General features: G+C 48.9%; 59 protein-coding genes and 3 riboswitches (2 of these 62 running past the window's edge). Of the genes, 17 read left to right on the forward strand and 42 right to left on the reverse strand.

Annotated features, from left to right (window positions below; genetic code table 11):
* The 12 genes from trhO to AUC31_RS12620 all read right to left on the reverse strand — a co-directional run.
* On the reverse strand, positions 1–291 hold the 5' end (the start) of the coding sequence (gene trhO, locus AUC31_RS12570) for an oxygen-dependent tRNA uridine(34) hydroxylase TrhO (protein WP_058382855.1). 672 nt of this gene lie to the left of the window's left edge; 291 of the gene's 963 nt are visible here — the first part of the coding sequence; it begins with the start codon at positions 289–291; its stop codon lies beyond the left edge, outside the window.
* Between the two features lie 421 nt (positions 292–712).
* Positions 713–1,663, reverse strand: coding sequence for a 2-hydroxyacid dehydrogenase (locus tag AUC31_RS12575; protein WP_058382854.1), 951 nt, complete (start codon positions 1,661–1,663; stop codon positions 713–715).
* Between the two features lie 48 nt (positions 1,664–1,711).
* A complete protein-coding gene (locus AUC31_RS12580) occupies positions 1,712–2,323 on the reverse strand; it encodes a DedA family protein (protein ID WP_058382853.1) in 612 nt (203 codons plus the stop codon).
* 126 nt (positions 2,324–2,449) lie between these two features.
* Entirely contained in the window at positions 2,450–4,021 is a 1,572-nt protein-coding gene (gene mbcS, locus AUC31_RS12585; RefSeq protein WP_058382852.1) for an acyl-CoA synthetase MbcS, read from the reverse strand.
* A gap of 21 nt (positions 4,022–4,042) precedes the next feature.
* Positions 4,043–4,576 (reverse strand): hypothetical protein, encoded by a 534-nt coding sequence (locus tag AUC31_RS12590; RefSeq protein WP_237150605.1) that lies wholly within the window; start codon positions 4,574–4,576, stop codon positions 4,043–4,045.
* Positions 4,577–4,609: 33 nt separating this feature from the next.
* Positions 4,610–6,256 (reverse strand): solute symporter family protein, encoded by a 1,647-nt coding sequence (locus AUC31_RS12595; protein WP_058382850.1) that lies wholly within the window; start codon positions 6,254–6,256, stop codon positions 4,610–4,612.
* 3 nt (positions 6,257–6,259) lie between these two features.
* Positions 6,260–6,529: a hypothetical protein gene (locus AUC31_RS12600; protein WP_058382849.1), complete on the reverse strand. Its 270-nt coding sequence runs from the start codon at positions 6,527–6,529 to the stop codon at positions 6,260–6,262.
* A gap of 463 nt (positions 6,530–6,992) precedes the next feature.
* Positions 6,993–8,243, reverse strand: a complete 1,251-nt coding sequence (locus tag AUC31_RS12605; protein ID WP_058383792.1) for a mechanosensitive ion channel — start codon at positions 8,241–8,243, stop codon at positions 6,993–6,995.
* A 187-nt stretch (positions 8,244–8,430) separates the two neighbouring features.
* Positions 8,431–10,578: a sensor histidine kinase gene (locus tag AUC31_RS12610; protein ID WP_058382848.1), complete on the reverse strand. Its 2,148-nt coding sequence runs from the start codon at positions 10,576–10,578 to the stop codon at positions 8,431–8,433.
* Between the two features lies 1 nt (position 10,579).
* Entirely contained in the window at positions 10,580–10,738 is a 159-nt protein-coding gene (locus AUC31_RS17755; protein WP_157073500.1) for a hypothetical protein, read from the reverse strand.
* A complete protein-coding gene (locus AUC31_RS12615; RefSeq protein ID WP_058382847.1) occupies positions 10,716–11,408 on the reverse strand; it encodes a response regulator transcription factor in 693 nt (230 codons plus the stop codon). The genes AUC31_RS17755 and AUC31_RS12615 overlap by 23 nt, the downstream gene beginning before the upstream one ends.
* 80 nt (positions 11,409–11,488) lie before the next feature.
* Positions 11,489–12,352 carry an EamA family transporter gene (locus AUC31_RS12620; RefSeq protein WP_058382846.1) on the reverse strand — a complete coding sequence of 288 codons (864 nt, stop codon included), beginning with the start codon at positions 12,350–12,352 and terminating at the stop codon, positions 11,489–11,491.
* 179 nt (positions 12,353–12,531) lie between these two features.
* Between AUC31_RS12620 and AUC31_RS12625 the strand changes: the two genes are divergently transcribed.
* Positions 12,532–12,762, forward strand: coding sequence for a helix-turn-helix domain-containing protein (locus tag AUC31_RS12625; RefSeq protein WP_058382845.1), 231 nt, complete (start codon positions 12,532–12,534; stop codon positions 12,760–12,762).
* A gap of 57 nt (positions 12,763–12,819) precedes the next feature.
* Here the strand turns inward: AUC31_RS12625 and metX are convergent, their stop codons facing one another.
* Complete coding sequence (gene metX / locus AUC31_RS12630; protein WP_058382844.1) at positions 12,820–13,839, reverse strand: homoserine O-acetyltransferase MetX; 1,020 nt, start codon at positions 13,837–13,839, stop codon at positions 12,820–12,822.
* Positions 13,840–13,851: 12 nt separating this feature from the next.
* Positions 13,852–15,141 (reverse strand): O-acetylhomoserine aminocarboxypropyltransferase/cysteine synthase family protein, encoded by a 1,290-nt coding sequence (locus tag AUC31_RS12635; protein WP_058382843.1) that lies wholly within the window; start codon positions 15,139–15,141, stop codon positions 13,852–13,854.
* 102 nt (positions 15,142–15,243) lie between these two features.
* Positions 15,244–15,358: riboswitch (SAM riboswitch) on the reverse strand.
* 187 nt (positions 15,359–15,545) lie between these two features.
* Positions 15,546–15,658: riboswitch (SAM riboswitch) on the forward strand.
* A gap of 132 nt (positions 15,659–15,790) precedes the next feature.
* On the opposite strand from AUC31_RS12635, the gene AUC31_RS12640 reads away from it, so the two are divergent.
* The 5 genes from AUC31_RS12640 (at position 15,791) to pepT (ending at position 21,253) form a co-directional block, all read left to right on the forward strand.
* A complete protein-coding gene (locus AUC31_RS12640) occupies positions 15,791–16,822 on the forward strand; it encodes a methionine ABC transporter ATP-binding protein (protein WP_058382842.1) in 1,032 nt (343 codons plus the stop codon).
* Complete coding sequence (locus tag AUC31_RS12645) at positions 16,812–17,462, forward strand: methionine ABC transporter permease (protein WP_058382841.1); 651 nt, start codon at positions 16,812–16,814, stop codon at positions 17,460–17,462. Before AUC31_RS12640 ends, AUC31_RS12645 begins: the two co-directional genes overlap by 11 nt.
* 85 nt (positions 17,463–17,547) lie before the next feature.
* Positions 17,548–18,381 carry a MetQ/NlpA family ABC transporter substrate-binding protein gene (locus AUC31_RS12650; RefSeq protein ID WP_058382840.1) on the forward strand — a complete coding sequence of 278 codons (834 nt, stop codon included), beginning with the start codon at positions 17,548–17,550 and terminating at the stop codon, positions 18,379–18,381.
* Between the two features lie 65 nt (positions 18,382–18,446).
* A complete protein-coding gene (locus AUC31_RS12655; protein WP_058382839.1) occupies positions 18,447–19,652 on the forward strand; it encodes a M20 family metallopeptidase in 1,206 nt (401 codons plus the stop codon).
* Positions 19,653–20,035: 383 nt separating this feature from the next.
* Positions 20,036–21,253 (forward strand): peptidase T, encoded by a 1,218-nt coding sequence (gene pepT, locus AUC31_RS12660; protein ID WP_058382838.1) that lies wholly within the window; start codon positions 20,036–20,038, stop codon positions 21,251–21,253.
* 100 nt (positions 21,254–21,353) lie between these two features.
* Here the strand turns inward: pepT and AUC31_RS12665 are convergent, their stop codons facing one another.
* The 4 genes from AUC31_RS12665 to AUC31_RS12680 form a co-directional block, all read right to left on the reverse strand.
* On the reverse strand, positions 21,354–21,851 hold the full coding sequence (locus AUC31_RS12665) for a DUF4825 domain-containing protein (RefSeq protein ID WP_058382837.1): 498 nt from the start codon (positions 21,849–21,851) through the stop codon (positions 21,354–21,356).
* A 47-nt stretch (positions 21,852–21,898) separates the two neighbouring features.
* Complete coding sequence (gene lipA, locus AUC31_RS12670; protein WP_058382836.1) at positions 21,899–22,843, reverse strand: lipoyl synthase; 945 nt, start codon at positions 22,841–22,843, stop codon at positions 21,899–21,901.
* A complete protein-coding gene (locus AUC31_RS12675) occupies positions 22,840–23,679 on the reverse strand; it encodes a lipoate--protein ligase family protein (RefSeq protein ID WP_058382835.1) in 840 nt (279 codons plus the stop codon). The genes lipA and AUC31_RS12675 overlap by 4 nt, the downstream gene beginning before the upstream one ends.
* Before the next feature lie 88 nt (positions 23,680–23,767).
* A riboswitch (TPP riboswitch) is annotated at positions 23,768–23,874 on the reverse strand.
* 147 nt (positions 23,875–24,021) lie between these two features.
* A complete protein-coding gene (locus AUC31_RS12680; protein WP_058382834.1) occupies positions 24,022–25,041 on the reverse strand; it encodes an STAS domain-containing protein in 1,020 nt (339 codons plus the stop codon).
* A 134-nt stretch (positions 25,042–25,175) separates the two neighbouring features.
* On the opposite strand from AUC31_RS12680, the gene AUC31_RS12685 reads away from it, so the two are divergent.
* Positions 25,176–25,406 carry a hypothetical protein gene (locus AUC31_RS12685; RefSeq protein WP_058382833.1) on the forward strand — a complete coding sequence of 77 codons (231 nt, stop codon included), beginning with the start codon at positions 25,176–25,178 and terminating at the stop codon, positions 25,404–25,406.
* A gap of 67 nt (positions 25,407–25,473) precedes the next feature.
* Entirely contained in the window at positions 25,474–25,896 is a 423-nt protein-coding gene (locus AUC31_RS12690) for a pyridoxamine 5'-phosphate oxidase family protein (protein WP_058382832.1), read from the forward strand.
* Positions 25,897–25,923: 27 nt separating this feature from the next.
* Here AUC31_RS12690 and AUC31_RS12695 read toward each other — a convergent pair whose 3' ends face one another.
* Complete coding sequence (locus tag AUC31_RS12695) at positions 25,924–26,358, reverse strand: RrF2 family transcriptional regulator (RefSeq protein ID WP_058383791.1); 435 nt, start codon at positions 26,356–26,358, stop codon at positions 25,924–25,926.
* A 216-nt stretch (positions 26,359–26,574) separates the two neighbouring features.
* On the opposite strand from AUC31_RS12695, the gene hmpA reads away from it, so the two are divergent.
* Both hmpA and AUC31_RS12705 read left to right on the forward strand, forming a co-directional pair.
* Complete coding sequence (gene hmpA, locus AUC31_RS12700) at positions 26,575–27,756, forward strand: NO-inducible flavohemoprotein (RefSeq protein WP_058382831.1); 1,182 nt, start codon at positions 26,575–26,577, stop codon at positions 27,754–27,756.
* Positions 27,757–27,852: 96 nt separating this feature from the next.
* Positions 27,853–28,533: an IucA/IucC family C-terminal-domain containing protein gene (locus AUC31_RS12705; RefSeq protein WP_058382830.1), complete on the forward strand. Its 681-nt coding sequence runs from the start codon at positions 27,853–27,855 to the stop codon at positions 28,531–28,533.
* A gap of 30 nt (positions 28,534–28,563) precedes the next feature.
* Here AUC31_RS12705 and AUC31_RS12710 read toward each other — a convergent pair whose 3' ends face one another.
* A complete protein-coding gene (locus AUC31_RS12710; RefSeq protein ID WP_058382829.1) occupies positions 28,564–29,427 on the reverse strand; it encodes a VLRF1 family aeRF1-type release factor in 864 nt (287 codons plus the stop codon).
* Positions 29,428–29,590: 163 nt separating this feature from the next.
* Between AUC31_RS12710 and AUC31_RS12715 the strand changes: the two genes are divergently transcribed.
* Positions 29,591–29,902 carry a DUF3243 domain-containing protein gene (locus tag AUC31_RS12715; protein ID WP_058382828.1) on the forward strand — a complete coding sequence of 104 codons (312 nt, stop codon included), beginning with the start codon at positions 29,591–29,593 and terminating at the stop codon, positions 29,900–29,902.
* 47 nt (positions 29,903–29,949) lie between these two features.
* Here the strand turns inward: AUC31_RS12715 and AUC31_RS12720 are convergent, their stop codons facing one another.
* From AUC31_RS12720 to AUC31_RS12775, 13 genes are all read right to left on the reverse strand, one after another.
* Entirely contained in the window at positions 29,950–31,224 is a 1,275-nt protein-coding gene (locus AUC31_RS12720; protein ID WP_058382827.1) for an MDR family MFS transporter, read from the reverse strand.
* A gap of 31 nt (positions 31,225–31,255) precedes the next feature.
* A complete protein-coding gene (locus AUC31_RS12725; RefSeq protein WP_058383790.1) occupies positions 31,256–33,385 on the reverse strand; it encodes an ATP-dependent helicase in 2,130 nt (709 codons plus the stop codon).
* Positions 33,386–33,462: 77 nt separating this feature from the next.
* Positions 33,463–33,639 carry a hypothetical protein gene (locus AUC31_RS17760; protein WP_157073501.1) on the reverse strand — a complete coding sequence of 59 codons (177 nt, stop codon included), beginning with the start codon at positions 33,637–33,639 and terminating at the stop codon, positions 33,463–33,465.
* A 15-nt stretch (positions 33,640–33,654) separates the two neighbouring features.
* Positions 33,655–33,855 (reverse strand): YwbE family protein, encoded by a 201-nt coding sequence (locus AUC31_RS12730; RefSeq protein WP_058382826.1) that lies wholly within the window; start codon positions 33,853–33,855, stop codon positions 33,655–33,657.
* Positions 33,856–33,948: 93 nt separating this feature from the next.
* Positions 33,949–35,073 carry a YsnF/AvaK domain-containing protein gene (locus AUC31_RS12735; RefSeq protein WP_058382825.1) on the reverse strand — a complete coding sequence of 375 codons (1,125 nt, stop codon included), beginning with the start codon at positions 35,071–35,073 and terminating at the stop codon, positions 33,949–33,951.
* Between the two features lie 123 nt (positions 35,074–35,196).
* Entirely contained in the window at positions 35,197–37,245 is a 2,049-nt protein-coding gene (locus AUC31_RS12740) for a catalase (RefSeq protein WP_058382824.1), read from the reverse strand.
* Positions 37,246–37,402: 157 nt separating this feature from the next.
* Positions 37,403–38,374: a glutaminase gene (locus AUC31_RS12745; protein WP_058382823.1), complete on the reverse strand. Its 972-nt coding sequence runs from the start codon at positions 38,372–38,374 to the stop codon at positions 37,403–37,405.
* Positions 38,375–38,751: 377 nt separating this feature from the next.
* Positions 38,752–39,354: an alpha/beta hydrolase gene (locus AUC31_RS12750; protein ID WP_058383789.1), complete on the reverse strand. Its 603-nt coding sequence runs from the start codon at positions 39,352–39,354 to the stop codon at positions 38,752–38,754.
* Positions 39,355–39,475: 121 nt separating this feature from the next.
* Positions 39,476–40,345, reverse strand: coding sequence for an Hsp33 family molecular chaperone HslO (hslO, locus tag AUC31_RS12755; protein WP_058382822.1), 870 nt, complete (start codon positions 40,343–40,345; stop codon positions 39,476–39,478).
* Positions 40,346–40,384: 39 nt separating this feature from the next.
* Entirely contained in the window at positions 40,385–40,594 is a 210-nt protein-coding gene (locus tag AUC31_RS12760) for a DUF896 domain-containing protein (RefSeq protein ID WP_174520004.1), read from the reverse strand.
* 149 nt (positions 40,595–40,743) lie between these two features.
* On the reverse strand, positions 40,744–41,190 hold the full coding sequence (locus AUC31_RS12765) for a GNAT family N-acetyltransferase (RefSeq protein ID WP_058382821.1): 447 nt from the start codon (positions 41,188–41,190) through the stop codon (positions 40,744–40,746).
* Positions 41,190–42,071 carry a patatin-like phospholipase family protein gene (locus tag AUC31_RS12770; protein ID WP_174520005.1) on the reverse strand — a complete coding sequence of 294 codons (882 nt, stop codon included), beginning with the start codon at positions 42,069–42,071 and terminating at the stop codon, positions 41,190–41,192. Before AUC31_RS12770 ends, AUC31_RS12765 begins: the two co-directional genes overlap by 1 nt.
* A 27-nt stretch (positions 42,072–42,098) precedes the next feature.
* The gene (locus AUC31_RS12775; RefSeq protein WP_058382820.1) at positions 42,099–42,776 is read right to left on the reverse strand and encodes an SOS response-associated peptidase; all 678 of its coding nucleotides are present in this window, start codon (positions 42,774–42,776) and stop codon (positions 42,099–42,101) included.
* A gap of 165 nt (positions 42,777–42,941) precedes the next feature.
* Between AUC31_RS12775 and AUC31_RS12780 the strand changes: the two genes are divergently transcribed.
* Together AUC31_RS12780 and AUC31_RS12785 are read left to right on the forward strand one after the other, a co-directional pair.
* Complete coding sequence (locus AUC31_RS12780) at positions 42,942–43,373, forward strand: hypothetical protein (RefSeq protein ID WP_058382819.1); 432 nt, start codon at positions 42,942–42,944, stop codon at positions 43,371–43,373.
* A 119-nt stretch (positions 43,374–43,492) separates the two neighbouring features.
* Positions 43,493–44,689 (forward strand): MFS transporter, encoded by a 1,197-nt coding sequence (locus tag AUC31_RS12785; RefSeq protein WP_058383786.1) that lies wholly within the window; start codon positions 43,493–43,495, stop codon positions 44,687–44,689.
* Between the two features lie 15 nt (positions 44,690–44,704).
* Here AUC31_RS12785 and AUC31_RS12790 read toward each other — a convergent pair whose 3' ends face one another.
* The 3 genes from AUC31_RS12790 to AUC31_RS12800 all read right to left on the reverse strand — a co-directional run bounded on the left by AUC31_RS12790 (position 44,705) and on the right by AUC31_RS12800 (position 47,311).
* On the reverse strand, positions 44,705–46,348 hold the full coding sequence (locus AUC31_RS12790; protein WP_058382818.1) for an SLC13 family permease: 1,644 nt from the start codon (positions 46,346–46,348) through the stop codon (positions 44,705–44,707).
* Positions 46,349–46,583: 235 nt separating this feature from the next.
* Positions 46,584–46,772 (reverse strand): hypothetical protein, encoded by a 189-nt coding sequence (locus AUC31_RS12795; RefSeq protein ID WP_058382817.1) that lies wholly within the window; start codon positions 46,770–46,772, stop codon positions 46,584–46,586.
* A 62-nt stretch (positions 46,773–46,834) separates the two neighbouring features.
* Positions 46,835–47,311, reverse strand: a complete 477-nt coding sequence (locus tag AUC31_RS12800) for a metal-dependent hydrolase (protein ID WP_058382816.1) — start codon at positions 47,309–47,311, stop codon at positions 46,835–46,837.
* Between the two features lie 104 nt (positions 47,312–47,415).
* Between AUC31_RS12800 and AUC31_RS12805 the strand changes: the two genes are divergently transcribed.
* The 4 genes from AUC31_RS12805 (at position 47,416) to AUC31_RS12820 (ending at position 50,921) form a co-directional block, all read left to right on the forward strand.
* The gene (locus AUC31_RS12805; protein ID WP_058382815.1) at positions 47,416–48,045 is read left to right on the forward strand and encodes a YfbR-like 5'-deoxynucleotidase; all 630 of its coding nucleotides are present in this window, start codon (positions 47,416–47,418) and stop codon (positions 48,043–48,045) included.
* 84 nt (positions 48,046–48,129) lie between these two features.
* Positions 48,130–49,446 (forward strand): hemolysin family protein, encoded by a 1,317-nt coding sequence (locus AUC31_RS12810; protein ID WP_058382814.1) that lies wholly within the window; start codon positions 48,130–48,132, stop codon positions 49,444–49,446.
* 114 nt (positions 49,447–49,560) lie between these two features.
* Positions 49,561–49,920: a YolD-like family protein gene (locus tag AUC31_RS12815; protein WP_058382813.1), complete on the forward strand. Its 360-nt coding sequence runs from the start codon at positions 49,561–49,563 to the stop codon at positions 49,918–49,920.
* A gap of 110 nt (positions 49,921–50,030) precedes the next feature.
* A complete protein-coding gene (locus tag AUC31_RS12820) occupies positions 50,031–50,921 on the forward strand; it encodes a YihY/virulence factor BrkB family protein (protein ID WP_058382812.1) in 891 nt (296 codons plus the stop codon).
* A gap of 42 nt (positions 50,922–50,963) precedes the next feature.
* On the opposite strand, the gene AUC31_RS12825 is transcribed toward AUC31_RS12820, so the two are convergent.
* From AUC31_RS12825 to AUC31_RS12850, 6 genes are all read right to left on the reverse strand, one after another.
* Positions 50,964–51,935, reverse strand: a complete 972-nt coding sequence (locus AUC31_RS12825; RefSeq protein WP_058382811.1) for a dipeptidase — start codon at positions 51,933–51,935, stop codon at positions 50,964–50,966.
* Positions 51,936–52,658, reverse strand: coding sequence for a gamma-glutamyl-gamma-aminobutyrate hydrolase family protein (locus AUC31_RS12830; protein WP_058382810.1), 723 nt, complete (start codon positions 52,656–52,658; stop codon positions 51,936–51,938).
* 179 nt (positions 52,659–52,837) lie between these two features.
* Complete coding sequence (dacB, locus tag AUC31_RS12835) at positions 52,838–54,337, reverse strand: D-alanyl-D-alanine carboxypeptidase/D-alanyl-D-alanine endopeptidase (RefSeq protein ID WP_058382809.1); 1,500 nt, start codon at positions 54,335–54,337, stop codon at positions 52,838–52,840.
* A 221-nt stretch (positions 54,338–54,558) separates the two neighbouring features.
* On the reverse strand, positions 54,559–55,482 hold the full coding sequence (rbsB, locus tag AUC31_RS12840; protein ID WP_058382808.1) for a ribose ABC transporter substrate-binding protein RbsB: 924 nt from the start codon (positions 55,480–55,482) through the stop codon (positions 54,559–54,561).
* 12 nt (positions 55,483–55,494) lie between these two features.
* Entirely contained in the window at positions 55,495–56,439 is a 945-nt protein-coding gene (locus AUC31_RS12845) for an ABC transporter permease subunit (RefSeq protein ID WP_237150608.1), read from the reverse strand.
* On the reverse strand, positions 56,420–57,671 hold the 3' portion of the coding sequence (locus AUC31_RS12850; protein WP_058383785.1) for a sugar ABC transporter ATP-binding protein. Its footprint extends 251 nt past the window's final position; 1,252 of the gene's 1,503 nt are visible here — the last part of the coding sequence; its start codon lies off the right edge, out of view — the gene reads right to left on this strand; the stop codon is at positions 56,420–56,422. The genes AUC31_RS12845 and AUC31_RS12850 overlap by 20 nt, the downstream gene beginning before the upstream one ends.

Consider the following 57,671-nt stretch of genomic DNA (forward strand, 5'->3'; position numbering starts at 1 on the left):
AATTTCATTTTTCGCACGGACGTGCATTTTTTTGAAAGCATGGCCATCCGCTTCGTCGATTTTAAAGACGATGTCAGCAAAGCGCGGATCGCTCTTCAACATATCCATGTATTGTTCAGTTTGCTCGATCGTGCCGGAGCATGTGCCGTTGATCCCTTCGTCCGATACGAGGATGCGGCCTTTCAATCCGATTTCCTTACAGGCAGCCAAATGCTCAGCCGCGAACTCTTCGGGATTTTCAATCGGGGTGTATAGATAGTACAGTAAGACATTATGTGTATGATTTTGCATGAATCATACCTCCTGATTTTCGATTTGGCACATTTCCTTGATACAGGAAAAACCTAGCCTATTTTACCCCAACGCGCGAAAAAATTCAACATTCCTTGAAGCTTCATCCCGCAGGCGTATAAAAAACAGCCCCGTAAAGCGGGACTGTTTTTTCAGCTTGTCGAGAAAGTTAAGAAGTCGTATTTTCCGAAGCTTATCGCTCGCTTTCCGTGGGGCGGGAATCGAGCCTCCTCGTCACTGCGTTCCTGCGGGGTCTCTCAAACCCGCTAGTCCCACAGGAGTCGAGCGAATGCTTCTCCAAATACTTAGAAAGATCATTGATTATTGAATTTAGAAAAAACGACTCCATTCTTATTCGTAATGGATTAATAGACTTCTTCAACACTCTGAAAAACAGCCCCGTAAAGCGGGACTGTTTTTTTCAGCACACCCGGTTCTTGACCGGTTTGCTGTTTGCGCAAGCTTGCAACGCTTCTTTGTTCAATTGCATCATCGCATAACGCGTCTGCACAGTTGCGCTTCCGATATGTGGCGTAACCGTCAAATTGTCGAGCGTTTGAAGCGGATGGTCCAGCGGCAGCGGCTCTTGTTCAAACACATCAAGCCCCGCTCCCCAAATCGATTTATTCTTCAATGCTTCATAAAGGGCTTGTTCATCGACAATCCCGCCTCTTCCGCAATTAATGAGAATCGCAGTCTCCTTCATCAAAGATAGCTCACGTTCGCCGATCATGCCTTTCGTTTGTTCGGTCAGCGGCGCAAGGATCACAACAAAATCGGAGCGCTTCAATAAATCATCAAGTTCCGCATATTGGGCTTCTTCAAGGCTTTTGCGTGTCCGGTTATGATAGATGACTTCCATATTGAAGCCTTGTGCACGCATGCACACCGCTTCCCCGATGCGTCCCATGCCGACAATCCCGACAGTGGTGCCGTGAACGTTCTGGCCGGTCAATCCCATCGGCGTCCAAGCTTGCCATTCGCCGTTTCTCACCGTTTTTTCCGCTTCGATCAAGCGGCGGGCCGTGGCCAGCATCAAAGCAAATGTTAAGTCAGCCGTTGTTTCAGTCAAGACATCCGGTGTATTGGTAACAATCACTTTATGATCTCTTGCTGCATCGAGGTCGATATTATTATAGCCGACCGCCAAATTCACGACGATTTTCAAGTTCGGCGCCGACTCGAATAGCTCACGATCGATTTCATCGCCAAGCATCGTCCACAGCGCCTTTGCTTCCTTCGCTTCTTCAAGCAATTTTTCACGTGGCGCATTGCGTTCTTCTTCCGGCCACATGCGTACTTCGTAGACATCATGCAAATCCGCCACTGCCTGTTCAGGCAATTGCTGGGTAATGAACAAAATCGGTTTCATGAAACTCCTCCACCCTTCTCCTAAATAACTTCCCTATTCATAAAAGATTTAACGCCCTGCGCTGCGCCTTTTCTTAAACAACCACAATCCGACGATGGCACCGGCAAACAGCAACGCATAGACGATATTCGAATAAATGTCCAATTGTGCCAGGATCTCTTCCCGGTTCTCTCCGACTGCCCGCCCGATATAGACAAGCACTGTATTCCAAATTAAGGTGCCGGCTGTCGTAAAAGCCAAAAATAAAACGAATTTCATATTGGACATGCCCGCCGGAATGGATATAAGGCTGCGAACAAGCGGAATCAGCCGCCCTATAAATACGGCAAACACGCCGAAGCGGTCAAACCAGCGATCCGCTTTGTAAAGATCTGCTTTTTTCAAGCGCAGCCAATGGCCATGTTTGTCGATGATTTGTTCCACCCGCTCCACGTCCAACAGAAGCCCGAGTCCGTAGAGCATGACAGCGCCGGCAACAGACCCTGCCGTAGCTGTCAGGATGACTCCCCACACGGTGAGGCTGGTGGTCGATGTCATAAACCCGCCAGCTGTCAGCACCACTTCTGACGGCACTGGCGGAAACACGTTCTCCAGCAACATCAGCAGGAATATCCCGAAATAACCATAATTGTCCATAATTGAAATAATCCACTGTTCCACAGGAAGCCCCCTCTTAACGCCCGGACTCCCAATCTTCTTTCACGTCCGTCTACCTATATATATTAACTAAAGTACGCCATTTTAAACAGCAAAAAAAGCCGCGCTTGTTTCAGCGCGGCTTGCTTGTTAAGCGTTCATCTTACGCAATTCCACTCGACGGATTTTTCCGGAAGTCGTCTTCGGGAGCTCCGCCAAAAATTCGATGACGCGTGGATATTTATAAGGTGCAGTAATGCCTTTTACATGATCCTGCAATTCCTTAATCATCGCCTCATCCTGTTTGCCACCGTCTCTCAAGACGATAAACGCTTTGACGATATTACCGCGAATCTCATCCGGCACTGCCACAACTGCACATTCCTGTACGGCGGGATGCTTCATGAGCGCATCTTCCACTTCAAACGGCCCGATTGTATAGCCAGAAGAAATGATGATATCGTCGCTGCGGCCTTCAAACCAGAAATAGCCGTCTTCATCGCGTGAAGCCTGGTCGCCCGTCAAATACCAATCGCCTCGGAACGAGGATTTCGTTCGTTCCGGGTCACGGTAATATTCACGGAACAGCGCCGGACAGCTTTTGTGAACAGCAATGTCGCCGACTTCTCCTGGTGCGGCGGGCTGTCCATGTTCGTTGATAATATCAACCGGATTTCCTGGCGTCGGCTTGCCCATCGAACCGGGTTTCATGTCCATGTTCTGCAAGATGCATACAAGCAAGGTGTTTTCCGTCTGTCCGTAGCCATCGCGTACATTCAACTGGAAAGCTTCCTGGAAAGCATCGATCACTTGGCGATTGAGCGGCTCTCCTGCAGAAACCGCACTGCGCAGATGAGGCAATTTGTAATCGTTTAAGTTTTCAACTTTTGCCATGATCCGGTATTCGGTCGGCGTGCAGCATAGCACATTGACTTTTTCCTCTTTTAGGATTTCCAAATATTTCAGCGCATCGAAAGCGCCGTTATAGACAAGCGCTGTCGCCCCGAGCGTGATTGTCGAAAGGAATGGGCTCCAAATCCATTTTTGCCAGCCTGGAGCTGCCGTTGCCCAAACGATGTCGCCGCTCTGTACACCAAGCCATTCAGTCGCAGCCGTCCGGACATGCGCATAGCCCCACCCGTGTACATGCACGACACCTTTCGGGTTGCCGGTCGTTCCGGATGTATACGATAGAAACGCCATGTCTTCACGGTTTGTGTCGACCGCTTCAAACTGTTCTGATTCTGCAGCTGCCAATTGTTCAAGTGACTGCCACCCTTGCTCAGTGCCGCCGACAATCAATTTATTATCCAACGCATCGTATTTCTCTTCAATCGAGTTCGTTTCTGCTGTTGTTTTGTAATGGGCGATGATCGCTTTCGCTCCTGAATGCTCCATGCGATAGCTCAAATCTTTTTTGCGCAGCATCTCAGAACATGGGATTGCGACAAGCCCTGCGCGCAAGCACGCCAAGTACGTAATATATGCTTCTGGAATCCGCGGCAGGATGATCAAGACGCGATCTCCCTTTTCAAGCCCTAGTTTCATGAATGCTTGCGCATATTGGTTCATCTTGGAAAAAAGATCTCGATAAGAAAGTTCGATGCGGTTGTTTTGTGCATCAAACCAGCGTACCGCAATCCGCTCGGCATCCTGTTTGTATGCTTCCAATTCAGACGTAATATTGTATTGTTCAGGTGCAATCAATTGTTCGACGTTCATCTAATTTCCTCCTCTTCTTATTCAACTCGCAGGGATGACCAAATAATAGACACTTGCCAGAAACAGAAATGCCATTCCGGCAGACAAATATGCTTTAGTGGCAGTGAATCCTTGCACAGTCTGGATGATTTTTACGCTGATCAGGTACATCCACACCACCCCGATAACCAGCAAGAGACTAACCCAAAACGCACCATCGCCAAGACCGGCCAAATGCGGTGCGCCGAGCAAACCTGGCAGTAGCGCAACCGGCGTCACCAAGCTGATGGCGCGGTATTTCGCTGTCCCGCCAAGCGCTTTCGAGCCCGCCCACAACAGCGCGGCCATGCCGACTTTCGTAATAAAAGCGGTTAATATCCCAAAGATGATGAAGATGGCCGGTACGAGAAAATTCTGCAATAAAGCAGAATCGAAACTGCTTATGTATGAGGCTTGCGACGCGATTGAAATCGCGCCGTAGCCCAGACCCACGATGAGCAGCAATATCCGGCTCGTCGTTTCGGTTTTTGGTAATTCCAGGAATGACCGGTAAGATGGATCATTCAGGGTTATCATTTTTCCAACCAACTTTGCCACTCCCTTTGCCATTTACATTCCCCAAGGCATTAGCGCCCAAATTGCGACAGCTGCAGAGACGACGACGGTGATGCCTGCGCCAATTGTGCTGTTATAACGATAAGCCTTGATATCTTTCCAGCCATGGATGCGCTCGATCAACTCGATATCGGCTTGCTTCGTCAACTTTCCGGAAAGTGCCGGAATGCGATTGGTGATATAAGAAACCACGATCAGTAAGATAAAACTTACCGGTACAGCAAGCATCGCACCGGACAGTCCCATCCCGTCTGTTACGCCATGCCCCGTTAATACGATGCTCGGGAAAACGAATGGAGACACGATAATATAGAGCGCCCCACCGACCACAGACGCAGCGATCGCGCCAAATTTATTCGCCTCTTTCCACCAGACGCCCACGATGATCAGCGGGGCATTGGTGACACCTGCCAGCCCGAACGCCCAAAGAATACTGACGACAAGGAAAGCGGGCGGGTTAATCGCAAGCAGGATACTCGCAATCCCTCCTGCAAAAATCGCGATAAATCCGATGCGCAAGTTTAAGCGCTGTGAGATATTCGGTTTCAATGTAGAGATGATGTCTTGTGAAATCAAGGCCCCGATCGCCAGCAAGTTTCCGCTCAATGTCGAGAGGCCAGCAGAAATTGCACCCGCAATGACAAGCGCCGTTACCCACTCTGGGTTGTAAACCATATTCAAAATGATGGTTAATTTGTCGGCATCTGCATCGGAAATCGTCACGCCTTGCGTAGTCGTTGCAAAGACGCCGACAAAGCCCATTGCATAGGTCGCCGAGAAGACCAAGCCGAGAATAAACGCAAACCAAACCATCGCAGAGCGCGCACTTTTTAGCGACGAAGCCGTGTAGACACGCATCGCCAAGTGAGGCAAGCCAAGTGCACCGATTGTCAGCGCCGGGATAATGGAGAAATACCATTTCGGCGAGAATTGGTAATCGAAGAATGTCGGCAAAGCATCCATCATGGCCGGAACCATGTCAGAATAAAACAATGGCGGGAAGTACCAGCCTGAAGCGCCAATCGCTTTCATGATCGCGGCAAGCGGCACGATGAACATCAAGGCGATGATGACCATCTGGATAGCGGCGTTATTCGTCGCCCCGGCCATTCCACCGATTGTGATGTATCCGACAATCAAGATCCCGAAGATGAACAATCCTGTGATATACGGGATGCCAAGCAATGTCTCAAACGTAATCGCGATGCCGATCATCTGGCCAAGCGCATACATAATCGAAACCAGAATCATGAACAATGCAGCGATGATTGAAGCCGTTGTACCGTAGCGATCACGGATGAAATGAGTCGGCGAGAAGGCACCCATGCGCCGCAAACTCGTTCCGTAAATAATCGTGATCAATGGAATTGCTAAGATCAATTGAATCCATAACATGATAAAAGGAACCTGCAATTGCAAAATAAGGGCGGTAATGCCTAAAAATGTTGCCAAACTCATGTATGTAGCGGCCATCGCCAAACCATTGGTAATTGCTCCAACGTTCGATCCGCCGACGTATAGTTCCTTGGCCGATTTACTTTGGCGGTTCGAAATAAAACCGACGATATAGAACAAGACGAACGTCGCACCTACGACCACGAGTCCAAGAATTGGATTATCCAGCTGCCAGCTCTGCTCCATCGCTTACACTTCCTTTGCTTCGTCGGCATGGCCGAGCGTGTCATTTTCTCTTTCAATCTCATCGTCAATTCGGTTGCCGATTTTCCCGGCCACAAGCGTCAGCAGGAAAACGCCAAACCAGCCCATTAAAATAGGAACGATGTACATAACCGGAAAGCCGAATAACATGGCGTCGACTGGAAAAATAGAAAAGATCAATCCGACATTTCCCACCAGAATAAACGCTGCCGTCATCCAAATCGTAAATTGGACTTCTTTTTTGTACGCTCTCATCATTTTCCCCTCCAAATTGTGTAATTTCTCTCTTCATACACCCCAGACTGAGCGTTCGCTCAGTTTTTATGCACGCAATCCCCCTTTAAAATTTAGTGTCGTAATAACTCCCTTGATTGTAACCGCTTGCATAAATGATAGTCAACTGAATTTTTTTAAAATTTAAACAATTATATTAATAACCTATTTGAACTACTTTTCTGTTCAAATAGCGTACCAATTAAGCTATTTATACCTCTATTGCTTGTACAAAACACTTTAATTTTTTGCTCCAACTGCCAAGCAATCGCTATATAAATATACATTTGATTCAAACTAAAAAAGAATATCTGCAATAAAATCCATGCATAAAAACGTTTAATTATTCATTCAACTTTTAAGCTCTCATTCTATATTCATCTATTCTAGAGAAATGCACAAAAAAACTGCGCCTAGGCATATGCCAGGCGCAGCTGAAGATGACTTACATATTCGGTTTATTGTCTTCTTCTTTCATTTTCTTTTCCATTTTAGCCAATTGGTTTTTCGCAAAGTCGCGGCCGCCAATTCCGAATGCGATGGCGAAAGCAACTGCAAGTCCTGCAATGATGAACAGGAAGGCCAAGTTGACAATGTTTGAAGCGAAGTTCAATTGGTCGAGCGTCATGAAAATCGCAATGATGAAGATTGCATATTTCACGATGCCACCGAACAATCTATTCCCCGAAGCACGGGTAATGTAATTGCCGAGCATGCTGCCTCCGATTAGCCCAAGAGCAAGGATGATCAATGAACTGATCAATAGCGGCAAGTAAGCAATGATGGCGCTGCCGATCGAATTCAAAACATCGAGCTTCAAGACATTCATGGCTTCGACCACAAAGAAAATGATGATGATTGCCTGGACGACTTTGCCGATGATCTGGGCAATATCAAACGATGGCTCTTTGTTCTTGTCAGGGCTCAAGTAAGAAGAAAAGCGGTTGATTCCTGTGCCATTCAATAGGCCAATTAATAGATCTGCAACAAATTTTGCGATGAATACACCTGCAAGGATGAGGATGATGCCGACAAAGATATTCGGGATCATGCCCAGCACTTGGTTGAGCATTGATACGATCGGTTGTGAAATCGACTCAATATTCAAGGTTTCGAGCGCTACTGTGACGATTGGGATCAGTACGATAACGAAGACTACATTCGCCAACACTTTAGCAAGTGTGTTTTGATCGCTTGGAGCGACTCGCTCGTTCGTGCCCGATTTATTGGTCATTTTATTGAACCATTTGTCGATGTTCATCGTGGCCAATACGCTTTCAACCAACTTCTTGACGAATTTCGCGATAAAGTAGCCAATCACCAAAATCAGGAGCGCCATGAACAGGTTCGGCAAGAATGCCAGGAATTTGTCCATCATGTTCGAGATCGGCTGGGCGACATTATGCATGTCGAGCGCTTGCAATACACTTGGAATAAACAGGATGAAAATCAAATAATAAAGAATTTTTCCAATAGAGTCCAGTTTGTCATCCGCATCTTCCTTTGTCTTGGCCATATGGCCTTTCACCATGGCGTTGTCAGCACCGAGTTTTTTCAACCCTTTCGAGAAAATTGCTTTGACGATTGTAGCGACAAGCCACGCGACAACAAGCAATAACAGGGCACCGAGAATGTTCGGAATGTAATTGATGATCGTATTCCCGACATTCTGGAATGAATTGGTTACATCATTCAAATGTGTCATCTCCTTTACAATTTAGTGGTTCATTTTTAGTATCCCCCCTTATATTTTTTCCTAAACGCAATGTGGCGCCATTCCAGCATTAATGCCAATTTAATTTTTAAAGTGCATCGCGCTTTTTCCGAACACGGCAAAAAACCGCCGGCGGGAATCCCACCGGCGGTTACTAGTATTCGTTCATCTATTGATGATTCGGCAACAGGACGGTTACTTTGAATAAGTCTCCGTCCACCTCTAGTTTCATCTGCCCGCCATGAAGATCCACGATGGACTGGGCGATAGCAAGCCCGAGCCCTGAGCCTTGAGTCTTGCGCGCAGTATCTCCGCGTTTAAAGCGCTCGAGCAATTCTTCGGTGTTATCGCCCAGTTCATAGCGTGTGACATTTTTCATCGTCATGGCTAGTTCACCAGCTCCTTGTGTCAGCCCAATATAGACACGGCTCCCCGGCAATGAATACTTGGTGGCGTTCAAGATCAAATTGTCGAGTAACCGCCACCACTTCTGGCCGTCGACCGAAGCATATACAGGATGGTCCGGCGCTGTGATGCGGACGTCGAGTTCCGCTTCTACCACAGCTTCCTCGTGCTCTGCCAAAGCTTGTGTGACCAGTTGCTTCATATCCAAGCGCTGTTTAGTCAGTTCTGCGTTTCCGCTTGCCATTTTTGATACTTCGAACAAATCTTCGATAAGCACTTTTAACCGCTCTGATTTCCGGTCCAGTATGTCGACGTATTTGCGCCGTTCTTCGTCTGCGAGATCCTCGTTCTTCAATAGATCCGTATAGGTGATGATCGAAGTGAGCGGCGTGCGAAGATCGTGGCTGACATTGGTGATCAACTCGGTTTTCAAGCGTTCGCTTTTTGCCCGTTCAGATACTGACGACTTATAGCCTTCCCGCAACACATTCAAATGTTCAGCGTGGCGGCTTAGCGGCGACTTGCCCTTCACTTTCAATTCCGCGCCTAAGCTTCCGGCAGCCAGCTGTTCAGTTCCTTGCAGCAGCCGGTTCAAATACCCAAAGCGCGTCATCAAAAATAGCAGCGACGGCAGCCCGATCAATAATGTAGCCGGCAGCCAGACGATTGCCAAGACTGGTTGAAACACCATGAGCGCAGTCCCCGCGCCCCATAAAAACATCACTGCGAGCACCCAACTCATCTGGAATCCGAGAGTGCGGTTGAGAAATGCATCTTTTGCCGAATAAATTTGGGAAGCAGTGAAACTATGTTGAAGTTCTTCTTTAAAACGACTCCATCTACCGAAATGCTGCCATAGCCAAATTGCCTGTAATATAGTCAGCGACAAGAACAACACTGTAAACGCTAGTGAGATGAAAACCTCCATGAACGAGCCATTCCCCGCTCCCCATGGCCTTGTTAAAACCCTCGCAAAATAATCCGCAGCGACTAAAGAAAGTACTGCCGATACAGCGAACCCACTAAGCTTCCACTCGACAGCAAGTTTTCGCCATTTGTGATAGCTGGTTAATTCCGTATACCAAGCTGTCCTGATCGGACGCTTTTTAAATAGCCACCATGCACTGCCTACTGTTGCTGCCAACAAAAAATACAGGAAGAACTTGAGCAGATGGAATTGGTTTATTCCACTGAGGACCGCAGCTCCGGCTAATCCTTTTTCCGGTATTTGAATGACGCCTGAAAAGCGGTTATCGGCCAGCGTACTGTTGGTATCGTCGTATGGAAAGTCAAAACTCCAATAGCCATTGCTGAAATAAAGCGGCTCTTGCGCAGAATACACTTGTTCAAAAAAAGGCTCATCGCTGATTGTGCCTTTGGTGAATACTTCACCAGTGTCCAAATCTCGTAATTGATAGGCATAGCCAGAAGCTTGGCCTTCAAATTGGCCTTGCTGCGCTGCCAATTGCTGGAGCGCTTCTGCATAATCCGCTTCGCGTTGCTCGATAATGGCTTTTTTCACTGCTTCATTGTCCGAAAAACTTTCACGTACAGCCGAAATGTCCTCCGCGCGCTGCTCTTCCAATTCTTTCACTAAAGAGCTATCGCCTTCTTCCTCAGCTGCTGAAACCGCATCCGCATATTGATCCCGGACCGCCTGAATCTGGTCAGTCAGGGAATTATGATCCATGCGGTACTGGTCGATTTCCCAGGAAGCGACCGATTGATCAACGGTAGATGTCGGCGGTGCCAGTTCGAACAATAGCAGCCCTTCCGTGAACCTGGCAAAATCATAATGAAACTCTTCTGTGTCCGTATAAGTCTTGCCAAAATAATCCGTTCCTTTTTCCACGACGGTCCACACGCACAAGAGCAACAAGGAAAGGCCTGCAAGCCACATCCATTTCTTCATATTATAAGTCTCCTTTTGTTAAGTGGCGAAGCGTGGCAAGCAAGTCTTCCGGTGATTTGATGACAAAGTCCAAAATAAAAGAAGAGCAGTAGACAAGGCATATCGCAGCCACAGCGATAGCAGCGACCGACCAAAGATCATTTTTCCATTTTGTAGCCAATGCCCCACACCACCTTCACATACCTTGGATTTTTCGGATCCGCTTCGATCTTCTCCCGAATTTTGCGAATGTGCACAGCGACAATGTTTTCTGCATTGTATGCTGGCTCACGCCAGACACGCTCGTAAATCTCGCCGATGGAAAAGACACGGCCTGGATGCTGCATCAATAATTCAGTTATATTGAATTCTGTCGGTGTCATGCGAATTTCTGCACCGTCTACCGTAACCGTTTTCGACTCCGAATCCAGCCGCAATCCGTCGATTTCGAGTGCAAGGCCGGACTGCCCATAATTACCAAGCATCACGTAACGTCGGAGTTGTGATTTCACCCGTGCCATCAATTCCATCGGATGGAAAGGCTTGGTCACATAATCATCCGCGCCGATTGACAAGCCATGAATTTTATCGGAATCCTCGCTTCTGGCACTCAGCATGATGATCGGGATATTGCGTTTTTCACGAATCTTAAATGTCGAATGGATGCCGTCAAGTTTCGGCATCATGATATCCATGATGACCAGATGCACTTGCGTCGTTTCCAACAAATCGAGTGCTTCCTGTCCATCTGCAGCCCCTACGACCAGAAAGCCTTCATTTTTCAAATAGATGCTGATGCCTTCCCGGATTTCCTGGTCATCATCTGCCACCATGACTGTCAGCTGTTCCACACGTCCCACCTCTTTTCATTTCTGGCTTAAGTATAAAGTGAAATTCTTAAGCGAAGCTCATTCAAATTCTGAAGAAATTCTTAAGCTTTGCGGTTTTTGCCGAATGCGAGCAGTGCAATGCCGCCAATCAACAAAACGACCCCAATCCAAGACTGTCCGCTTAACGCTTCACCGACTACAGCAACTCCCAATACAGAAGCTGTCAGCGGCTCTGCCAATGATAGAGTGACCGCAGAAGAGGAAGGAATGGCTTTCAATCCGCTCGAAAACAATAAATAAGCGAGGCTCGTTGCAGCAAGGCCTAAATAAGCCACTATCACCAAGTTTTGCGGCAACGCTAAATAGCCGATATCCAGGAAAAACAGGAACGGTACTAAACCGAGACCGCTAAGCGAAAAAACCACCGCAACTGCAGGCACGACTTCCATGAGGCCTAAGACATTCTTGCTGAACATGGCGTATCCTGCAAACGCCAATCCTGCTAGCAAGCCCAGCAACACGCCGAGTGGATCGACGATATAACTGTCTCGGTTCGCAAAAAGCAAAATACAGCCGACGACCGATAAGACGCTTGAAAATACCCATACGCGATCGGGCTTGCGCTTCAAGATGAGCGCTTCCAATATTCCCGAAAAAGCGGGTGCACTACCGATTGCCACGACGGTTCCGATCGCAACTCCCGTCAATTGGACGGCCGAAAAAAAGAACGGCTGGAACAAGGCCATGCACAATGCCGAAAGCCCGACCCAAAGCCACGGAATTTGTGCGCCCTTTAACTGGCCTGAAATCCACACAAAGATTAGAAGGCCAAAACCGCCGATTGCAAGGCGCGCTGCCCCGATTGTCAACGGATGGGCTTCTCCCACTAGAAAAGTCTGCGCTGTCCCTGTCGTTCCCCAAAGCATTGCCGCGAATAATACCCATATGTATGCTTTCATTTGCATCAGTTTCCACCGCTTTCTCTCTGTAAAGTTTTATATGTTTTAAAGCATAGCTGGAAAACGCCCATGCTTGTACTAGATTATGGAAAATTCGTCCACTCTTCTAAACATACCACGGCACGGATGGTTTGAGATAGGGTTCAAATAGCTTTATAATAGAAAGAAAAAGAGGAGGCGATCGCATGTATATGACAGTCCCGGAAACTGCCGTTTTTTTGTCGATGCCGGAAGAGCAAGTCAACCGCTACGTACTTGAAGGCCGGATTCGCGCAGTCCATGACGGAGAACAATACTTGATCAACACCTCCCAATTCGAAAGCCATTTCCAACAGCTGGAAGTTGCCAAACTGGAGCTGGAAGAGTGGCGCGCTACGCCAATCCCTGATGATATCGATATTAAAGACGAGGATTGACGAAACGCAAAAAAGATCGGAGCCATTTAGGCTTCGATCTTTTTTTGATGAACAAGTTTATGCTAATACATGGCTTTTGGCATTCACCGTTTTCTGCAACTGGGCTTGTACATGATGGGCCCATTTCTCAAATTCCACCAAAAATCCGTCGTGGCCAAAATCCGTTTCGATTTTCTCCCATTTCGCATTCGGTTGATTTTCGACCCAAGGAATCATCAATTCTCCCGGGTACAATAAATCGTGGCTATAGGAAATCGATAACAGCTCTGCGGCTAATTCCGCCTCTTCCACATCGTGTGTGTTCATGGCTTTCAGCAAAATGAGATAACTATTCGGGTCAAAGCGTCCTGCCAATTTACGCCCCTGGTAATCCAAATAGGATTGAACTTCAAATTCTTCCCCGCAGCGCGAACGGCCGAAGCGGCCATTGAATAATTGACTGCTCCGGTATGTCACCATGCCGGCCATGCGCGCGATTTCGAATCCTTTCAGCCTGGTTTCCGGATGATAATTGCCTGATTGGAACTCGGGATCGTTTTCGATTGCCTGGATGCCGATGTGATTGAATGCCACACCATAATCTCCATAATATGGCGTTACGGCAAGTGCAATGGCCGTATCCAGAAACTCTGGATAGAGCTTTGCCCATTCCAAGGTTTTCATGCCACCGAGCGAACCGCCGATCACCGCTGCCAAATGGTTGATGCCCAAAGCTTCCAGGGCTTTTCGTTCCGCTCTCACCATGTCCCGGATGGTCAGTTCAGGAAATGACGCTCGGTAAGGTTCACCGGTTTCCGGGTTGATCGAAAGCGGGCCGGTCGAACCGTTGCAGCCGCCGAGTACATTGAACGTGATGGCTTGGAACTGCCCGGTATCCACCGCTTTTCCTGGGCCGATCAGCCCTGCCCACCAGCCTGGTTGATCTGCAGTTCCCACTGCATATTGATCGCCCGTCAGCGCATGGCAAACCAGAATCGCCGGCGCAGAACTGTCTCCGACGCGTTCATACGCCAATTCCACTTCGCGCAATAGTTGACCTGATTCAAGTTTTAGCTGGCCGATGGATACTGTCGTCATCCGAATCCCTCCTTACGCGTTCTCGAGTACTGCCGCTTGGATCGCTTGCTCCAAATCAGCGATTAAATCTTCGTGGTTTTCCAATCCTACAGACAAACGGATCAATTCTTCCGTAACGCCTGAATTTTTCAGTTCTTCTGCTGTCAATTGCTGGTGAGTTGTTGACGCCGGGTGGATGATCAATGATTTGGCATCACCGACATTCGCCACGTGCGACCATAAATTAACGCCATCGATTACTTTGCGGCCGGCTTCCCGTCCGCCTTTGATGCCGAAGTTGACGATCGAACCATAGCTGTCTTTCAAATATTTATCAGCAAGTGCTTTGGATGGATGTCCTTCGAGGCCAAGGTAATTGACCCACTCGACTTGCGGATGGTCTTTCAAATATTCAGCGACCTTTTGCGCATTCGTCGCGTGGCGTGGAATCCGCAGATGCAAGGTTTCAAGTCCCTGAAGCAGTGCATGGGCGCTGTCCGCACTGAGCGACGGGCCGAAATCGCGCAATAGCTGGACGCGTAATTTCGTCGCGAATGCCGCTTCCGGCACATCAATTCCGAAACGGATGCCATGGTAGGTTTCATCCGGCTCCGTGTAATTCGGGAAGCGCGGATTGTCCCAGTTGAACCGTCCGGCATCAACCGCTACGCCGCCGATTGTCGTTCCGTGCCCGCCGATCCATTTCGTAGCGGAATGGATGACCACGTCTGCACCGAATTCGATCGGGTTGCTGACGAAAGGCGATGCGAATGTATTATCGATCAACAGCGGAACCCCGTTTTCATGGGCGATATTAGCTACCCGCTCGACGTCGAACACGTTCAAGCTTGGATTTCCGATGATTTCACCGAACAAGGCTTTCGTCTTGTCGGTAATCGCTGCACGGAAATTTTCAGGATCGGTGGCATCGACGAATTTTACGTTAATGCCGTAGCGCGGCAATGTGTTGGCGAATAAATTGTAAGTTCCACCGTATAGGTTGCTATCAGCAATGATTTCATCTCCCGCTTCAGCTACATTCAATACTGAGAATGCAATGGCTGCCATTCCTGATGACAAAGCCACTGCAGCGGTCCCGCCTTCAAGAAGTGCGACGCGCTGTTCGAACACATCAACTGTTGGATTCATGATGCGCGAATAGATATTGCCTGTCTCTTTCAAGCCAAATAGGTTTTGTGCGTGCTCGGTATCTTTGAATACATAAGAAGTCGTTTTATGGACCGGTACGCCGCGAGCGCCAGTCACTGGATCTGGTTCTTGGCCACCGTGTAATAGAAGAGTTTCTGGTTTGAAGTTTGTCATTGTCAATTCCTCCTGTTTTTTGTAATAGTTTTGTTCGGTATGAGGAGGACACAAAAAGACCCTCTTCAGAAAGAAGAGGGCCGTTATATACGGATTTGCCTCCTCTTATCTTTCAGCGACGCAAATGCGCGCTGTAGGATTTAGCACCTTTCCAGACATGAGCCTGTTGGTTGCCGGGCATCGTAGGGCCTATTCCCTCCGCCTCTCGTGATAAGAGTATTCAGTTATTTTTTTGCTTGTGGAAAAGTATAGAGGACAGCCCTGGTTAAAGTCAAGGATATTTTTCTAAAAATTTTAACTACTATAAGTAGCTTATCTCCCGAAAAAAAACTACGTCAAAGCTGTTGACTTTTTCGCTATTTCGAAATAGAGTAGGAATCACGAATTGAATAGCTTACATCACTTTCTTATCCAGAGAAATCGAGGGACAGGCCCTATGACGTTTCGGCAGCAGATTCGCAAATCAGCGAAAACTGTGCTAATTCCTGCAAATGCTTCGGCATTTGGAAGATGAGAATGAGATGGTTTCATATTTTGGAGCCCTCTTTTTTCTTGCGTATAAGAAAAAAGAGGGCTTTTTGTTGTTATTTCAAGAAAGTGTTCGTTCGCACTCATTCGAATCGTTATTTGCAGCCACAGGAGGGACACCATGATTCAATTTGAAGCAGTCAAGAAAACTTACGTATCCGGCAAGCAAGAAGTCCATGCGCTCAACGGCATTGATTTGACCGTCGAGACCGGGGAAATTTACGGCGTCATCGGATTTAGCGGCGCAGGGAAAAGCTCGTTGATCCGCACGGTGAATTTGCTCGAGCGCCCATCAACAGGACGCGTGCTCATCCATGGAGAGGACATTTCCACTTTAAGCGCACGCAAAATCCGCGATACACGAAAAGACATCGGCATGATCTTCCAGCATTTCAATTTGCTGAACTCGAAAACCGTACACCATAATATCGCGATGCCGCTGATTCTCGCCAAGACACCAAAAGCGGAAATTGACCGAAAAGTGGCGGAACTATTGGAGTTTGTCGGGCTTGCCGACCAAGCGAAAAAATACCCGGATCAATTATCCGGCGGGCAAAAGCAGCGCATCGGCATTGCAAGAGCACTCGCCACCAACCCGTCCATACTGCTATGCGATGAAGCAACGTCAGCGCTCGACCCGCAGACGACCCAGTCCATCCTGGATCTGCTGCGCCGCATCAACCAGGAATACAACATCACCATCTTGCTCATCACCCACGAGATGGGCGTCATCCGGGAAATCTGCGACAAAGTGGCCGTTCTCGAAGAAGGACGTGTCATCGAACAAGGCAGCGTATTTGAAGTGTTTACCAATCCCCAGCACGCGACGACGAAACGTTTCGTCCGTTCTGTCATGAACGATGAATTGCCAGATTCGCTCCTTGAGCAAATCCGCCACAACGACGGGACACGCCCAATCTACCGGGTGCAGTTTACCGGGAATTCAGTCGGCCAGCCATTCATGTCACGGGTTTCACGCGAATTCCAGCTCGATTTGAATGTTTTGTTCGGCAACATTACAGAACTTCAAGGCATTCCATACGGCAACTTGATTGTGGAGTTCGACGGCGCTCATGCAGAAATCGACCGCGCACTCGCCTCGATCCGAAACGATAACATCCAAGTAGAGGAGGTGCAGCAACATGCAGGTTGATCAATCGCAAATTCTAGAAGCTTTATGGGAGACGCTTTACATGACGGGTGCATCATTCGTTTTCTCGCTCTTCATCGGCTTGCCGCTCGGCATCTTGCTGGTCGTCACACGAAAAGGCCACCTGCTCGAAAATGAAGCCGTATTTAACGTATTGAACATCGTCATCAATATCTTCCGTTCGGTTCCGTTCATCATCTTGATGGTCGCCATCATTCCACTAACGCGCATCATTGTCGGCACATCGATCGGCACAGCCGCAGCCATCGTGCCATTGGTATTTTATGCTGGGCCTTACATCGCCCGACTCATCGAGAATTCATTGCTCGAAGTCGATAAAGGCGTCATCGAAGCAGCCCAGGCGATGGGCGCTTCTCCCGGCCAGATCATTTTCCGCTTCCTTATCCCGGAAGCGCTCAGCTCCCTTGTCCTCGCATTGACCATCGCTATCGTCGGCTTGATCGGCGCATCCGCAATGGCTGGCGCGATTGGAGGCGGCGGACTCGGCGACTTGGCCATCACTTACGGATATCAGCGCTTCGACACGGTGGTCATGCTCTTGACTGTTGCCATTCTGGTCGTCCTTGTCCAAGGCGTTCAATCACTCGGCAACCTCATGTCCCGCAGAGTACGCCGGAGCTAAGTCCTTTAATTCACGTTAAACAAACTCAATAAGGTGGTTCATTCACCAGCACCACTACTTTAAAAACCCATTGGAGGATTTCATCATGAAAAAAATTACAGCTCTTTTAGCAACAGCAGGCATTGCCGCGCTTCTCGGCGCATGTGGAGACGATAGCTCAGCCGGCGAAACCACGAAAGTGACACTTGGTATCAGTGGATCGGACACGACCATTTGGGATTATGTCGGCGACAAAGCCGCTGAAGAAGGCATCGAGCTCGACATCATCACGTTCTCGGATTATGTGGCGCCTAACTTGGCACTCGCTGAAGGCGAACTCGACTTGAATGCCTTCCAGACCATCTCGTATTTCGATGAGTTTGTCGAAGAGCATAATGTCGACATCGTGCCGATCGGCTCTACCGTCATTGCGCCGATGGGCTTGTATTCCGATAAATACGAATCGATCGAAGAACTTCCAGAAGGCGCCCAAATCGCGATGCCGAATGAAGCAACCAACATGGGCCGTGCACTCCTCTTGCTCGATGAATCCGGGCTCATCACGTTATCCGACGATGCCGGGTTGACTGGAACGGAAGAAGACATCATCGACAACCCGAAAAACATTGAAGTTGTCCCGATGACTTCCGCCCATACGCCGCGCGCTATGGCTGACGTCGCTGCTTCCATCGTCAACAACGGCATTGCAGTGGATGCAGGATTGAATCCGACAGAAGATCCAATTGCCCGTGAAAGCGATACGGCAAAACCTTATATCAACTTGATCGCCGCGCAAAAAGGCCAGGAAGATAACGAAGCGTATCAGCGCATCGTTGAATTGTACCAGGAAGAAGACACAGCTGAATTTGTCATCGAGCACACAGAAGGCGCTCAAATCCCGACTTTTGTTTCGGTTGAAGAATTAGTCGATTACCAATAAGAAAACAAACGATTTGCAATTGCATGCTGTTAAAAAAAGAAATTTCATTTGAGGGGGACGATTACATGACCATCATTAGCGAAGCGCGCGAGACGATTACGGAATCGATCGACAAGAACCGTGCACAGTATTTACGCATCAGCCATGCCATCCATGAAAATCCGGAAATTGGCAACGAAGAAGTGTTCGCGAGCGGACTGTTGACCGGATTGCTTGAAGAAGCCGGATTCCAGGTGGAAGACGGTGTCGCTGGCCACCACACTGCCTTTTACGCGGTCCGCGACAGCCAAAAGCCAGGGCCGACCATCGCGTTTCTTGCTGAATACGACGCCTTGCCGGGCATCGGCCATGCATGCGGACACAATATTATCGGCACGACCAGTGTCGCAGCCGCAATTGCGCTCAGTAAAACCTTGGAATTCACCGGCGGGCGCGTCGTCGTCCTCGGCACCCCCGCTGAAGAAGGCGGGCCGAATGGCAGCGCGAAAGGAAGTTTCGTCAAACACGGACTTCTTGAAAAAATCGATGCTGCATTGATGCTTCACCCCTCTGGAAACTCAGCGGTTACAGGCCCATCACTTGCTGTGGATCCCTTAAGTTTTCATTTCTACGGCAAGCCGGCCCATGCTGCCGGGTCTCCTGAAAAAGGCATCAACGCTCTCGATGCCGTGCTCCAATTGTTTAATGGCATCAATGCCCTTCGCCAGCAATTGCCGGATGATGCACGTGTACACGGCATCATCACTCATGGCGGCGACGCGCCGAATATCATCCCGGAATATGCCTCTGCCCGCTTCTATATCCGCGGCGATTCTTGGAAAAAAACAGCCGAGACGGCGAAAAAAGTACGTGCCATCGCTGAAGGTGCAGCCCTGGCGACAGGCGCCCGTGTCGAAATCGAACGTTTCCAGAATGAAGTAAAAGATCTTGTCGTCACGCCTGAACTCGATGAAATTCTTAAAGCCGAACTCGAAACACTAGGCGACAAGGTAGCCGATTCGCGCATTTCCGGGCTCGGTTCGACCGATGCCGGAAATATCAGCTATGAAGTGCCGACTGCCCACGGCTATATCAAAATCGGACCCGAAAGCCTCATTGCCCACACCGAAGAATTCCGGGAAGCCGCCCGCTCCAAAGCTGGTGACGAAGCCTTGGTCAAAGGCGCCAAAGCATTGGCCCAAACCGGTTACCGTTTGCTGACTGAACACGCTTTACTGGCGCAAGTCAAACAAGCCCATATCCGCTCGCTTGCCGCCAAACAACAAGATTAAAAACCAGCGCCCAGGCGCTGTTTTTTAAAAAGTGTGAAAGAAGTCTGTAATCTACAACGAATCAAAAAGGCGATCAACTTTTCTACAATAGAAAATCAATGGATTATCTTAGTATTTGGAGAAGCGTTCGCTCGTAAACCCTTCTGCTCAATAATGCTGCGCATTACTTTCGCAAAGATAAGCGAGACGACCGAGACCCCGCAAGGCGCACAGCGGCTGAGGAGGCTTGGGCGCGAGCCCACGGAAAGCGAGCGATAAGCTTCGGAAAATACGACTTCTTACCTTTCTCGACAAGTTGAAAACCAGCGCCACTGCGCTGGTTTTTCTATGTATTTCGAATTTCGTGTTAAAATGGAGTCATTACATACATAGGAGGCTCTACCATGATCGAAAAATTGATCGAACGCCTGATTCGCTACGCCAAAATCGACACGCAATCCGATTTTGAAAATGACGCAACCCCTTCTACCCCGGGGCAATGGGATTTACTCGCTGAACTGGAAAAAGAAATGAAGAACATCGGCTTGGAGGAAGTCGAAGTGGACGACCACGGCTATTTATTCGGCACTTTGCCGGCGAATACGGAAGAACAGCGCCCTGTCATCGGATTTCTGGCACATGTCGACACGGCGACCGACTTCACCGGAAAAGGCGTCAACCCGCAGCGCGTCGAAAATTACGACGGGAAAGACATTTCATTAAATGACAAAGTGACGATGAAAACGGCTGATTTCCCGGCCTTGCAAAATTACATTGGCCATACTTTAATCACGACAGACGGTACGACTTTGCTCGGTGCCGACAATAAAGCAGGAATTGCCGAAATCATGACTGCCATGGAATATTTGATCGAACACCCTGAAATCGAGCACGGAAAAATTCGTGTCGGCTTTACGCCCGATGAGGAAATCGGCCGCGGCCCGCATAAATTCGATGTTGCCCGTTTCGGCGCCGATTATGCGTATACGATGGACGGCGGGCCGCTTGGCGAGCTTCAATACGAAAGTTTTAATGCCGCGAGCGCAAAATTGACAGTCCACGGAACCAGCGTCCACCCCGGTTCTGCAAAAAATAAAATGGTCAACGCCATTACGGTCGCGACGCGCTTCCAAGCTGAAATGCCATCTGATGAAGTGCCTGAGAAAACGGAAGGCTACGAAGGCTTTATCCACTTGAACAACTTCAATGGTTCCGTAGAACAAGCGGTACTTCAGTACATTGTGCGCGATTTCGATAAAGACAAATTCGAAGCGAAAAAACGCCATATGGAACAAGTGGCGGCCACATTGCAAAAAGAATTCGGGGAACAAGCGATCGAACTCGAGCTCGAAGACCAATACTATAATATGCGTGAGAAAATCGAACCGGTGATGGCAATCGTCGATCAGGCCGAACAAGCGATGAAGACATTGGGGCTTTCCCCAGACATCATCCCTGTACGCGGTGGCACGGACGGATCCCAGTTATCCTATATGGGCTTGCCGACACCGAACATCTTCACAGGCGGCGAAAACTATCATGGCAAATTCGAGTTCATCTCCGCTGAAAACATGGAAAAAGCGACTCAAGTGATTGTGGAGGTCGCAAAGATCGCAAAATAAACGGTTTCCTCTATCCATTTCCCGGGAAATCTTTTCAGCACAATTCAACATAAAAAAGCAGCGGCTCAATGCCACTGCTTTTTTTAGGTTTCATGCAGTTTCAGGATTGTGTTAACAGTGCGTCAATTTTTTGGTCTTCATCCAAATATTGTTCGAGCAGCTCTTCCAATTTCTCTTGCTCATCAATTCCGGTCAAATCCACTTCGTACCAAGCTTGCAATTGCTCTCTCGTTAGCCGGTATTGTCCCACACCCGCTCCTGTATCGAAGTCAAATTGGACCCAATCCACATTGTCGATCAGCGTAAACAAATACGTTGCATTGCGGACCGCAGTTTCTTTATCCGATGATGCGGCTTGTGTCCAATCGTAAGAGACGATGATTCCATAAGGCTGTTGTTTCGTCTCCAATTCAAAGCCTGTAAAATGCTCTGCACCCGGCAGCATGTTAAGGGTATTGAAGACGGCACTGTTATTCCCAACTACCGCCCCTTCATACTCAAAGAGGTCTGGTTCCTCTGCCGCCAGCAGCGGGCTGCATGCGCCCATAATGAACAATACAGCAGCTAACAGCATGGCCGCAATAAGTATTTTCCTCAATTCAAGCTCTCCTCTAAGAAAGGTTTTTATGCACTGGCTCCCTTATTTTAAAATTCGATACGTTCGATTTTTGCGCCAGTCGATTCGACGCCTTTCATGTATTTGATGCGTTTCTGAACAGCGGTTTCGTTCACTTGCTCATCCGCATGGTATGAAGAACGAACCATCGGGCCGGCCTCGCAATGCTTGAAACCTTTGGCCAATGCGATTTCCTTCAATTCCTGGAATTCATCGGGGTGGTAATAACGGACGACATCCAAATGCTTCAATGTCGGCTGCAAATATTGTCCGATCGTCATGATGTCGACTTTGTGCGCCAATAAATCATCCATCGCTTCGATAATCTCTTCTCTCGTTTCACCAAGTCCGACCATGATGCTCGACTTCGTCGGGACATGCGGCGCGATTTCCTTGACCCGCAATAGCAATTCCAGCGAACGGTCGTAGGTAGCTCTTGCACGGACGCGCTTTGTCAGGCGGCGCACCGTTTCGATATTGTGGTTGAAAATATCCGGCTCGCTGCTCATTAACATATGCAGGCTTTCGTAATCGCCTTTCATATCGGACGGCAAGATTTCAACAGTGGTTTCCGGCATTTTCCGGTGAATGGCACGGACAGTTTCCGCAAAAACTGCAGCTCCGCCGTCTTTCAAATCATCACGGGCGACCGCTGTGACAACGACATGCTTCAAGTTCATGATCTCCGTCGATTCCGCTACACGCTCCGGCTCGCCCCAATCCAGTTCGTTCGGCAACCCAGTCTTGACGGCGCAGAACCGGCACGCTCTTGTACACGTATCCCCCAGGATCATGAAAGTCGCGGTGCGGCGTTCGCTCCAGCATTCATGGATGTTCGGGCATCTGGCTTCCTCACATACCGTGTTCAAATTTTTCTCCCGCATTAGTTTCTTCAGATCGTTATAAGTTTCATTGGTGTTTAGTTTCACTTTCAGCCATTCGGGTTTACGTTCACGCTGCTTTGCTTTTGTCATCGCATAAGTTCCCCTTTCTCTTCTCGTCGGTGGTTCCATTCTTCGCTCGCGTATTTGGCTTCGAGCACGCGCACGTCTTCCAATAGTTCAGCTGGTGGTTCGAATTTTTCCAGGCGGATGCCAAGCCCGGTTTCGAATCCAGACTTGAATGCCTGTTGCACTTCTTCCATGCTTGCCGGTTCCCCAATCAGCTCGTTGATCGCGACGGCGCGTGTGCGGAAAGCTTGTCGCGCCCTTTCCTTCACCGCTTCGCTCGGGTACACGAACAATTCGAACAACCGATTTTCATCCAGCTGCAGCGGAATCGAGCCGTGCTGCAAAATGATGCCTTGTTTTCTTGTCTGTGCGCTGCCGGCCGCTTTTCGACCCTCAACAGTCAGTTCATGCCAAGACGGTTCTTCAAAGCATACCGCTGAAGATTCTTTCGAAGGCTTCTTCTCCGCAGCTAGTTGTGCTTGAATCCCTAAATTGCGGTAACCTTCAAGCAAGCCTAGGGAAATGACCAAATACGCTTCTTTAACTGATTTCGGCATGGATGGATGATGTTCCGGAATCACTACGCTATAAGTCAATTCCTGATCGTGGAGTACGGCTTTTCCGCCGGTCTGCCTCCTGACCAGGGGGATGCCCATTTGCGCAGCTCGTTCAAGATCGATGCTGCCATTCAGTTTCTGGAAAAATCCCACTGAAATACCGGCTGGCGACCATCCATAAAATCGGAGCACAGGCTTCATACCCGTTTTGCGCTGCCAGTTCATCAATGCTTCGTCCATTGCCATATTGTATGCCGGCGTGCAAAGCCCCGACTCCATATAGCCCCATGTTTCCTCCAAAATGTCTCAACTCCTCTCAGCTTATGCATGACCCTAAAGCCCATAAAAAAACACCGCTTTCCCATGGGGAAGCGGTGTATGCAGACAAAAGGAAGCATACGTACCACTTCCCTACGCTGGCATGGTCCAGATCAGGTTCAAGGGGTCCAAGCATTCGCTCGTCTCAGCCAGTCAATTCCGGCTCCCCCAGTGGTCAGCTATGTATAGTTCTTCTCGAGCTTATCATTTCTTTTAAGAAATCTCAATATACTAAATAGTATTTTCTTTATATTTTTATCCAATTTATTCAAAAATATCCAAAAAAAGCTTTCCTTATGCGTTTTGCTGATAGGGAAAGCTTTATTATTAAATAATCGTCTTGCCGTTCTGTGCCAAAGCAAAGTGGATGCTGTGTTGAAGTGTACGGAAGCATTCATAGCCAGAGAGGTCTACGCCCGCTTCTGTAATCGTCATGCTGGTGTGCGGCGAAATGCCGGCCAGCACCGTTTTCGTGCCGATCAAATTCGCGGCAGACCCTAATTTTTCGATTAGCATCGCCGCATGCTGGTTGAAGCTTTCATTCAGCCCGGTCAAATCGAGGAGCAAGTAACGCGCTTTGTATTTCGGCAAATTCTCAAGCGTTTTGGTCAATAACTCTTCGGCACGCGCTTCATCATAGCGTCCGAGAAGCGGAACGACTACAATATCTTCGAGCACTGGAATAAGCGGCGAAGAAATTTCCCGGATCATGTCATGGAGATCCGCTGTCTTTTCATCCACCAGCTGTTCGAGTTCACGGATTTTCTCCGATTCTTTGCGGCGTGCCAGCGCATGGATGTTCTTGTCAATCGTCTCGTCTGACGGGAAATAGCGAATCAGGCATTCGTCATGCCCTTCGATCTGCGAGTGGACTACTTCATACCATATGCTGCGGTCCAGAAGCGAGCTGAAGATCCCTGCATAATGGGCCGGCAAAAAACTGCCGCCGGTCTTTTTTCCCTGTGCCAGATTAATCTGGTATTCCCAGCTATTTTTCAGCGTCACTTCCAAGGTGCCTGCTTCCACATCCAGGTTATGGATAGCAGCCACTCCCCAACCGGCCGATGCGTATGTATTGGTAATGAGGTCGGATGCTTTCATCACCGAAACCCCGCCCATCCCGTGGAAATAATCCCCGACTACCTGGCCTTGGCGAAACCCTGTCGACTCCAAAACGACAGCTGCCGCTTCTTCTCCAGAAATTTCCTCGATGGAATCAAAGAACATTTTCATTGCAGTGGAAGTCCAAAACAGTACAGAATTTTGGCCTTCGAACAGGAAGCGCCCTTGCGAGAGGTCCCATTCAAAATCCAGGCCGCCCACGTTCACCTTTGTTTGTTGAGTCATTGTATAGCCATCCTCCTTATTTAGCCCTATTAAATAATCATACGCCAGCCCGGTATCACCAGCAAGTTCTAATGTTTTAAAGCACTCCAATTAAGGAATAGATAGACAAGAACGCTAAAGGAGAGGTGCTAACGATGGCAGAAAAAGACCGTTTCAACGAAAAGGAACGAAAAACAAGCGACGGAGCTCCAATGGATAATCCTGAGCAAGTGAAAACAGATAAAGAAACCATGACCGAAATGCACGAAGAAGAAATGAACGTGGATTCCATCCCTTTGGAAGACTTGAAGCAGGATATGAAAGACGAAAAGAATCCCCGTGGCACAAAAGACGATTCAGCAAGCGAGGAAAAACATCCAGAATGATTTCTTCTGTGGGCTTCTTGCCCGCAGTTTTTCTGACGGACGATATTACCGCAAAGGAGAGATTTGAATGGCACAAGAAGAACTGAAACAGCAAGCATTGAAAATCTTGGAAGACAGCATGATCGGGACTTTGGCAACGATCAAAGACGATAAACCGCATTCACGTTATATGACGTTTTTCAATGACGAGTTTACTTTATATACGGCTACAAGCAAGCAAACGCAGAAAGTCGACGAACTCGAGAAAAACCCGAATGCCCACATCCTGCTCGGCTACGAAGGAGAAGGCGTCGGCGATAGCTTCCTTGAAATTGAAGGGCAAATGTCGCTGCGCGATGACCGCGAAATGATCGACAAAGTATGGAATGAGCACTTGACCGGCTGGTTTGACGGCCCTGAAGACCCGAACTTGATCATCTTGGCAATAACGCCGACGCGTGTTCGTTTGATGAACCGCAAAGGCAAAGATCCCCAAACAATCGAATTATAAAAAAAGCCTCCGATAGCGGAGGCTTTTTTACGTGCGCAATAAATCACGTAATCCTTCTTTATTGAATAGAAGATCTTGCAAATTGTATTCATCCAATACCGACAGATATGCGTGCAGCGCCTTGCCGAGGACGCCGCGCAGCCCGCAGATCGGGGAAATCGGGCACATATTGGTCTCCGGGTTAAAACATTCCACCAAGTGGAAATCTTCTTCCATCTTACGGACAACCTTGCCGACATTAATGTTCTCTGGACGGTCCGCCAATCGAATTCCGCCTCCCCTGCCCCTGACCGTTTCAATGAATCCTGCTTTGCCAAGTTCGAACGTCACTTTCATCAAATGATTTTTGGATATATGATAAGCATCGGAAATTTCCTGTATGGTTGTCAGTTTGCCGTCTTCTTTTGTTCCCAAATAGATGAGTACGCGCAATGAATAATCCGTATACATCGTCAATCTCATTGGTTTCACCTTCCCTGCACGTTTATTATACGCGCCGACATAATTTCTGGAAAGGAAACACATCTGTAGAATCGGGGCTTTTTTAGGCATGTATTCCATGTGTGACTTTTCTGTGAAATGAAATGTGTCTAAATTTTAAAGATGTATTTTAAATATATCTTTAAAATTTCTTTCGGTTTATAGTGGGATTATAGAAAACAAAAGGAGAGATTGACTATGTTATCCGAACAAACAAGAACCATCGTCAAATCCACTGCCCCTGTATTAGCTGAACACGGAAAAACCATCACCACCGTTTTTTACAGCAATATGTTTGAAGCGCATCCGGAACTCTTAAATATTTTTAACCAAGCCAACCAAAAACAAGGCCGCCAGCAAACGGCCCTTGCCAATACGGTATATGCCGCTGCTGTGCACATCGATAATCTCGAAGCAATCCTTCCAGCAGTCGTGCAGATCGCCAATAAACACGTCAGTCTTGGCGTTAAAGCTGAACATTACCCAATCGTCGGGGAATATTTGCTGAAAGCGATCAAAGAAGTGCTTGGCGACGCCGCGACAGATGACGTCATCAACGCTTGGGCAGAAGCATACGGCGTAATTGCCGATGTTTTCATCAGCATCGAAAACGGCATGTACGAAAAATCCGAAACCCAGGAAAACGGCTGGAGCTTCTTCAAAGACTTCACCATTGCACGCAAAGTGAAAGAAAGTGAAAACATCACTTCCTTCTATTTAAAACCAGCTGATGGCAAGAATGTGCCGAGCTACGAAGCGGGTCAATACATCACGGTCCGCCTCGCAATCCCTGGAGAAGAGTTCCTTTTCAACCGTCAATACAGCTTGTCCCAAGCATCACGTCCGGATGAGTTCCGCATTTCCGTCAAACGTGAAGCTGACAATGACCCGAACGGCATGGTGTCTGTTTATTTGCATGAACACATGAACGAAGGCGACCGCATCGAAGTCAGCGCACCTGCCGGCGAATTCGTGCTCGACACAAAACGTGATACGCCTGTCGCTTTCGTCAGCGGCGGCGTGGGCATCACCCCGATGATGAGCATGTTCGAAACAGTAGCCACACAAACACCGGAACGCCCGGTTTCCTTCCTTCACGCAGCGCGTAACGAAACTTTGCATGCCTTCGACAAAGACGTCCAAAAATACGCCGCGGCGATGGACAATGCCAAATACAAAACTTTGTATTCCGATGAACCGCAAGGCTATATCACGCGCGACATCTTAGAAGACATGGTCGATGCAAGCGGCGAAGTTTATGTTTGCGGGCCAGTTCCTTTCATGGAGAAAATGATCAGCGAATTGCGCGCACTCGGCATGTCCGATGAGCAAATCCATTATGAATTCTTCGGCCCTGCCGTCGCCCTGCAGTCCGTCTAAACAGTAAAAGCCGCTTTCCTGAATCGGGAAGCGGCTTTTTTGATGCTTGGCAGGCCCACCCACTTCCGGTAGCATGGAGAAAAAGGGGGAATCGAGATGCACTTGCCTATGGCTGCCAAACAAGCACTTCAAATGCAATCCGTCATCGTCGACCGTAGTCCTGCCCATCCCTTTTCTTCCAATCCCGAAGTATTGATTGAAGAGTTAAAGGATTGGTGCGGGACGCAAAACAACGGAGTCGCGGTTTCTTATTTTTTTCGCCAAATTGCCTTGTTCGTGACAGCCCAATTCAGCTTAATCCACCAACACGGCGGCTATTTCGAGACGCCGCCAGAAAAACTGCGCTTTGGCCGGATGCAGAATTACGGCTTGCCGCTCATGTCATTTCACGTCGAGTCAGCTGACTTCGTTGAAATAGCTGCTGGACAAAGAAGCGAGGCTTTCCATTATGTATTGATCGGGCAAACAAGCGCACTGCTTGAGCAATTGCGCCGCCATGCAAAAATCTCACCGATCACGTGCTGGGAAAATGTGCTCGGTTCACTTGTTTGGTATTACGCTACCCTTCAACAGCAACACCCGCGAATCGCCGCTGAAGATATCGATTGGTTGATGGATGACCAGAATTGGGAACCGCTGCGCAAATCCCAGTGGCGAAATTTCATCGGCACCACGCAGCTTGAACGGGCAGTTTCCGGGCCGATGCGGAAAACCTGCTGCTTGTATAAAGAATTGCCAGTATTCGGCACCTGCACGTTCTGTCCTCAGCCCAATTAAAAAAGCTCCGGTTAGCCCCGGAGCTTTTTGTTATTTCTCGAATACTTCGTGCAAAATCTTATCTGCACTGTTATTGATCAGGTTTTTGTGGATGCAGCTATTTGGCTTTTTGTGGAGCACTTTCGAAAATGACTGGGCATGTTCAGCTTCTCCGATGACGTGGATTTCTTCCCAGCGCCGCTCTTTTTTCAGCTTCTCGATTTTCGAGCCCATGTCTTTATAAAAGCGGTCCAAGTTTTCTTTCAAGCGATGGTCCAGTTCGTCGGTCGGGCTTCCGCCGCCGCTGCCTCCGATAACTGGGCTGTTTCCACCGGCAGCACCGCCGCCAGTAGAGCCGGCACCGCTGCGCCCTTGGATGCGCCCTGAGCTTCTAACGCCTTTTTGTTCAGTCCATACTTCCAGGCCTGCGTCGAATTCATAATAGACTTCTTCATTGACGATGCCGACAGAAGTATCCAGCACACGGATGCCTTTAAAGCTCGGCAGGACCACGCCTGCATATGGGTACGCTTTGTAGATATAGCGCAATTGGTCAAGCGCTGGTTTATTTTCCCATTGGAAATCGGTTTTGACAGAAATCTGCAAATGCTTCACCCAAAACAAATCGTTTTGAGTCGATGCAAAAATAACGACACCCTTCTGGAGGTCGCCTTGATTATCCGTTATTTCCTTTTCGACTTTCTTGCGCAATTCCTTGTAGGCTTTCAACTCTTTTTCATCTTTTGAGGCGGTTAAGTATTCGTCGAGGCGCTTCAGCCCATTCTTCAGCTGGATTTTCCAGGCCCCGTTCTGCGCTTCACGGTCTGCTGGATTCGTATTGAGATAGACACTCAGCACACAGCGGTCCTCACATTCGAATTGTTTCAGTTCTTGGATTTCGTCGTATAATGTCATTCACCCATCATCCTCCTTTAATCCTTACTTGTTATCTGAATACCCCAACCGCCCCTGCTTAAACGGCAGCCAGCTTTTTCTTTTTCAATATTCTAACGTTTAAATTTTCCAGACTGTGGTAAACACTAATTAGCAACAAAAAATGACGAGGAGTGAATTATACATGGAAAACGTTGATAAAAAAGTAGAAGAAAAATTGAGCAATACGGATAGTAAAAAGAAAGAACAAATTTTGGCCGAATTCTCGACTTTCATCGATTATTTAGGCGATAAAGTAGCGATGGGCGAGAAAATGGGCTTAAGCGAAGAGCGCATCGCGCAGCTAGCATCCAAAGTAGCTGACTACCTAGCGAAAAAAGAAGATCCGAAAAATAGCGAAGAGTATCTATTGCAGCGCTTGTGGCAAGTAGGCGACAAAGAAGAGCAGCACATGCTTGCACATATGCTAGTGAAATTGGCAAAAGAACAAAACTGACCATGCAAAAAGCCTGAGCTTAACCGCTCAGGCTTTTTTATGTCCAGTTATACACTGGCAACCGCTCTTTTTTCATATAAATGGAACATCCACAGGTAAACGAATCCGCTCAACACCGCAAACGTACCAAGGATGATAAAGGTCCAACCGAAACCGAACCAGGCGGTCATCGGGATCGAAATCGGCGCAATCATCCGCCCGATCGTATAGCGCAGGCTTGCCGCAGCGAAATACTGACCGCGCATCGACTCCGGCGCCAGTTTGGAAATGAAGCTTTGCTGCAGCCCGACAATCATCAATTCAGCGAATGTGAAAACCCCCATCGCCACAAAGAACATCCAAAACCACGAAGTCATCGGGAAAATCGCCATCGATAAGCCGAACAACATGGCCGAGAAGAAAAATACCCATTTCTCCGGGAATTTGGTCATCCACCGCGTAATGACTACTGTCAGAAGTGCCACAATCAAGCCGTTTTGCGCCAGTAAGATGCCAAAAGAAGTTTCTCCGGTCACGGACCACTCACGCCCCAGAAAATCGAGAATCGTTTGGCGGTCGATTGTCTCTTTCAAATAGACCGGAATGACAAGATCCAATTGCATGAAGGTCTGCGCCCCCATGACACCTGCTACGACAAACAGCAAAAAGACCCGGTCCTTCAAAATGATGCCGTAATCTTTTACCTGTGTCAGCACTGCGCCTCTCCAGCCAGTTGCATTTCCCTCTTTCCATTTATCCATCACTGCAGCCGATAAGGTCTCCTCTGTGTAAAGGCGCAGCAATAGTCCAAGCAGCATCGAAATGACGGCAACTGCCAACAGCAATTCGAAACGGTAAGAGAAAAACAACACCGCGCCGAACAAAGGGCCGATAACGACGGCAATATTCAACGTTGTATAAAACACCGCGAATACATCGCTCCGGTATTTTTCCGGAATGACGTCTGCAATCATCGCCTGGCTCGCCGGCCAGTACAAGGAGCCGCACATGCCGGCCAAAGTGAACGCTACAAAGCTGAGCTCAGGAGAACTGAGCCACGGCGAGTTTGCCATAGCGAACAGTAAGAACGCAAAACCCTGCGCCACAGCAGCGGACACGAGCATACGCTTGCGTCCGAAACGGTCAGCAAAATAGCCGCCAAACAAATTGGCAGCCACGGAAAACATTTGGGAGACGATCAATAAGAGGCCCGCCATCCCTTTCCCGAATTCTTCTGCAAAATAAATCGCTAGAAATGGGAACACCATCCAAAAACTTGTATTCATAAAAAACTCGCCCACTAGCCTGACTTTCAGGCTGCGGTTCCAATCCCTGATCTTCATCTATACTGCCTCGCTTCTGCGTCTGTCTTTCTTATGCCAGTTCGAGCAATTGATATTGCAGGCAAATTTCCAATAGAAACTCTTTATGCTCTTTGGCAAACTGGATGCCGACTTTCTCGTCATCCAAATCCGTAATCCGCCCATTCCCGAAGACGCGGTGGCGTATATTCGCACCCACCCGCAATTCCTCTACAGAACGGACCGCATCGGGATTGTCCGGCACTGTAATTTTTGCTTTCGGGGCTTTCGGCGCTGATTGTTTAACGATTCCCGCGCGCTTCATTTTCGGCAAGGCGATGCGCCGCACTTCTTCCACGAAGCGCGATTCCTTGTCGTAGCTGAGCAATTCCAGGTGGCGTTTTGCACGTGTCATGCCAACATAGAACAAGCGCCTTGCTTCCTCCAGCAACGCAGGATCGTCGGCGTCTTCTTCTGTTGGCACAATCCCTTCCACCAAATCAATCAAATAAACCCGGTCAAACTCCAAGCCTTTTGAGCTATGCAACGTGGACAATGTCAACATATCATCGGTCTTTTCAGTTTTCGCCTGCTTTGTCACGTCTTCCAGCTGTTTCAAGCGTTTCGCGAAATCCATCATCGTTGGAAGCGGTTCGGCAATTTGTTCGAGCGTGCTGAGAATCTGCTGTAAGTAATCGAGCTTCATGCCGAATTTCTCCGCACGGCTTTTGAGCATCTGGTCATAGCCCATATCGCGCCGGATGGACTGAATCACTTTCAAAGGCGGCATATCCTTCAATGCGTCCATCGATTTCCGCTGTTCTGCGATGATCCGAAGCTGGTAATCCTTCATGGTAATGGCCAAGGTGATTTCTTCAAACGCATGCTGCTTTGTCGGCTGCATCCGCCCTAATTGCTTGAGCTGAGAGGCGGACCAGTAGGCGTTGGTCTTTGAAGCGATCTTGGAATATAAATCCACCCGTTCCGGACGCAGGCTGAAACGCATAAAATTTAAAATGTCCTGGACAATCCAATGGCTGAAAAAGCGGTTGTCCGCATCTTTCATATAGAAAGGGATGCCGAGGCGATCCAGCTCATCCATCAGCAAGGTCGAAGAGGAATTATTGCGGTACAAAATCGCAACATTTCCGTATTCCTCAAGAGTGGAAAGTTCTTTTAACAAATACTTCAACTGAGCTTCTTGCGAGGCGAGGCGCCGAATAACGATCGGTCCGCCTTCTGGCCTGTCGGTGAACATGTTTTTATCATGGCGCAATTTATTCGCTTTGATGAATTGATTGGCCGTGTTGACAATGGTCCCAGATGATCGGTAATTGCGTTCCATCTTCATGATATAGGCATCCGGGTACACCTGGCGGAATTTGAGCAAATAGCTCGGCTCCGCCGCCCGCCACGTATAAATGGACTGGTCGTCATCCGCCACGACGCATAAATTGCGGTGGTTTTCGACCAGCTTCTCAACAATGGCATGCTGGACCATGGACGTGTCTTGGCTTTCATCCGTCATGACATAGTCCCAGCGTTGCTGATATTTTGACAAGAGCTTACGGTCTGTATTCAGCGCTTCAAAAGCGATTGTCAGCATATCATCGAAATCTACAAGCCTCGGCTCATGATGTTCTTTGTACTCTTCGTAGATCGTTAAAATGTCGATGGCGCTTGGGAAAGGTTCATCCAAGGTCTTCCATTTTTTCTTTGGCACCATTTTGTTTTTCACAAAACTGATGAACGACACCAACTCTTCTAACAGATCATCGGTAATCGGCTCATCGTTTTCACGGGCGTAGATGTCTTTCAGCAGGCGCTTTTTATTCAGGCGATTCGAATCGCCCCCTTCGATCATGATGTAGTCGTCTGCCGATAGATAGTCGCGCGTGATTTGAAAAGCCAAGCTATGAATCGTGGAAAAATCCACCGGAGCAAGTCCTGGGAAAAACCGTGCATAGCGTTCAAGCATATCGGTCGCCGATGCCTTGCTGAAGGTAATCGCTTTGATGCGCTTTGGCTGCACGGCTCTTTCTTCGATCAAATAGCCGATTCTCATAATCATGGTCGTCGTTTTCCCGGAACCCGGGCATGCGAGAAGCAATAGCGGGCCCTCTGTCTTGGTGACCGCTTTTTTCTGTATTTTATTCAGCTCGACACCGAGCTCTTGTTTTTTTCGTTCAAAAAAATCACTCATGGTAGACTCCTTTTTGCGTTGGCGATCTCTTTCATAATAGCACAAAAGCAGGCCCATTTAAGCGGCCTGCTTTCCATTCAAATAAAATTGCGCTCCTGTGGTTTGGCGGGGTCGCCTGTTCGGCGCTTGTCTTTTCGCGTTGCCAAATCTTCATGAACACGCTCTTGTTCGTCTTGTTCTTTGCTCGTGCGGTTTGCCCCGATCCTTCTCGGGTCAGATGATTGCAAGTCGTCTTGGTTGTGCTGATCGCTCATGCAAATCCCGTCCTTTCACTTGCTGTTTAGAATTTCACAGACACGGCCAACTTGCCCGTCCTCCAGGCGCACTTTAATGCCGTGAGGATGCGTCGCTGAGTTCGTCAATAAATCTTTGACGACGCCTTTTGTTTTCTTGCCAGTCCGCTGATCTTTTTTCAAGATCACGTTCACTTCAAGCCCCGGCTTTACATCGCTTCTTTTTTTCCCGTCCATTTTCATCCCTCCAAGCTTGTCTCCATTATAATCGAATTGCCTCGTGCATACAAAAAAGCGAAGGGTTTCCCCTCCGCTTGTCTTTCTTGCTTCTTATAGTCTATCGCGGTCTGTACGGTCTTTACGATCAAAGTCGTCTTCTTCGACCAAGTCGCCGTCTGTGTGGATGTCAGCTTCTTCTTTGCGGACTGTTTCGCTGACATGCTCTGTATCCTGTACTTTGTTTTTGCCGATGGAGATTTCTTCGGAAACAACATCTTTTTTCGTTACATCGACGCGTTCTTCAGAAACCGGCACATGGATATCTTCGCCTTCTGAATAATTGTGCGTGCCAGTTGTAGTTTCTTCGTTCACCGGGCGGCGCTCCACATATACTTCTTCGCGCTCAACCGGTACTTCAAGTGTTTGCTCTTCCTCGACGACATGCTTGTCGACGTGGACTTCGCCCGTTTGGACGCGTTCTTTATTGACTTGCAAACGCTCTTCGTGCAAGCGTAGGCGTTCTTCTTCAGTTCCTGCACGGTCTAGGTCGCGGTCGATATCTTCGACTGTGCGGTTGCGGTTTGTCACATCATCGTTGAAATCAGAAGTCGCACGATGAGTGCCTGTCGCATTGACATCGTCTGTCGTACGGTCTTCTGCTCCGAGGCCGAATCCAGTACCACGTTCTCTGTCGACGCCCGCAGTTTCAGAACCTAAGGAATCGCGCTCTGTATTATACGCTACATCGTTTTCATCATTGGTATCGACAGTCAAGCCATCGCGTGCCACAGCCGAGTTGTCGACTTTTCTCTGGCTAGTCGTGCTATCGACAGTCCCTGAGCTTTCCGTGCTGTCGACATTGCCGTAGCTCGTATTGTCGTATGGCGCTGCTCCTTCATAGTTCGCACCGAATTCACGGTCAACGAACAAGAGAATCTTGCCGTTTTGGACATCATTGTAATAGCGGTCTGCTTCTGCTTGGTCCACACCCATATTGGAGAAGGCTTCGCGCGTTGGTTCATTGCCGGATAGGAAGCCCATGAATTTATCCATCCAATTGCCTTCAGATGATTTGTAATCCACGTCTGTGCGTCCGCGTACCATTGAGATCTGGTCTTCGTTGCGGGCCATCACATACATGTCTTCTTCACGTGAGCCTTGCGCTTTCATGTCTTCGATCTTTTTCAATACTTCTGTTTCTGTGTCGAATGTTCCCATGAATTTATTGTTAGCCATTTCAAATTCCTCCATTTTTTTGAGAAGTTTTTTGCTTTCTAGTCTTGAAATTACCCCTCAGGTATGTTATTAAACATTTTCAGTTTGAAATATGCCAAAATACTACTTTTCCACCATATTTTATCAAACTTCGCGATTCCAATGGCGGTGTGCGGCGATTGCGTCGATAAAGCTATCCGCGAAACCTTTCATGGAATCGCCTGTAACGACGCCTGGCTCTCCTGTATAACCATTGGCATCCAGCCATTTTTTGCCTTCATGCGTAGCGCCGATCGGTTTGAAATGCCCGAATGCTTCCGTTACATAATAGGCAGCGTTACGTGCAAATTTCTTGCTGACATCCGGCCCGCCGACTGCATAGATGGCATCGAATAATACCGGATCCGCAGTAGTGAACGTGTGGTCGATTTTCAATTGCTTGCCGTTTCCTGCATCCAATTTCCCTTGCTTTTCGCTGATGATTTCGTACTGCAGCCCTTTGGATTTGAGCTGGTCGAGCACTTCCATGACTTCTTTGCCGTTAAAGTCAGGTGCCACAATAACGCCTACTTTGCGCGTCTTCGCGGATTTCACCGTATTTTCCTGGCTCAATGCCGGTGATTTTTTGCTGGTGTCGGTGTTCCCTGTCTCAGGCGCTTTAACGCCGATATTGTCGGCAATTTCCTGTGCCAGTTTGAGATTGACATTCGCATACATATCCACGACTTGTTGGCGGATATCGATGCTGTCGCATTTACCCAACTCAAAGCTGAACGCTTCAATGATGTGTTGCTGTTCGGCATCGCTCATGCTGTTCCAGAACATCGTTGCTTGCGAGAAGTGGTCCTTAAAGCTATCGCTGCGCTTGCGCACTTTGCGCCCTTCCACTTTCTCCTGGTAATGGACATACCCGCCGTCCGCTTCGCTGACAGGTGCCGGCGTATGGTTGGTGAAGGAACTCTTCTGATAAGATACTTTCCCTTTGTTGATTGTCTGGCGGCCGTAGCCATCGCGCTGGTTGTTATGGAATGGGCAAACGGCGCGGTTGATCGGCAGCTCATGGAAATTCGGCCCGCCCAAGCGAATCAATTGCGTATCTGTATATGAGAACAGGCGCCCTTGGAGCAACGGATCATTCGAAAAATCGATTCCCGGTACTACGTGGCCTGGATGAAACGCTACTTGCTCAGCTTCGGCAAAGACATTATCGACATTGCGGTTTAAGGTCATCTTGCCGACGATATGGATCGGGATTTCTTCCTGCGGCCACATTTTCGTCGCATCGAGCAAATCAAAATCGAATTTATGCTCGTCTTCTTCCGGAACGATCTGGACGCCCAGTTCATATTCCGGATAATCGCCGCTTTCAATGGCTTCATGCAAATCTGCACGGTGGAAGTCGGGGTTTTTCCCGTTGATTTTCTGGGCTTCATCCCATACGAGAGAGTGCACGCCGAGCGTCGATTTCCAGTTGAATTTCACGAAATGGGATTTCCCTTCCGCGTTGACGAAGCGGAATGCGTGGACGCCGAAGCCATCCATTGTGCGCAAGCTTCTCGGAATAGCGCGGTCGGACATTGTCCACATGACCATATGGGCCGATTCTTGGTTGTTTGCAACAAAATCCCAGAATGTATCATGGGCTGTTGCCGCTTGCGGAATCTCGTTATGCGGTTCTGGTTTAATCGCATGGACCAAGTCAGGGAATTTGATGGCATCCTGGATGAAAAATACCGGAATGTTGTTACCGACCAAATCGTAATTGCCTTCTTCTGTATAGAACTTCGTCGAAAAGCCGCGTGCATCGCGTACTGTCTCTGCAGAACCGCGAGAGCCTGCTACTGTAGAAAAGCGGACGAAGACCGGGGTTTTTTTGCCTTTTTTCGAAAGGAATTTTGCTTTTGTCAAATGTTCAAGCGATTCATAAGCTTCAAATTCACCGTGTGCTGCGAATCCACGTGCATGGACTACACGCTCTGGAATGCGCTCATGGTCAAAATGGGTCATTTTTTCACGGAAATGAAAATCTTCCATCAACGTCGGCCCGCGTTCACCCGCTTTTAAGGAAAACTCGTCCTCTGATAATTTCAAGCCTTGGTTCGTCGTCAAATCCTTGCCGCTGTCATCTGAACGGAATTGTTCCAATTGTTCGTTCTTGCTGTTTTCATCGAATTTCTTCGGATCATGTGCCATTTTTCCACTCCTCATCTATTTATGTACTGCCTAGTCTTTCAGTACCCCCTCACCATATCCGGAAACAAATAAATAGAAAAATCGAAAAAAACTATGAAAAAAGGCCTTGCAGTAGAGTAAATTCACTGCAAAGCCCTTCTTAATTTTGGCATTTTTATCAAAAAATGCTTAAATCCCACTCTTTTGAAATTTGACGGAGCATCATCGTTCCAGCAGCGCTGTTTCCTTGCACGTCAATTGCCGGTCCGTAAACGCCGATCCCCGCTCCTGCCCGGAATTCATAGGTTTGAGAATGGAGCTTCGGCGGGACGGCTGCCATGATGCCGCCTGAAACACCACTTTTTGCCGGAATGCCGACATGTGCCGCGAAATTGCCGGAAGAATTATACATGCCGCAAGTGACCATCAACACTTTCGTCACTTGTGCGATTTCTTCGGAAAAATGCTTCACTTTCGTGATTGGGTTATAGCCGTCATACGCAAGGATCAAGCCGAGAAGCGCCAAATCCTTCACTGATACTTTAATGGAGCATTGGCTGATGTAGATATCGAGCGCTTCTTCCACTTCAAGTTCCAGGAACTTCGCTTCCTTCAAATAATAAGCGAGCGCCCGGTTGCGGTGTGATGTGGCCCATTCCGAATCGTAAACTTCCTTGTCAATTTCGATTGGGTGCCCAAGCAGCTCTTCCAGAAAGCCTTTCAAGAACTCAAATTTCTTTTGCGCATTCTGTCCTGGGAGCAGCGATGAGATTGTAATGGCGCCTGCGTTGATGAACGGGTTGAACGGCTTATTCGGCCGATGGATTTCAAACGGCACAATGGAGTTGAACGCTTCGCCCGTCGGCTCCACGTCCACCCGCTCCAATACGAAGTCCAAACCATAATGGCAGCTGAGCGCCACGAATGTCAGTGCTTTGGATATGCTCTGCAACGTGAATTCGGTATCGGTGTCCCCTGCACAATAATAATGACCGTCTTCATCTATCATGCAGATCCCGAGTTTGCCCGGGTCGACTTTACCCAGTGCTGGTATGTATTGGGCCGTGGTGCCAAGAACGGCATGCCCTTTGTTTTCTTTCACCCAAGCCTCAAGCTGCTCGGTGATGCGCGGATTGTTTTGCACCGCCATCCCTCCTTCGGTTCGTTTTCATTAATCATGACCGAAGCATAACATGATTGTCAAAGCTTGCGGAACGGAATCAAGCGAAAGAAAAAACTCCTCCAGAATTGGAGGAGCTTTCAGGCTGTCGAGAAAGGTTAGAAGACGTATTTTCCGAAGCTTATTGCTCGCTTTCCGTGGGCTCGCGCCCAAGCCTCCTCAGTCGCTGTGCGCCTTGCGGGGTCTCGGTCGTCTCGCTGTTCCACTGGAGTCGAGCAAACACTTCTCCAAATACTTAGACAGAACATTAATTTTGAATGTAGAATATATGATCTCCTTATTATTCATAGTGGAACACCAACTTCTTCAACACTCTGAAAACTCCTCCAGAATTGGAGGAGTTTTGTTCACCCTTTTTCATACCAAGCTTTCGCTGCAACCAATTCATCCATCGTTAACTGGTGGCCTTGGTTTTCCCAATGCAGGTCGACTTCGGCGCCGGCTCCGCTTAGCAGTTTTTCCAGATCTTCCGATTCTTCTTTCGGGCAGATCGGGTCGTTGGTGCCAGCAGCGATGAAAACGCGCGTGCCTTCCGAGTTCGGCAATTGCTTATTGCGGTCTGGTACCATTGGGTGATGCAAAATTGCCGCTTTCAATGAATCTTCGTACGAGAACAACAGATTTGCAGCAATATTTGCACCGTTTGAATAGCCTAGTGCAATGACATTATTGCGGTCAAAGCCGTACTCATCAGCCGCCTGGCCAATAAATGCATGCAGCTCTTCTGTTCGTTCACGCAAGTCTTCCATATCAAAGACGCCTTCAGACAAGCGTTTGAAAAAGCGCGGCATGCCGTTTTCCGATACATTTCCGCGAACGCTCAGCACGCCCGCTTCCGGGTCGATATGACCTGCTGCCGGCAGCAAGTCCGTTTCTGTCCCGCCGGTTCCGTGCAACAACAGGAATGTCGGCTTAGCCGCATCCGCGGGTGGGTTGTAAATATGCTTCATCATGTAAAAACCTCCTGTTTATAATATCTTTAATTCGAGATAATAACATCATATCATACCGACCTTTAGCTTCCAAATCAAAAAGCCTGCGGAATATTCCACAGGCTTTTTATAAAGTAAATTAAGACAACATGTCCTGCAATTCATCTTTCGTGAAGACGTAGGTTTCGTTGCAGAAATGGCATTGCGCTTCCGCCTTGCCTTCTGTCACGATAATATCTTCGATTTCCGCAGATCCAAGGCCCTGGATCGCATTATGGATGCGTTCCCGCGAGCACTGGCATTGGAAATTCACTGGCATCGTATCGAGCGCTTTGACATTTTCTTTGCCCAATACTTCGTCTAAGATATCTTCAGGCGTCAAACCTGCGCGCACCATATTGGAGATGGTCGGGATCTCGGCCAGTCGCTGTTCAAGCTGGCTGATCACTTTTTCATCTGTCCCTGGCATCAACTGGATGATGAACCCGCCTGAAGCCAAGATGGTATTGTCAGGATTGACGATAACACCGACGCCGACTGAGGAAGGCGTCTGTTCAGAAGTCACGATGTAATGGGTGAAATCATCTCCGAGCTCACCCGAGATGATCGGCACTTGGCCGACATACGGATGCTGCAAACCGATATCTTTGGAGACAGTCAGTGTCCCTTCTGTTCCGACTGCCCGGCGGACGTCGAGTTTGCCTTGCTCGTTCAAATCAAAATGGGTTTGGGGATTGGACACGTAGCCTCGCACTTCCCCTTTTGCGTTAGCATCTACGAGAATCGTGCCGAGCGGGCCGCCCCCATTGATTTTGATCGTCAATTTTTCTTCGCCTTTCAGCATCGCGCCGAGCATGACGCTTGCGGTCATCGAACGGCCCAGCGCCGCGGACGCTGTAGGCCATGTATAATGGCGGCGCTGCGCCTCGTTCACCGTTTCTGTCGTGCGCGTTGCGAAAGCACGGATTTGGCCATCGTAAGCCAAAGCTCTCACTAAATAATCGTTCATCTATGTTCTTCCTCTCTGAAACCGCATGGGTTTGTTCGTTTATCTTGAGTCTTTGACTTTGCTTGGCGTAACATCTGCGCCAAGCGGGTCAATTACCGTCATATTCGTTACCGTTGTCTCGACTTGTCCACGGATTTCCTGGAGATATTCGCGGCGGAGCACTTGCTGCTCCCGAATTTCCGCGTAGCTCAATCCGTAGCTGCGCTCTTTTTGCGCCAATTCGTTAATGCGCGGCAAGATTTGAATCATCTGAATCGCACTCCTTTCTGTGCGGACAGGGACATATCCACTTCCCTCATTTTATATTATCTCGAATTAAAAATAAATAAATGTGCCTGCATCTCCTGAAAGCATAAAAAACCGCCTGCAGCCCTCAAAAGAACTGCGGCGGCAAGCGGTCAAACAACCAAGCGAAATTGAGTGCATGTGACACCTGGCGCAACTTCGAAAGTTTCTTCTTCACGGAAGCCGAATGATTCATATAATTTATGGGCGGGGACATTCGCTGTGCCGGTGCTGACAATAAATTCTGCTGCGTTCTTTTGCTGGAGCAAATGGTCCACTAAACTGCGGGCGATTCCTTGGCGAAACTGAAGCGGATCCACAACAAGCCGGTAAATATCGACGACGCCATTTTCTTCTTTATAGGAAATAAACCCTTTCAAATAGCCGTCCTGATAGCCGAGAAAGGTCTCTTCGCTCTGCTGGATTTCATAAATTGTTTCAGAAATGTGGGGAATATCGTGAAACCCCATCAGTTCCGCTTCAATCCGGTAAGCCGGGCGCTGGATCGACTGGATGTCGCGCGCAATCTTCTCATCGGTCTGGTCTATTTCGGTAATCATCACAAGCTCCTTTCCAAACTCAGTGCATTTTGTTCGCGAATGAATCTTTTCACACGGGGCACTACCAGTTCTGCATCCCGGTAACCCTGGACATACAAAGCCGCAAGCCGCTCCTGGTCCCGTTCAATGCCACGCAGCCTATGCAAATTGCGCGGGCGGACAACAATGGCAGCATCTTGTGCTTCGAGCGCCTCTATCTGCTTCAGCGATTCGTTATAGATGCGCTGCCGTTCCTCAAGCGCCCGCGCAAGGCCCGGGTACTGCCGGGCAAATGTGGGAGCGAGGCGTATAAGCGGTGTATGGCGCTTCCGATAGCTCTTTTCACGTGTCATGATGATGATCGGCTTGGTCACACCGTCCGCCAAGGCTTGTTTAATCGGCAGTGGGTCAGCCAGGCTGCCGTCCATGAGCAGCCGTCCGTCATAATCCACAGGACGCGACATAAACGGCAGTGAACTCGATGCCTTCACGACTGTCAGCAAATCTTCCGGGGGCAGTGGTTTGCGGTAGTAGATTGCTTCTCCGGTCATGCAATCCGTCGTTCCGACCACGAATTCTTCCGAAGCTGCACCGAACCCGCCATAGTCAAACGGCACAAGCCGGTTCGGAATATCGTCGAAAATCAATTTCATGCCAAACAGTTCCCGTTTCTTCAGCAAGTTCTTCATGGAAATATAATCGGGATGGGTGACATAATCGATCATCACTGTCCGGTTCCTGCCGCTTTGCCGGGAAAGATAGGACACAGCATTGCAGGCCCCGGCGGATACGCCGATGACATAGTCCGCAAACAGCCCTTCTTCCATGAACTTCTGCAGCACGCCAGCCGTATAGACGCCCCGCATGCCACCGCCTTCTAAGATCAGTCCGCTTTTCACCATGCCCCTCCCCTTTGCATGAAAGTCTGATTACCCGATTTTCCGAATCAATTCCTGCCCAGTGTTTTTTGGTGAGTTGACCGCGGCGGATACTTCATACGCTTCCAACTCTGCCGCTTCGTAAGGCTTGATGAGTTTTTGCAATAGCTCAGGATCTTGTACATTCGGGTCGAGCCAGGTTTTTTCCGCTTCTTTGTCCAAAATCACCGGCATACGGTCATGGATATCTGCCATCACGGCATTCGGCTGTGTCGTCAAGATTGTGCAGCTATGGACCACTTCCCCTTCCGGCGATTCCCAAGATTCCCATAGCCCTGCAAACGCAAACAATTCGTCGCCTTCTAAATGGATAAGCATCGGCGTTTTGCCATCCTGGCCTTTTTTCCATTCGTAAAAAGCATTTGCCGGAATGAGGCAGCGCTTTTTCTTGAAGGCTCTCCGAAAACTCGGTTTTTCTGCCGCGGTCTCCGCACGGGCATTGATCATCTTGTAGCCGATTTTCTGATCTTTTGCCCATGACGGGATGAGCCCCCAGCGGAATGTCCCAAGTCGATTTCGCTTGCCGTCATTGATGACCGCAACGATCTGCTGGGAAGGCGCCACATTGTAATTTTCTTCGTAGGAAGCCCGGTCGAGCGCGGCTTGTTCTATCTCAAAACGCTCAAGCAAGGCTTCGTAATCTGCATATAACGCAAATCTCCCGCACACTGAAATCCTCTCCTTTTTTCTAAGTGGATTGGCTTACTTCCAATATAACAGATTTTTCAAACTTCTCTAGCAATCTGCTGTGCATTCCTTTAGGTACGCCCTTTCTGCGTATAAGCCAAAAGAATGTTATAATGGAGAGACTATAAGGAAATGAGGAGGAATTGCATGGCTACTGCGCGCGAAATGAATTTGGTCAATAAGGATCTTTTGGTTGAGGAATTGGGCCTCAAGCAATTCGGCAACTCGAATGTATTTTACAATGAGGACTTTTTTGTCCTTTCTCCGTCTGTGCAACGTTACGAAAAAGGCTTTGATGTAAGTGAATACAATCTCTCGAAATATGACCCAGAGAAACACCAAGGATTTGTCATCGTCCGTTATATGGATACGTTCCTAATGGCGAAACTTGAAAGCTTCACTGACAAGATGATGCCTCCTGAACTGCAATTGAAGAAAAAGAACGTGAAGCCGCATTGGAAATTTACGGTTGTCGAAAACCCGGCCTATCATCTCGTGAATACCCAAAACAAAGAATTGCGCTATCGCCTGCAGGAACCTACCCGCAAACAAATTCTTGCGTATTTCAATAAGCTTTAACGTCCAGCCCGCATGTTTCATGCGGGCTTTTTCACACCCTTTTTGCCGCTCCCACTTATTTGCCAATGAGTGATAGAATGGATAGCAGAAGCTTTGACGAAATGGAAGTGATTGCCTTCATGGAAAAACGCACATACACGGTACGCGACCGTGAATTCTGGAAAATCATTGCGAGCCTGCTATTGGCTTCGTTATTTATTTTTGCCAATATTTACTCCGTACAGCCTTTGCTGCCGGTATTCGTCTCGGAATTCGGAGTGTCGGTCTCGACTTCCAGCTTGTCTCTTTCCCTGACGATCATCGGATTGATTGCGGGGCTGGTCATTCTCGGCTTCTTTTCTGACCGCAACGGGCGGCGCTCCTATATCATCTGGTCGCTGCTCGGCTCTGCCATCCCGTTTTTCATCCTGCCGTTTGTCGAATCGTTCACGGTATTTCTTGTGCTGCGCTTGATCCAAGGCTTTGCGCTTGCCGGGGTTCCAGCTGCAGCACTCGCCTACATCAGCGAGGAAATCGACCGCAAAAACATCGCCTATGCCACCGCTTTATACATATCGAGCAATGCACTCGGAGGCATGCTCGGTCGCGTTTTGACTGGATTTCTCACAGATGCGTTTTCCTGGCAATTGACGTTTTTCGCATTCGGCGTGACCGGCATCGCTTTGTTTATCGCCGTCTTTTTGCTATTGCCGCCTTCCCATCATTTTGAACCGAGCGAACTGAGCTTTTCAAAAGATATCGAGGGCTTCCTGTTCCATTTGAAAAATCCCGCGCTGCTCGTTGTGTTTGGCCTCGGCGCGATTCTCCAAATTGCTTTCACCGGCGTCTGGACCTATTTGCCGTTCCACCTCGAAGCACCGCCATTTTCCATGTCGCTGCAGGCGATCTCCTATCTGTTCTTCGCCTACGGCATCGGGGTCATCGGCTCGCCGCTTGCCGGGCGCGCTGCTGAAGCATTCGGCTTGAGGCGCGTGCGCATTATCGGCGTGTTCATTTTTTCAGCTGGCGTGTTGATGACGCTTGGGCCTGAACTATGGATGGTAGCAGTCGGTTTATGCGTGACCTGCCTCGGGTTTTTCACAGCCCATTCACTGACCGCTGCTTCTGTCGGCCAGCAGGCTACGCATCATAAAGGCAGCGCATCGAGTCTATATCTTGTATCGTATTATATTGGCGTGGCGGCTGGGAGCTCATTGCTCAGCCCCGTTTGGACACGCTTCGGCTGGAACGTGCTGATCATTCTTTGCGCAGCGATGCCAGCGATTTATGTAATGATCGTTACTTGGTACAGAAAAAGAGCCGCCTCAATTGCATGAGGCGGCTCTTTTAGTTTATTCCAGGAACTGTGCCGGGGTGCTCAATAAATCGATGCCCCAGACGAGCGGCAGGAAGTAGTAGACAGCGAGGCCGACAAAAACAATCCCGAAAACGTTCAGGATAAAGCCGGCACGGGCCATATCGATGATTTTCAAATAACCTGAACCGAAGACCACAGCATTCGGCGGTGTCGCAACCGGCAGCATGAATGCACAGGACGCTGTCACAGCAGCCGTCACCATCAATGCATACGGATGGATGCCGAGCGCGACTGCCAACGAAGCCATGATCGGGAACATCATCGAAGCTGTCGCGGTATTGGATGTGATTTCTGTTAAGAACAACACGAATGCCGCAACGACAAGCACAATAATCAAGACATTGATTCCTTGCAGGCCGATCAACTGGCCGCCTACCCATTCGGAAAGGCCTGATTGAGTAAAGCCAGCGGCGATTGCCAAGCCGCCCCCAAATAGCAGCAGGATGCCCCATGGCAATTTAACGGCTGTTGCCCAGTCCAGCAAATTGTCGCCTCTGCGGTTTTTCGAAGGGATGGCGAACAAGATCAAGGCAGCAATCAACCCAACCATCGCGTCGTTCAAGCCAGGCAAAAATTCCACCAGCAAAAACGAGCGGGTGATCCATGAAAATGCTGCCAAGAGGAAGATCGCGAACACGATCTTTTCCTCGTAGGAAGCCTTACCCAGCTCTGCCTTCTGTTCTTTAATGACTGCGCTGCCTCCAGGCAACTCTTTTAGTTTTAAAGGATGCGCCACTTTCACCAGATAGAACCAAGCCACAAAGATAAAAATCCACGCTACTGGCACGCCGAACAGCATCCACTCGGCAAACGTGATTTCAATGCCGTAGATTTCATTGACAGCGCCGGCAAGCAATGTATTCGGCGGCGTCCCGATCAAGGTCGCGATTCCGCCAAGCGAGGCGGAATAGGCGATGCCGAGCATGAGCGCTTTGCCAAATCCGAAGTTTTCTCGTGACGTGTCGATCGAGTCGTCATGTTTCAACGCTTCCGACACTTGGTAAATGATGGCCAGCCCGATCGGCACCATCATCATGGCGGTAGCGGTATTGGAAATCCACATCGATAAGAACCCGGTCGCCACCATGAACCCCAGGATGATCCGCTCGGTGTTCGTCCCGATCAATGAAATGATAGTTAAGGCAATGCGTTTATGCAGATTCCATTTTTCCATCGTCAAAGCGATCATGAAGCCGCCCATGAACAGGAAAATCGTGTCGTTGCCATAAGCGGAAGTGGTCGCCCCAACGTCCAATCCCCCCGTTAAGGGAAAGAGCACAATCGGCAACAGCGACGTAGCTGGAATCGGGATCGCCTCGGTAATCCACCAAGTCGCGATCCAGATGGTGCTGGCAAGAATCGCCTTCGCTTCCGGCGTCAGCCCTTCCGGATTCAAGAACAGCATCGTCAAGATGAACAGTAAAGGGCCAAGGATCAGCCCGATCAGCTGCGGCGTATTATAGCTTTTCTTCTTGAAGCGTTCATCATATGTACCTGCGTCTTCTGCACGATCGCGGTCGTCCCCTGGTGAAGTCGAGCCGGGCTTTGCGAAAAAGCGCAGCATGTCTTTTGCCTGGTCATGCTTTTCCCACATCCAGTTCCAAGTTGCTGAAACCATACTATCCCTCCAAATTTTAAAGAATTGTTTAATTATTCCACCTGTTTTAGTGTATCCGTTTTCATTTTTCAGGACAAGGGCTGGATTGCTATCTATTTAGGGAACTAGATCTCTGTTTTTGAACACGTCCTCATGCTCCCTAGTTTTTTCACTGTCCCCCATGCTGCCACTAACCCGTTTTTAGCCATTAAAAAAGAAGCTGCTGGTTGATTCCCCGCAGCTTCTTTTTATGTCATTATTTACTTTCTGATTCGCCGATTGGATTTCGTTCATCGCCGACACCGGTATTGCTGTGGGCGCCTTCTTTTCTCATTTTCTGTCCGTCTTCCCGTGATTCACGGTCGATTCCTTCGAACTCTTCACGTTTTTTTCGGTCCGTATTCCTCGATGGGTTGGCATCTTTGGAAAATTCGTCTCTAGGCATTCTGCTTCCTCCTCTTGGACTGCTTTCCCCTCCTATTCCCTAAGAACACCGCTTAAAACGTATTAGGAAAAGTTGAACAAGTTGTAGCCAAAATAAACCGATAGGACCGATAAGGCAGCGAACACCAGGTGTTCGGCAAAGCTGCCCGTTGATGTCGTAAGCGGCAAGCGCACCGTCACGCGCAGCGGAAACAATAGCTTGACGCCTCGTTTCGTCGCCATGTCCAATACGATGTGGCTGATCATGCCAACCAATACACCCATTGCCAACGCTTCATTTGGCAACACTGCCTGAAACAGCGCCGTCATGAGTATCAGGAACAAAAGGCTATGGGTGAAAGTCCGATGTCCAAACAAAGTACTGATCAGTTTCGATAAGATTGGCAGGCTCCTGCCGATTTTGCTCGAGCCGTGGCAAATATCCGGAATCAACGCCCCTGCCACTCCGCCAATCAATAAAATGGCAGGCTCGTAATGGGAAACTTGCGCAAATGCCAGACTTGCTGCGATGCCGCCCGTGATGTGTGTTTTTCCTGTCATAGCTGGTTGCGCTCCTTTTCCGGTTGAATCACTCTATAATTTCTATTATACCGTTTTTCGGTTATGCTGAAGACATCGAAATTAGCAAAAAGGAGTCGTTTTTCATGGGAATTCATCGTTTTTTCACCTCATTAAATGATTTGGAGCGAATCATCCGGGCACCAGGCCGTTTCAAGTTTGAAGAGCATAACGTCGCCGCGCATTCGTGGAAAGTCAGCCAGTATGCGATGTTCTTTGCGACAATTGAAGAGCGCGAAGGCCGCCCTGTCGACTGGAAATCGCTCTATGAACGGACCATCAACCATGACTTTGCCGAAGTGTTTATCGGGGATATCAAAACCCCCGTGAAATATGCATCCCCTGAACTCAAGGAAATTCTTGCGAGAGTTGAAGAGGGGATGATGGAGAAATTCATCCTGAAAGAAATTCCGGAAGAATTCCAAGAAGTCTTTTTCGACCGCATGAAAGAAGGCAAGGACGAGTCGCTCGAAGGCCGGCTATTGGAATTCGCCGATAAGCTCGACCAATTCTACGAAGCGTTTGCAGAACTGAAGCGTGGCAATACCGATAAGGAATTCCTGAAAATGTACCGGATTGCGCTCAGCAAGATCCTCGATCTTCCGCTTACCGCAAGCGTCGATTATTTCCGCGATGTTATACTCGATGACATCATGACAGAAGACACGGCAATTGATATCCGCAAAATCACAAAGCGTGTGCTCGAAGCCCATTGATTGCTTTGTTGGGCATGACGGGCTGACTTATGATAAATTAGAATAAACTAACTCGGAGGTGAATCCCTTATTTAAGGGAATTTATTGGACCCCATACTTTTACTGAATTTAGCTCTTCTCGTCTTACTCATTGCATTAACCGCATTTTTTGTCGGTACGGAATTTGCTGTCGTCAAAGTCCGCATGTCACGCATCGAACAGCTGATCGAGGAAGGCAATAAACAAGCCGTCACCGTGAAAAAAGTTGTCAGCGACTTGGATTATTATTTATCCGCCTGCCAGCTTGGCATCACGGTAACCGCTCTCGGCCTTGGATGGCTCGGGGAGCCGACTGTCGAAACGCTTCTCCACCCGCTATTCGACTTGCTCGGCGTCCCTTCAGCCGTGTCGACGATTATCTCGTTCGCTCTCGCCTTTGCACTGGTGACATTTTTGCACGTCGTCATCGGCGAATTGGCGCCAAAATCGCTGGCGTTGCAATTTGCAGAACGCATGACTTTGTCGCTGGCCCCTGCACTTTATATCTTCGGGAAAATCATGTATCCATTCATTTTCGTCTTGAATGGCTCTGCCCGTTTGCTGCTCCGCATGTTCGGCGTAGAGCCTGCGGGCGAACAGCAAGCTCACTCTGAGGAAGAACTGAAGATCATCATGGCGCAGAGTTTCCAGAGCGGTGAAATCAACCAGACGGAGCTTTCCTATATGCAGAATATCTTTGCATTCGATGAGCGCAGCGCCAAGGATGTCATGATCCCGCGTACACAGATGGTTGCTTTTCCGGATGATTTATCCACTGAGGAATTGCTAGCTGAACTTCGGGAACATCGCTTTACGCGTTACCCGATTGCCCGCGACGGCGATAAAGACGATTTGATCGGCTTCATCAATGCCAAGGAAGTGCTGACTTATTATGCGATCAACAGCAATGTGCAAATGACAGAACTCATTCATGACCTGCCGTATTTCCACGAGACGACGCCGCTGCAGATGGCGCTCGTGAAAATGCAGAAAGACCGTACCCATATCGCATTAGTCATCGACGAGTACGGCGGTACGTCCGGGCTGATCACGATGGAAGACATCCTTGAAGAAATCGTCGGGGAAATCCGGGATGAGTTTGATGAAGAAGAGGAAGCTGAAATCGTGAAAGAAAGCGACACCCGTTATGTAGTGAATGGCCGCGTCCTGTTGAAAGACCTGGAAGAGCGATTCAGCCTGAAATTCGCAGACAGCGACGAAATCGATACCCTTGCCGGTTGGATGCAGCATCAGCTCATCGAAGCCGAAGCTGGGGATTCATTCGAAAAGGGCGGCTACCAGTGGGAAATCGTCGCGATGGAAAACCATCACATACTTAAAATCGCTTTCGAGAAACTTGAAGAACCGGAAATCAACGCATAAACAGGGCTGCCTATAGGCGGTCTTTTTTTTTTAGAAAAGAAGTAATTGACCATTCTCCATTATTTCTTTACGATAAGAACAAATGTTCTTATTTTTTAGAAAGGAGAGATGAAGATGAAAAAGAATCAGCATTTGACGGTAAAAGGAGACGTCTTGGACAGAGGGCAATTGAAATGGGGGGCGCTGATGCTGCCGGAACATGTCCGGATGCTCAGGGAATGGCGGGCCGATGAGCCTTCCATGCATAAGCCCCGGCTCGATGAAGAAGAACTCGGTTTATTGCAGGAGGAAATCGGCATTGCCCACCAGCGCCAATGCGTGGCGGAACTCCGCTATTGGGACAATGGGCTCGCAGCCGTGTCCGGAACCATCAAGTCAGTCGACTTGCCCAGCCAAATCGTAGAAGTCCTATACGGAACTGAAACTATCCGAATCCCTTTTGATGATCTTGTCGGCATTCGCACGATTGATTAAAACGGCTTGTAGAGGCGCAAAAGTGGATAATTTCCTTTTTTAAGGTTTTTTCTTGGCGGCATCGGGCATATACTTAATAACTTTACAAAAAAAAATGGAGGTATAAAGTTATGAGCAAAGTGACGTCCTATGCCAAAGAACTTGGCCAAGAATTCAAAAAAGACCATGCGACGACACTTGCGGCAGCCCAAGCTTATTATTATCTACTGGCAATTGTCCCATTATTGATTTTGCTGCTGGCGATCTTGCCGTATTTGCAGATCGACCCGCAGCGGGCTGTCGATTTTATCGGCACGATCCTGCCAGGTGAAGTCGCTAGTACATTCGAAGATACCATCGTCAGTGTCGTGACGACACCATCCGGCGGCCTGCTGACTTTCGGTATCCTCGGTACGCTTTGGTCCGCGTCGAACGCAATGACTGCATTTATGGAAGCGACCAACCAAGCCTATGACGTGGAAGAGACCCGTTCTTTCTTCGTGAAGAAAGGCTTGGCGATCATCTTGACGCTGTTCATGCTGATTGCTGTTATCGTTGCACTTGTCTTGCCGATCTTCGGTGGCACAATCATCGATATGATCAATCAGTTCCTGAATCTGCCCCAACAAACGGAAATCATTTTCCAAGTGCTTCGTTGGGTCATTTCAATCGTTGTTATGAGCCTAGTGCTGGCAATGCTCTACAAATTTGCGCCGAACAAGCATTTCCCGTTCAAGGAAGTCATCATCGGTGCCGTTATCGCTACAGTCTTGTGGCAGCTTGTCTCCCTCGGCTTCTCGTTCTATGTATCGAATTTCGGAAGCTATTCCGCCACTTACGGCAGTCTCGGTGGCTTGATCGTCTTGATTCTTTGGTTCTTCCTGACAGGTTTGATCCTGGTTGTCGGAGCTGAAATCAATGCCATCTTGCACCGTCATAAACACGCCAAAAGCGACTCGGAAGAAAGTAAATTGCAAATGGCCGAATCTGGTGAAACAGAGTCATCCATGAATAAGTATTAACGCAAAAAAGCCATCCGCTGACTCATTAGCGGATGGCTTTTTTTATGTTCTGCTCCGTTCTTCCCCAATACCGGGACGATGCGCCAGGAAATTCCGAAATGCAAACCCTTCTACTTGGGTTTCCGAATAGCGTTTTTGCAAAGCCTCGATTAAATTCGGGTAAGCCGCAGCATTTTCAAGCCTCGTGACATGATCGAAAATCCCATCAAAATCCGATCCTAGGCCGATATGACGTTCTCCGCCGAGTGCACAAAGATGGTCGATATGGCGCAGCAAATCCTCAATCGCCGCCTGCTGGCTTCCCGGGTTGATGAACTCCGGACAGAATACGACATCGATCAAGCCATTGCCCGAGAACATCGCCTGTATTTGCCGATCATCCAAATTGCGTGGATGATCGCACAACTCCCGCACATTGGAATGGCTCGCAATCGGATACTTGGCGAGTTCCATCACTTCCCAAAATCCTGCAAGCGACAGATGGGACACGTCCGTAAACACACAGTGATCATTATTCAGCTGCACTACTTGCTTGCCGAGCAGTGTCAACCCGCCGCCTCTCGGTTCCCCGACGCCGTCTGCGCAGAGATTGGCGAAATTCCATGTCAGCCCGAGCGACAGCACGCCGAGCCTGTAGAGATGCCGCAGTTTCGCAAGGTCGTTTCCAAAAGCATCTGCCCCTTCGAGCGCGAGCACTGCACCGATTTCATCCGGGCCGAGTGTGTCGATGTCTTCCCAACGGCGGATATGTTTCATGAGCGGCTGACTGACCACCTCGCTGTAGAACAAATCGATCTGCTCTAATGTATGCTGCCATTTTTCATTGTCCGGCAATTCAGGGTGCACGAACACCGCAAAAAACTGGACTTTGACGCCGCCTTGTTGCAAACGTAGGAAATTAGTGTCGAGTTCTTCCGCATTGAAAAAATTGACAGGCTTTCCTCGAAACAATTCGTTGCGCTTCGCCACCTGCAGCTTCAGTAGCGCATCGCAATGCGTATCAATGATCTGCACTCACTCATCCCCTTCTTCTGTACAGGCGCTGACAAAGCCTTCAAAAATGCGCAAAGACGCTGCGTCGCCTGCACGCGCCATATTTTCCGGATGCCATTGCAGCCCAAGCGCGAAACCATGCTCTTTGCTTTCAATCGCCTCTATGACGCCGTCGCTTGCGATGCCAGACACGAGATAATGTTCAGGCACATGGCGGTTCGACTGGTGGTGGCGGCTATTGACCTTGAGCTTCAGAGAATCCGTCAGCCGGTGCAAAAGCGAACCTTCCGCAACCTCGACAAAATGCGAGCCATGCTCTTTCGGCGCACGCTGCTGATGCTGCAGCAGGTTGCCCGCCAATTGAGACGGTGTATCCTGATACATGTCCCCTCCGGCTGCGATATTCAAAATCTGGGCGCCTCGGCAAATCGCCAGCACCGGCTTATTTTTCTCCAGCACTTTTTCCAATAGCTCCAGCTCGAAGCGATCGCGTGAGGGAATGATGACGCCAAGCCCCGGATGCGGCTCTTCGCCGAATAATGTCGGTTCAATATCCCAGCCGCCCGCAAGGAACAATCCGTCGATGTGCTCAGCGAGTTCTTCCAGTTCCGCCTGTCCTTCAATATGTGGAAGCATGATCGGCAAGCCGCCCGCTCGCACAATCGCTTCTGTGTCCGCAAGCTCTACATTGTATTCATCTTTCCCCAATTCCTTTGACGCGGTAATGCCGATGATTGGTCTCATTTCCATCACTCCTAAGTTGTTTGAATACTTGATATATTCACCATACAGAAGTTTTTTCAGGATGGAAAGAACAATCCAATCTTTCCCATCAAAAAGAAACAGCCCGCAAAAGACACGAAGCCTTCCGCCGCTGTTTCTGTCAAAACTGATTGTTTATCGTCCTTCGAAGCTCTCCCTTATCATTCGGCTTGATATCCGGCAATCGCTTCGGCAATCGAGTTTTCGATCGGCGTGACATTCGCCAAATCATTGTTCAGGATGATCGCGAAGACCAGCCGTTCGCCGTCTTGTGTCGTTGCATAGCCGGCCAGAGAAGAAACCGAGGACAAGCTGCCGGTTTTAGCCTGGACATTGCCTTCCGCCGCCGTGCCTTTCATGCGGTTGCGCAAGGTGCCGCCGACCAAGCGTTCCGAAGCCCCTGCTACCGGCAAGGATTCAAAGAACGTATCAAACCATGTTTCATTCTGAGCACCGGCTAGTAACTGCGAAATCTCATTTGCCGGAATCAAATTGACGTGGGACATTCCGGAAGCATCGCGCAGATGGATGGTGTCGACATTGACGCCAAGCTTGCCAGCAGTTTCCTCCATCACGGCGAGGCCCGCTTCCCAGCTGCCTTCCCCGTTCACCACGCGGCCCATTTGTTTCGCCAATGCTTCGCCGTGGCCATTATTGCTCAGTTTCATGAACGGGATTGATAGTTCCGCAAGCGTCATCGATTGATGCTCTAGCAATATGCGGCTATCCTGCGGCGTAACGCCCATCACCGTTTCAGAGTTCCCGATCAGCTCGACGCCTTCCTTATCGAGTGCCTTTTCGAACAAGCTGAGTGCATATCCAGACGGTTCATCGACTGCAATCCATTCACGCGTCCGGCTTCCCTGTTCCGGGATATTGCCTTCCACGATGATTTCATTCGTTCCGTGATCTCTCGTGATGCTCAGCGTTTTCGGTTCGCCAGCTGCCACTGTTTGGGCGTTATTGGTGATCGTCACATAATCCGTTTCCGGTGACAAGCTGACCCGTACCTCATCTCCCGCCGCCTCTCCGGCGTTCGCTTCCACGATGATCGACCCGGCGTCGTAATCTTTATTCGGTGAGGCGGTCAATGCGGATACTTGGGCTCCGACATAATACACTTCATTTTTCCATGTCATGTCTTCAGACAAACGTTCATCATCGAACCAGCTATCGTCGCCGATCAAGTCGCCTTTCACTTTATGTATACCTTGTGCTTTTAATTCTTTTGCAAAGCGCTCGAAATCCTCCTCGAGCAATGTCGGGTCGCCTTTGCCTTTCAAATAAAGATTGCCTTGCAGCACTTTGCCTTTCAATTCCCCGTCGGTATGCAGTTCTGTCGAGAATCGGTGATCTTCCCCTAAAGTTTCAAGAGCCGCCGCCAGGGTAAACAGCTTCATATTGGATGCCGGCTTCAGCCGGGTGTTGCCAAAATGATCGTATATTTTTTCCCCGCTATCCGCTTTTCGAATGCTGACGCCTGCTAGGGCGCCGTCCAAGCTTTCATCTTGCAGAATATCATTCACTTGTGCAGTTAACGCTGCATAGTCACCGTTTGCTCCTGCCATCTCGCTATCACTTCCCATCTGCAGCGGGGATGCCGCCAAAGCCCCTGCCAGCACAAGCAATCCCGCCGCTCTCCATCGATTCAATTTCGCCATTTTATTTCCTCCTCCAAGTGGTTTACAAAAAATGTACCACATCGGAAGTAAGAATTTTCTGATACCTGAATAATCAGAACTAATGGCTTACTACTATTTTATATTAATAGTAAAAAAATCCAAATAAAATCTATATTTTTATTCACTTCATTTTCGCTAGGTTCTTTCAGCCTAGCTGCATTAAAAAACCGCATCGGCAAATTGCCGATGCGGTTTCTTCATTACTCTTGGATCAATTCCAATTCTACTGGAATCGATGCTTCCACTTCTTCGCCATCCAAGTGCTGGATGGCTGTTTCGACAGCCATTTCCCCGATCATTTCCGGTTTTTGGGCAATCGTTCCGGCAAGACGGCCTTCTTCAACTGCTGCAACAGCGTCATCTGTCGCATCGAATCCGACCACTGTAACGTCTTTACCTGAAGCTTCGATCGCTTCAAGTGCGCCAAGCGCCATTTCGTCGTTGTGTGCAAACACTCCAGTTACATCAGGGTTTGCTTGCAAGATGTTTTCCATGACCGACAAACCTTCTGCACGGTTGAAATTCGCCGTTTGTTTGGCAACGACATCCATGCTGTCCGCTGCAATATTATTGAAGCCTTCTCCGCGTTCACGTGCTGCAGAAGATCCTGGAACGCCTTCCAATTCTGCTACTTTCGCGCCATCGCCTACCAATGATAATAAATGTTCAGCTGCCATTTCACCGCCAGCTACGTTATCCGAAGCGATGTGGGAAACGACTTCGCCGCTTTCCGCGCTGCGGTCTACAGTGATAACCGGGATTTCTGCATTGTTGGCAGAAGCGACTGCTGAAGCAACTGCTTCAGAATCGACAGGGTTGATCAGAATCATATCTACCCCTTGCTGGATTAAATCTTCTACATCACTTGCCTGCTTCGATGCGTCGTCTTGTGCATCCACTACAGAAAGAGTTGCGCCAAGTTCAGAAGCTTTGGCTTCCGCCCCTTCACTCAATGTCACGAAGAACGGGTTGTTCAATGTCGAGATCGAGAAACCGACTGTGTAATCGCCGCTCGCTTCTTCTCCGCCTGTTGTTTCTTCTGAATCCGAACCTGGTGCTTCCATGGAACATGCGGCCAAAACCATCATTGCCAAAAGGACGAACATCAATAGCATTTTCTTCATCTCTACCACTCCCTATGCTGTTTTTTTACGGTCGAGCAATACTGCAAGCAATATAACTGCACCCTTCACCACTTGCTGGAAGAAGGAGGACACCCCAATCAAATTCAAACCGTTATTCAAGACACCGATGATCAAAGCCCCGATCAACGTGCCGACGATCCATCCGCGGCCGCCTGTCAAACTCGTTCCACCGAGCACAACGGCTGCAATGGCATCGAGTTCAAACATCTGGCCGGCTGTCGGCTGAGCTGAATTCAAACGAGAAGTCAAGATCAGCGACGCCAGTGCGGCAAGCGCACCGACCAAGGAATATACATAAATCTTGATGCGGTCGGCATTGATTCCGGAAAGCACAGAAGCTTCCTCGTTGCCGCCCACTGCGTAAACACGGCGTCCGAACGTCGTTTTCTTCAAAATGAAGTAAAGGATGCCGAAACTGATGAGCATCGTCACGACAGGCACCGGGATGCCGAGGAAATAGCCTTTTCCGAGCATCTGGAAGCTCATGCTGTCGCCAAGCCCTGAAATCGGCCGGCCTTCTGTGTAGACGAGCGTCAAGCCCCGGTAAATGGTCATCGTCGCAAGCGTCGCGATGAATGGCGCCACTTTGCCTTTCGCGATGATGACGCCGTTGATGGCTCCGAGAACTGCTCCGAGGAATAGCCCCAGCAGCATTGCCAAGATCGGGTCAATTCCTGAAGCCATCATGCCGGCTGTTACAGCACCCGTAAGCGCCAAGATCGAGCCGACCGATAAGTCGATTCCGCCGGTCAAGATAACGAAGGTCATGCCGAATGCGATCAAGGCATTGATCGATACTTGCCGGAGGACGTTCAAAATATTGCTCATGGATAGAAAACTCGGGTTAATTGCGGTGATGATGATGATGATCAAAATCAAACCGATGAACGGCGCGATTTTTTGGAACAAGCTTGTATTAGCGGATTTCAGCTTCAAGTTTCCCACCTCCTGTTGCATAATGCATAATCGTTTCCTGGGTCATTTCCTGCTTCGGCAAATCTGCCGTCAACTTGCCTTCGTGCATGACGAGCACACGGTCGGCCATGCCGATTACTTCCGGAAGTTCGGAAGAGATCATCAAGATGGCGACGCCGCGAGCGGCTAATTCATTGATGATCGAATAAATCTCTTTCTTCGCACCGACATCGACGCCGCGTGTCGGCTCATCGAGAATGAGCACATCTGGTTCGATGCCGAGCCATTTCGCGATGACGACTTTTTGCTGGTTGCCTCCGCTGAGCGATTTGGCGGCCTGGTCTGGCCCTGATGTCCGGATGCCAAGGCGTTTCACCATCCGGTCGTACAAGCTGCGTTCTTTGTCTTTCGACAGCAAACCCTTTTTGGAAATGGATTCAAAGTTCGCCATGCTGATGTTTTCTTCGACTGTAAAATCGACGATCAGCCCTTCGGATTTGCGGTCTTCGGTCACGTAGCCGATGCCGAGTTCTTTCGCTTTTTGCGGATTGTCGATTTTCGCAGGCTTGCCATCAAGTTCCACGGTTCCTGTATCCGCTTTCTTATAACCGAATAGAGACTGTGCCACTTCTGTGCGCCCGGCCCCCATGAGCCCGGCAATCGAAACGATTTCCCCCTTATGGATGTCGAAGGAAATATCTTCAAAGCAATCTTTCCGTGACAAGCCTTTAACCGACAGCTTCACGTCGCCAATCGCCGAGCTTCGTTCTGGAAAACGGTCGCCGAGTTCACGGCCGACCATCAACTGGACAATTTCTTCGAAGCTAGTTTCGCTGATCTTCCGTTCACCGACGAATTCACCGTCGCGCAATATGGTGATGCGGTCACACAGTGAAAAGATTTCTTCCATGCGATGTGAAATATAGACGAAAGAAACACCGCGCTTTTGAAGGTCGCGGATGGTCACGAATAAAGTTTCGATTTCCCGGTCCGTCAATGCTGCTGTCGGTTCGTCCATAATGATCATTTCTGCATCCATTGACAAAGCTTTGCCGATTTCCACCAATTGCTGCTGTCCGACAGACAATGTGCTTGCGGGAAGCGACGGGTCGATATCAAGCCCTAAATCCCCTAGGATCTTTTTCGTTTTGCGTTCCATGTCTTTTGTCTTCAGGATTCCTGTGCGCCCGACGGTTTCCTCGCGGCCGAGAAAGAGATTGTCCGCGATCGACAGGTGCGGCAGGATATTCAAT

This window comes from Planococcus rifietoensis, from assembly GCF_001465795.2.
Classification (GTDB): domain Bacteria; phylum Bacillota; class Bacilli; order Bacillales_A; family Planococcaceae; genus Planococcus; species Planococcus rifietoensis.

Bases quoted from the DNA above. Each gene is read 5' to 3' on its own strand.
- AUC31_RS12780 (WP_058382819.1), top strand. From the start codon at position 42,942: ATGGCTACTGCGCGCGAAATGAATTTGGTCAATAAGGATCTTTTGGTT.
- AUC31_RS12620 (WP_058382846.1), bottom strand. From the start codon at position 12,352: ATGCAAATGAAAGCATACATATGGGTATTATTCGCGGCAATGCTTTGG.
- AUC31_RS12720 (WP_058382827.1), bottom strand. From the start codon at position 31,224: ATGAAGATCAGGGATTGGAACCGCAGCCTGAAAGTCAGGCTAGTGGGC.
- AUC31_RS12725 (WP_058383790.1), bottom strand. From the start codon at position 33,385: ATGAGTGATTTTTTTGAACGAAAAAAACAAGAGCTCGGTGTCGAGCTG.
- AUC31_RS12690 (WP_058382832.1), top strand. From the start codon at position 25,474: ATGGCACAAGAAGAACTGAAACAGCAAGCATTGAAAATCTTGGAAGAC.
- AUC31_RS12805 (WP_058382815.1), top strand. From the start codon at position 47,416: ATGGGAATTCATCGTTTTTTCACCTCATTAAATGATTTGGAGCGAATC.
- AUC31_RS12800 (WP_058382816.1), bottom strand. From the start codon at position 47,311: ATGACAGGAAAAACACACATCACGGGCGGCATCGCAGCAAGTCTGGCA.
- AUC31_RS12730 (WP_058382826.1), bottom strand. From the start codon at position 33,855: ATGGACGGGAAAAAAAGAAGCGATGTAAAGCCGGGGCTTGAAGTGAAC.
- hslO (WP_058382822.1), bottom strand. From the start codon at position 40,345: ATGAACGATTATTTAGTGAGAGCTTTGGCTTACGATGGCCAAATCCGT.
- AUC31_RS12610 (WP_058382848.1), bottom strand. From the start codon at position 10,578: ATGAAGAAATGGATGTGGCTTGCAGGCCTTTCCTTGTTGCTCTTGTGC.
- pepT (WP_058382838.1), top strand. From the start codon at position 20,036: ATGATCGAAAAATTGATCGAACGCCTGATTCGCTACGCCAAAATCGAC.
- AUC31_RS12790 (WP_058382818.1), bottom strand. From the start codon at position 46,348: ATGGTTTCAGCAACTTGGAACTGGATGTGGGAAAAGCATGACCAGGCA.
- AUC31_RS12830 (WP_058382810.1), bottom strand. From the start codon at position 52,658: ATGAGACCAATCATCGGCATTACCGCGTCAAAGGAATTGGGGAAAGAT.
- AUC31_RS12740 (WP_058382824.1), bottom strand. From the start codon at position 37,245: ATGGCACATGATCCGAAGAAATTCGATGAAAACAGCAAGAACGAACAA.
- AUC31_RS17760 (WP_157073501.1), bottom strand. From the start codon at position 33,639: ATGAGCGATCAGCACAACCAAGACGACTTGCAATCATCTGACCCGAGA.
- AUC31_RS12635 (WP_058382843.1), bottom strand. From the start codon at position 15,141: ATGACAAACTTCAAACCAGAAACTCTTCTATTACACGGTGGCCAAGAA.
- AUC31_RS12820 (WP_058382812.1), top strand. From the start codon at position 50,031: ATGAGCAAAGTGACGTCCTATGCCAAAGAACTTGGCCAAGAATTCAAA.
- AUC31_RS12785 (WP_058383786.1), top strand. From the start codon at position 43,493: ATGGAAAAACGCACATACACGGTACGCGACCGTGAATTCTGGAAAATC.
- AUC31_RS12715 (WP_058382828.1), top strand. From the start codon at position 29,591: ATGGAAAACGTTGATAAAAAAGTAGAAGAAAAATTGAGCAATACGGAT.
- AUC31_RS12650 (WP_058382840.1), top strand. From the start codon at position 17,548: ATGAAAAAAATTACAGCTCTTTTAGCAACAGCAGGCATTGCCGCGCTT.
- mbcS (WP_058382852.1), bottom strand. From the start codon at position 4,021: ATGAACGTCGAACAATTGATTGCACCTGAACAATACAATATTACGTCT.
- AUC31_RS12770 (WP_174520005.1), bottom strand. From the start codon at position 42,071: ATGGTGAAAAGCGGACTGATCTTAGAAGGCGGTGGCATGCGGGGCGTC.
- AUC31_RS12600 (WP_058382849.1), bottom strand. From the start codon at position 6,529: ATGAGAGCGTACAAAAAAGAAGTCCAATTTACGATTTGGATGACGGCA.
- AUC31_RS12595 (WP_058382850.1), bottom strand. From the start codon at position 6,256: ATGGAGCAGAGCTGGCAGCTGGATAATCCAATTCTTGGACTCGTGGTC.
- AUC31_RS12735 (WP_058382825.1), bottom strand. From the start codon at position 35,073: ATGGCTAACAATAAATTCATGGGAACATTCGACACAGAAACAGAAGTA.
- AUC31_RS12625 (WP_058382845.1), top strand. From the start codon at position 12,532: ATGTATATGACAGTCCCGGAAACTGCCGTTTTTTTGTCGATGCCGGAA.
- rbsB (WP_058382808.1), bottom strand. From the start codon at position 55,482: ATGAAGAAAATGCTATTGATGTTCGTCCTTTTGGCAATGATGGTTTTG.
- AUC31_RS12750 (WP_058383789.1), bottom strand. From the start codon at position 39,354: ATGAAGCATATTTACAACCCACCCGCGGATGCGGCTAAGCCGACATTC.
- AUC31_RS12680 (WP_058382834.1), bottom strand. From the start codon at position 25,041: ATGACTCAACAAACAAAGGTGAACGTGGGCGGCCTGGATTTTGAATGG.
- AUC31_RS12640 (WP_058382842.1), top strand. From the start codon at position 15,791: ATGATTCAATTTGAAGCAGTCAAGAAAACTTACGTATCCGGCAAGCAA.
- AUC31_RS12590 (WP_237150605.1), bottom strand. From the start codon at position 4,576: ATGATAACCCTGAATGATCCATCTTACCGGTCATTCCTGGAATTACCA.
- AUC31_RS12705 (WP_058382830.1), top strand. From the start codon at position 27,853: ATGCACTTGCCTATGGCTGCCAAACAAGCACTTCAAATGCAATCCGTC.
- AUC31_RS12795 (WP_058382817.1), bottom strand. From the start codon at position 46,772: ATGCCTAGAGACGAATTTTCCAAAGATGCCAACCCATCGAGGAATACG.
- AUC31_RS12815 (WP_058382813.1), top strand. From the start codon at position 49,561: ATGAAAAAGAATCAGCATTTGACGGTAAAAGGAGACGTCTTGGACAGA.
- AUC31_RS12655 (WP_058382839.1), top strand. From the start codon at position 18,447: ATGACCATCATTAGCGAAGCGCGCGAGACGATTACGGAATCGATCGAC.
- dacB (WP_058382809.1), bottom strand. From the start codon at position 54,337: ATGGCGAAATTGAATCGATGGAGAGCGGCGGGATTGCTTGTGCTGGCA.
- AUC31_RS12695 (WP_058383791.1), bottom strand. From the start codon at position 26,358: ATGAGATTGACGATGTATACGGATTATTCATTGCGCGTACTCATCTAT.
- AUC31_RS12760 (WP_174520004.1), bottom strand. From the start codon at position 40,594: ATGATTCAAATCTTGCCGCGCATTAACGAATTGGCGCAAAAAGAGCGC.
- lipA (WP_058382836.1), bottom strand. From the start codon at position 22,843: ATGACAAAAGCAAAGCAGCGTGAACGTAAACCCGAATGGCTGAAAGTG.
- metX (WP_058382844.1), bottom strand. From the start codon at position 13,839: ATGACGACAGTATCCATCGGCCAGCTAAAACTTGAATCAGGTCAACTA.
- hmpA (WP_058382831.1), top strand. From the start codon at position 26,575: ATGTTATCCGAACAAACAAGAACCATCGTCAAATCCACTGCCCCTGTA.
- AUC31_RS12745 (WP_058382823.1), bottom strand. From the start codon at position 38,374: ATGGCGGTGCAAAACAATCCGCGCATCACCGAGCAGCTTGAGGCTTGG.
- AUC31_RS12685 (WP_058382833.1), top strand. From the start codon at position 25,176: ATGGCAGAAAAAGACCGTTTCAACGAAAAGGAACGAAAAACAAGCGAC.
- AUC31_RS12710 (WP_058382829.1), bottom strand. From the start codon at position 29,427: ATGACATTATACGACGAAATCCAAGAACTGAAACAATTCGAATGTGAG.
- AUC31_RS12645 (WP_058382841.1), top strand. From the start codon at position 16,812: ATGCAGGTTGATCAATCGCAAATTCTAGAAGCTTTATGGGAGACGCTT.
- AUC31_RS12575 (WP_058382854.1), bottom strand. From the start codon at position 1,663: ATGAAACCGATTTTGTTCATTACCCAGCAATTGCCTGAACAGGCAGTG.
- AUC31_RS12765 (WP_058382821.1), bottom strand. From the start codon at position 41,190: ATGATTACCGAAATAGACCAGACCGATGAGAAGATTGCGCGCGACATC.